At 60.9% G+C, this 53,449-nt stretch carries 50 protein-coding genes; 16 read left to right on the forward strand and 34 right to left on the reverse strand.

Annotation, left to right across the window (positions count from 1 at the left end):
• Positions 1-10,187, reverse strand: a 10,187-nt coding sequence (locus BFP95_RS20870) for a non-ribosomal peptide synthetase (RefSeq protein WP_065910636.1), incomplete at its 3' end; no start/stop codon positions are given.
• 209 nt (positions 10,188-10,396) lie between these two features.
• Between BFP95_RS20870 and BFP95_RS20875 the strand changes: the two genes are divergently transcribed.
• A complete protein-coding gene (locus tag BFP95_RS20875) occupies positions 10,397-10,648 on the forward strand; it encodes a type II toxin-antitoxin system HicA family toxin (protein WP_038846635.1) in 252 nt (83 codons plus the stop codon).
• Positions 10,645-11,010: a type II toxin-antitoxin system HicB family antitoxin gene (locus tag BFP95_RS20880; RefSeq protein WP_065876155.1), complete on the forward strand. Its 366-nt coding sequence runs from the start codon at positions 10,645-10,647 to the stop codon at positions 11,008-11,010. Before BFP95_RS20875 ends, BFP95_RS20880 begins: the two co-directional genes overlap by 4 nt.
• Here the strand turns inward: BFP95_RS20880 and BFP95_RS20885 are convergent, their stop codons facing one another.
• Positions 11,011-12,183 carry an MFS transporter gene (locus BFP95_RS20885; protein WP_065910637.1) on the reverse strand — a complete coding sequence of 391 codons (1,173 nt, stop codon included), beginning with the start codon at positions 12,181-12,183 and terminating at the stop codon, positions 11,011-11,013. It abuts the gene before it with no gap.
• Between the two features lie 141 nt (positions 12,184-12,324).
• On the opposite strand from BFP95_RS20885, the gene BFP95_RS20890 reads away from it, so the two are divergent.
• Positions 12,325-12,912 (forward strand): TetR/AcrR family transcriptional regulator, encoded by a 588-nt coding sequence (locus BFP95_RS20890; RefSeq protein WP_065876157.1) that lies wholly within the window; start codon positions 12,325-12,327, stop codon positions 12,910-12,912.
• On the opposite strand, the gene BFP95_RS20895 is transcribed toward BFP95_RS20890, so the two are convergent.
• The 5 genes from BFP95_RS20895 to BFP95_RS20915 all read right to left on the reverse strand — a co-directional run bounded on the left by BFP95_RS20895 (position 12,896) and on the right by BFP95_RS20915 (position 18,558).
• The gene (locus BFP95_RS20895; RefSeq protein ID WP_065876158.1) at positions 12,896-14,251 is read right to left on the reverse strand and encodes an MATE family efflux transporter; all 1,356 of its coding nucleotides are present in this window, start codon (positions 14,249-14,251) and stop codon (positions 12,896-12,898) included. The genes BFP95_RS20890 and BFP95_RS20895 overlap by 17 nt on opposite strands.
• Positions 14,252-14,529: 278 nt before the next feature.
• Complete coding sequence (locus tag BFP95_RS29830; RefSeq protein ID WP_175403071.1) at positions 14,530-15,660, reverse strand: hypothetical protein; 1,131 nt, start codon at positions 15,658-15,660, stop codon at positions 14,530-14,532.
• A gap of 210 nt (positions 15,661-15,870) precedes the next feature.
• Positions 15,871-16,680 carry an ammonia-dependent NAD(+) synthetase gene (gene nadE / locus BFP95_RS20905; RefSeq protein WP_065910638.1) on the reverse strand — a complete coding sequence of 270 codons (810 nt, stop codon included), beginning with the start codon at positions 16,678-16,680 and terminating at the stop codon, positions 15,871-15,873.
• Position 16,681: 1 nt separating this feature from the next.
• Entirely contained in the window at positions 16,682-17,899 is a 1,218-nt protein-coding gene (gene pncB / locus BFP95_RS20910; protein ID WP_065881362.1) for a nicotinate phosphoribosyltransferase, read from the reverse strand.
• An 11-nt stretch (positions 17,900-17,910) separates the two neighbouring features.
• Positions 17,911-18,558 (reverse strand): nicotinamidase, encoded by a 648-nt coding sequence (locus BFP95_RS20915; protein ID WP_065910639.1) that lies wholly within the window; start codon positions 18,556-18,558, stop codon positions 17,911-17,913.
• A 146-nt stretch (positions 18,559-18,704) separates the two neighbouring features.
• Between BFP95_RS20915 and BFP95_RS20920 the strand changes: the two genes are divergently transcribed.
• Positions 18,705-19,397, forward strand: coding sequence for an NUDIX hydrolase (locus tag BFP95_RS20920; RefSeq protein WP_065881366.1), 693 nt, complete (start codon positions 18,705-18,707; stop codon positions 19,395-19,397).
• Between the two features lie 145 nt (positions 19,398-19,542).
• Here the strand turns inward: BFP95_RS20920 and BFP95_RS20925 are convergent, their stop codons facing one another.
• Complete coding sequence (locus BFP95_RS20925) at positions 19,543-20,316, reverse strand: L-iditol 2-dehydrogenase (protein WP_065910640.1); 774 nt, start codon at positions 20,314-20,316, stop codon at positions 19,543-19,545.
• A gap of 18 nt (positions 20,317-20,334) precedes the next feature.
• Positions 20,335-21,645 (reverse strand): ABC transporter substrate-binding protein, encoded by a 1,311-nt coding sequence (locus tag BFP95_RS20930; RefSeq protein ID WP_065876164.1) that lies wholly within the window; start codon positions 21,643-21,645, stop codon positions 20,335-20,337.
• Positions 21,646-21,855: 210 nt separating this feature from the next.
• Here BFP95_RS20930 and BFP95_RS20935 point away from each other — a divergent pair, with 210 nt between their 5' ends.
• From BFP95_RS20935 to BFP95_RS20945, 3 genes are all read left to right on the forward strand, one after another.
• On the forward strand, positions 21,856-22,794 hold the full coding sequence (locus BFP95_RS20935) for an AraC family transcriptional regulator (protein ID WP_065876165.1): 939 nt from the start codon (positions 21,856-21,858) through the stop codon (positions 22,792-22,794).
• Between the two features lie 155 nt (positions 22,795-22,949).
• Positions 22,950-23,912 carry a nucleoside-specific channel-forming protein Tsx gene (locus tag BFP95_RS20940; RefSeq protein WP_065876166.1) on the forward strand — a complete coding sequence of 321 codons (963 nt, stop codon included), beginning with the start codon at positions 22,950-22,952 and terminating at the stop codon, positions 23,910-23,912.
• A 14-nt stretch (positions 23,913-23,926) separates the two neighbouring features.
• Positions 23,927-24,955: a purine-nucleoside phosphorylase gene (locus tag BFP95_RS20945; protein WP_065876167.1), complete on the forward strand. Its 1,029-nt coding sequence runs from the start codon at positions 23,927-23,929 to the stop codon at positions 24,953-24,955.
• 16 nt (positions 24,956-24,971) lie between these two features.
• Here the strand turns inward: BFP95_RS20945 and BFP95_RS20950 are convergent, their stop codons facing one another.
• The 3 genes from BFP95_RS20950 to BFP95_RS20955 form a co-directional block, all read right to left on the reverse strand.
• Positions 24,972-25,931: a quinone oxidoreductase family protein gene (locus BFP95_RS20950; RefSeq protein ID WP_065881369.1), complete on the reverse strand. Its 960-nt coding sequence runs from the start codon at positions 25,929-25,931 to the stop codon at positions 24,972-24,974.
• 31 nt (positions 25,932-25,962) lie between these two features.
• Positions 25,963-26,136 carry a DUF1427 family protein gene (locus BFP95_RS29115; RefSeq protein WP_082224325.1) on the reverse strand — a complete coding sequence of 58 codons (174 nt, stop codon included), beginning with the start codon at positions 26,134-26,136 and terminating at the stop codon, positions 25,963-25,965.
• A gap of 89 nt (positions 26,137-26,225) precedes the next feature.
• On the reverse strand, positions 26,226-26,990 hold the full coding sequence (locus BFP95_RS20955; RefSeq protein WP_065876169.1) for an AraC family transcriptional regulator: 765 nt from the start codon (positions 26,988-26,990) through the stop codon (positions 26,226-26,228).
• Between the two features lie 116 nt (positions 26,991-27,106).
• Between BFP95_RS20955 and BFP95_RS20960 the strand changes: the two genes are divergently transcribed.
• Both BFP95_RS20960 and BFP95_RS20965 read left to right on the forward strand, forming a co-directional pair.
• Positions 27,107-27,349: a DUF6555 family protein gene (locus BFP95_RS20960; protein ID WP_049708769.1), complete on the forward strand. Its 243-nt coding sequence runs from the start codon at positions 27,107-27,109 to the stop codon at positions 27,347-27,349.
• A gap of 16 nt (positions 27,350-27,365) precedes the next feature.
• A complete protein-coding gene (locus tag BFP95_RS20965) occupies positions 27,366-27,638 on the forward strand; it encodes a hypothetical protein (RefSeq protein WP_065876170.1) in 273 nt (90 codons plus the stop codon).
• A gap of 118 nt (positions 27,639-27,756) precedes the next feature.
• On the opposite strand, the gene BFP95_RS29120 is transcribed toward BFP95_RS20965, so the two are convergent.
• From BFP95_RS29120 to BFP95_RS20975, 3 genes are all read right to left on the reverse strand, one after another.
• A complete protein-coding gene (locus BFP95_RS29120) occupies positions 27,757-27,927 on the reverse strand; it encodes a metallothionein (RefSeq protein WP_082224326.1) in 171 nt (56 codons plus the stop codon).
• 89 nt (positions 27,928-28,016) lie between these two features.
• Positions 28,017-28,469 carry a DMT family transporter gene (locus BFP95_RS20970; RefSeq protein WP_065876171.1) on the reverse strand — a complete coding sequence of 151 codons (453 nt, stop codon included), beginning with the start codon at positions 28,467-28,469 and terminating at the stop codon, positions 28,017-28,019.
• Positions 28,470-28,473: 4 nt separating this feature from the next.
• On the reverse strand, positions 28,474-28,962 hold the full coding sequence (locus BFP95_RS20975) for a DMT family transporter (RefSeq protein WP_065876172.1): 489 nt from the start codon (positions 28,960-28,962) through the stop codon (positions 28,474-28,476).
• Positions 28,963-29,078: 116 nt separating this feature from the next.
• On the opposite strand from BFP95_RS20975, the gene BFP95_RS20980 reads away from it, so the two are divergent.
• From BFP95_RS20980 to BFP95_RS20990, 3 genes are all read left to right on the forward strand, one after another.
• Positions 29,079-30,011 (forward strand): LysR family transcriptional regulator, encoded by a 933-nt coding sequence (locus BFP95_RS20980; RefSeq protein ID WP_065876173.1) that lies wholly within the window; start codon positions 29,079-29,081, stop codon positions 30,009-30,011.
• 140 nt (positions 30,012-30,151) lie between these two features.
• On the forward strand, positions 30,152-30,511 hold the full coding sequence (locus BFP95_RS20985; RefSeq protein ID WP_175403072.1) for a type II toxin-antitoxin system Phd/YefM family antitoxin: 360 nt from the start codon (positions 30,152-30,154) through the stop codon (positions 30,509-30,511).
• A complete protein-coding gene (locus BFP95_RS20990) occupies positions 30,508-30,885 on the forward strand; it encodes a type II toxin-antitoxin system VapC family toxin (RefSeq protein ID WP_065889436.1) in 378 nt (125 codons plus the stop codon). Before BFP95_RS20985 ends, BFP95_RS20990 begins: the two co-directional genes overlap by 4 nt.
• A 27-nt stretch (positions 30,886-30,912) precedes the next feature.
• On the opposite strand, the gene BFP95_RS20995 is transcribed toward BFP95_RS20990, so the two are convergent.
• From BFP95_RS20995 to BFP95_RS21005, 3 genes are all read right to left on the reverse strand, one after another.
• A complete protein-coding gene (locus BFP95_RS20995) occupies positions 30,913-32,232 on the reverse strand; it encodes an Nramp family divalent metal transporter (RefSeq protein ID WP_065889435.1) in 1,320 nt (439 codons plus the stop codon).
• A gap of 41 nt (positions 32,233-32,273) precedes the next feature.
• Positions 32,274-33,827: a DUF726 domain-containing protein gene (locus BFP95_RS21000; protein ID WP_065876176.1), complete on the reverse strand. Its 1,554-nt coding sequence runs from the start codon at positions 33,825-33,827 to the stop codon at positions 32,274-32,276.
• A gap of 103 nt (positions 33,828-33,930) precedes the next feature.
• Positions 33,931-34,728: an AraC family transcriptional regulator gene (locus BFP95_RS21005; RefSeq protein WP_065876177.1), complete on the reverse strand. Its 798-nt coding sequence runs from the start codon at positions 34,726-34,728 to the stop codon at positions 33,931-33,933.
• A 206-nt stretch (positions 34,729-34,934) separates the two neighbouring features.
• Between BFP95_RS21005 and BFP95_RS21010 the strand changes: the two genes are divergently transcribed.
• On the forward strand, positions 34,935-35,837 hold the full coding sequence (locus BFP95_RS21010) for an EamA family transporter (protein ID WP_065910641.1): 903 nt from the start codon (positions 34,935-34,937) through the stop codon (positions 35,835-35,837).
• Between the two features lie 48 nt (positions 35,838-35,885).
• On the opposite strand, the gene BFP95_RS21015 is transcribed toward BFP95_RS21010, so the two are convergent.
• Entirely contained in the window at positions 35,886-36,191 is a 306-nt protein-coding gene (locus BFP95_RS21015) for an XRE family transcriptional regulator (RefSeq protein ID WP_049708781.1), read from the reverse strand.
• Positions 36,184-36,549, reverse strand: a complete 366-nt coding sequence (locus BFP95_RS21020; protein ID WP_065910642.1) for a type II toxin-antitoxin system RelE/ParE family toxin — start codon at positions 36,547-36,549, stop codon at positions 36,184-36,186. The genes BFP95_RS21015 and BFP95_RS21020 overlap by 8 nt, the downstream gene beginning before the upstream one ends.
• 246 nt (positions 36,550-36,795) lie before the next feature.
• On the opposite strand from BFP95_RS21020, the gene BFP95_RS21025 reads away from it, so the two are divergent.
• Together BFP95_RS21025 and BFP95_RS21030 are read left to right on the forward strand one after the other, a co-directional pair.
• Entirely contained in the window at positions 36,796-38,604 is a 1,809-nt protein-coding gene (locus BFP95_RS21025) for a monovalent cation:proton antiporter-2 (CPA2) family protein (protein WP_065889427.1), read from the forward strand.
• A 72-nt stretch (positions 38,605-38,676) separates the two neighbouring features.
• Positions 38,677-39,231, forward strand: coding sequence for a hypothetical protein (locus BFP95_RS21030; RefSeq protein WP_065876180.1), 555 nt, complete (start codon positions 38,677-38,679; stop codon positions 39,229-39,231).
• 60 nt (positions 39,232-39,291) lie between these two features.
• Here the strand turns inward: BFP95_RS21030 and BFP95_RS21035 are convergent, their stop codons facing one another.
• From BFP95_RS21035 to BFP95_RS21050, 4 genes are read right to left on the reverse strand one after another with little or no spacing between them, the layout of a single operon-like run.
• Entirely contained in the window at positions 39,292-40,020 is a 729-nt protein-coding gene (locus tag BFP95_RS21035; RefSeq protein WP_065876181.1) for an alpha/beta hydrolase, read from the reverse strand.
• 11 nt (positions 40,021-40,031) lie between these two features.
• Positions 40,032-40,787: a precorrin-6A synthase (deacetylating) gene (gene cobF / locus BFP95_RS21040; RefSeq protein ID WP_065910643.1), complete on the reverse strand. Its 756-nt coding sequence runs from the start codon at positions 40,785-40,787 to the stop codon at positions 40,032-40,034.
• 45 nt (positions 40,788-40,832) lie between these two features.
• Positions 40,833-41,387, reverse strand: coding sequence for a histidine phosphatase family protein (locus tag BFP95_RS21045; RefSeq protein WP_065910738.1), 555 nt, complete (start codon positions 41,385-41,387; stop codon positions 40,833-40,835).
• A gap of 54 nt (positions 41,388-41,441) precedes the next feature.
• On the reverse strand, positions 41,442-41,984 hold the full coding sequence (locus BFP95_RS21050) for a DUF4865 family protein (RefSeq protein ID WP_065889419.1): 543 nt from the start codon (positions 41,982-41,984) through the stop codon (positions 41,442-41,444).
• Positions 41,985-42,077: 93 nt separating this feature from the next.
• Here BFP95_RS21050 and BFP95_RS21055 point away from each other — a divergent pair, with 93 nt between their 5' ends.
• Positions 42,078-42,944, forward strand: coding sequence for a LysR family transcriptional regulator (locus tag BFP95_RS21055; RefSeq protein WP_065910644.1), 867 nt, complete (start codon positions 42,078-42,080; stop codon positions 42,942-42,944).
• A gap of 245 nt (positions 42,945-43,189) precedes the next feature.
• On the opposite strand, the gene BFP95_RS21060 is transcribed toward BFP95_RS21055, so the two are convergent.
• Genes BFP95_RS21060 through BFP95_RS21105 form a run of 10 tightly spaced genes read right to left on the reverse strand, consistent with a single transcriptional unit; the run spans position 43,190 to position 53,233 of the window.
• Positions 43,190-44,167, reverse strand: coding sequence for a LysR family transcriptional regulator (locus BFP95_RS21060; protein WP_065889415.1), 978 nt, complete (start codon positions 44,165-44,167; stop codon positions 43,190-43,192).
• 51 nt (positions 44,168-44,218) lie between these two features.
• Positions 44,219-45,160: a peptidylprolyl isomerase gene (locus BFP95_RS21065; protein ID WP_065910645.1), complete on the reverse strand. Its 942-nt coding sequence runs from the start codon at positions 45,158-45,160 to the stop codon at positions 44,219-44,221.
• Positions 45,157-45,615 (reverse strand): YbjN domain-containing protein, encoded by a 459-nt coding sequence (locus BFP95_RS21070; protein WP_065881380.1) that lies wholly within the window; start codon positions 45,613-45,615, stop codon positions 45,157-45,159. Before BFP95_RS21070 ends, BFP95_RS21065 begins: the two co-directional genes overlap by 4 nt.
• Before the next feature lie 20 nt (positions 45,616-45,635).
• Positions 45,636-46,262 carry a DNA repair protein gene (locus tag BFP95_RS21075; RefSeq protein WP_065910646.1) on the reverse strand — a complete coding sequence of 209 codons (627 nt, stop codon included), beginning with the start codon at positions 46,260-46,262 and terminating at the stop codon, positions 45,636-45,638.
• An 18-nt stretch (positions 46,263-46,280) separates the two neighbouring features.
• Positions 46,281-47,981 (reverse strand): putative porin, encoded by a 1,701-nt coding sequence (locus tag BFP95_RS21080; RefSeq protein WP_065910647.1) that lies wholly within the window; start codon positions 47,979-47,981, stop codon positions 46,281-46,283.
• 43 nt (positions 47,982-48,024) lie between these two features.
• Positions 48,025-48,732 (reverse strand): energy transducer TonB family protein, encoded by a 708-nt coding sequence (locus BFP95_RS21085; protein ID WP_065910648.1) that lies wholly within the window; start codon positions 48,730-48,732, stop codon positions 48,025-48,027.
• A gap of 3 nt (positions 48,733-48,735) precedes the next feature.
• Positions 48,736-49,161 carry an ExbD/TolR family protein gene (locus BFP95_RS21090; RefSeq protein WP_010211136.1) on the reverse strand — a complete coding sequence of 142 codons (426 nt, stop codon included), beginning with the start codon at positions 49,159-49,161 and terminating at the stop codon, positions 48,736-48,738.
• A gap of 11 nt (positions 49,162-49,172) precedes the next feature.
• The gene (locus BFP95_RS21095; RefSeq protein ID WP_065876190.1) at positions 49,173-50,972 is read right to left on the reverse strand and encodes a DUF2341 domain-containing protein; all 1,800 of its coding nucleotides are present in this window, start codon (positions 50,970-50,972) and stop codon (positions 49,173-49,175) included.
• Positions 50,973-50,996: 24 nt separating this feature from the next.
• Entirely contained in the window at positions 50,997-52,580 is a 1,584-nt protein-coding gene (locus BFP95_RS21100) for a ShlB/FhaC/HecB family hemolysin secretion/activation protein (RefSeq protein WP_065910649.1), read from the reverse strand.
• A 59-nt stretch (positions 52,581-52,639) separates the two neighbouring features.
• A complete protein-coding gene (locus BFP95_RS21105; RefSeq protein ID WP_065910650.1) occupies positions 52,640-53,233 on the reverse strand; it encodes a transposase in 594 nt (197 codons plus the stop codon).
• Positions 53,234-53,449: the final 216 nt, after the last annotated feature.

The raw sequence follows: 53,449 nt of genomic DNA on the forward strand, positions 1-53,449 counted from the left end.
GGACGCTCCAGGTACCCCCGGGCTACGCCCTCGCCGCCCAGGTACAACTCGCCCGCCACGCCAATGGGTTGCAGGTTGAGTTGCGAGTCCAGAACATAGCCGCTGCGATTGCCCAATAGTGTGCCGATTGGCGCGTAGACGGCGCCGCATGGGTCTCCTTTGCGGGCCTTCCACAGCAACGGCGTGACCACGGTTTCGGTGGGGCCATAGCCATTGAACAGGTAGGTTGGCTTGAGTGCGCGCCAGGCCAGGTCGTAACTGGCTTGGGCGACGGCATCACCGCCGAAGCAGTACACACGAACAGCCGGTGGGTTGCCGTCGCGTTCAGCGTGTTCGGCCAGCTGTTGCAGGTACACCGGCGGGAACACGGCCATGGTCACGTTATGGCGGTGCATTTGTTCGTAGGTGTATTCGGGCAGCCACAGGCTGTCGTCACGGATCAGCACGCTGGCACCGTTGATCAGTGGGTGCATCCAGCCTTCGTGAGAGCCGTCGAAAGCGAATGACATGAAGTGCAGTTCGCAGTCCGCCGGGCTGGTTTCGTAGCGCTCGCCGGTCGCGATAATGTGCGCCACCAATGGGCCGTGGGAGACCGCCACGCCCTTCGGCATGCCCGTGGAGCCGGAGGTGTAGATGACGTACGCCAGGTTGTCGCCGTCCAATTCGACGTGCGGTGCGGTATCGCTGTAATCGCTCCAGTCTTCGGTGCGATCAATCGCCAGGCTATCCAGGCCGTCGGGGATCGGCAGTTGCTGCAAGGCACGGGTGTGCGTCAGCAACAATTGCGCACGGCTGTCTTGCATCATGTACAGCAGGCGATCACGCGGGTATTCGATATCCAGCGGCACGTAGACACCACCGGCTTTCATCACCGCAAGAAACGCCACCATGCTCTCGGCACTGCGCGGCATGGCAATCGCCACGCGCACTTCGGGGCCGACGCCTCGGGCGATCAAGGCATGTGCGAGGCGGTTGGCCTGGCTGTCCAGCTGGCCATAGCTCAGGGTTTGCGCATCGAACTTCACCGCCACCGCATTGGGGTTTTCAGCCGCGCGGTCGGCGAACAGTTCATGGACCAGGCGCGTGGCCGGGAAGCCAGAGTCGGTGCGATCCCACAGTTGGAGAATGTGCTGTTGCTCGTCACGGTCCAGCAGGTTCAACTGACCAATGTTCTGTTGCTGATCGGCAACCATCGCCTGCAAGAGGTTCTGCCAATGCCGCGCCATGCGCTCAATGGTGGCAGCGTCGAACAGGTCAGTGGCGTAGCTCAGCGAGGCGCGCAATGCGTCCTGGGACTCTTCGATATCGAGGGTCAAGTCAAACTGCGCAACCGCCTCATCCCAGCTGACCGGACTGATCTGCAGCTGTTCCAGGCGCCGCAGATGCCCGCCCGCCAGGCTGACATGGTGGTTGAACGCGACCTGGAACAACGGGCTCAAGCTCAGGCTGCGCTCCGGTTGCAGCGCTTCCACCAATTGCTCGAACGGCAAGTCCTGATGAGCCTGGGCTTGCAGCGCACGCTGCTTGACCTGAGCGAGCAACTGGGCAACGGTGGTCTGCCCGTCGATATCGGCCTTGAGCACCTGGGTATTGACGAAGAAACCGATCAGCCGCTCGGTTTCGACCCGGTTACGGTTGGCGATCGGCACACCCACGCGAATATCCTGCTGGCCGCTGTAGCGATGCAACAACGCCTGGTAGGACGCCAGCAACAGCATGAACAACGTCACGCCTTCGCGCTGGGCCAGGGCCTTGAGGCTGTCGAGCAGCGCCGCAGGCAATGGCATGTTCAGCCGTGCCCCGCGATGAGTCGGCACCGCGGGCCGCTGGTGATCGAATGGCAGCTCAAGCACCGGTTGTTCGCCGCCGAGCAGTTCACGCCAATAGTCAAGTTGACGCGCGGTCTCCCCCGCTTCCATCCACTGGCGTTGCCACGCGGCGTAGTCGGCGTACTGGATCGGCAGCGCCGGCAGTTGCAGCGGCTGCCCCCGGCTATAGGCGGTGTAGAGCTGTACCCATTCATCGACCATCACTTGCATCGACCAGCCATCGGAAATGATGTGGTGCTGCACCAGCACCAGCACATGCTCATCCGCGGCCAGGCGCAGCAGGCTGACGCGCATCAGCGGGCCCTGGCGCAAGTCGAACGGCTGGGTGATGCGGGCTTCTACCAACGCCTTCAGGTTCGCCTCATTCGCTTCGGCCAAGCTGATTTCAATGCGTAGTTCAGGGCTGACCACTTGCACCGTACGGTCAGCATCCTGCTGCAAATGAGTACGCAGGCTTTCATGGCGTGCGACCAGGGTGTCGAAAGCGCGCTGCAACGTGATGTGATCCAGTTGCCCCTTGAGGCGTAGTGCGCTGGGCACGTGATAGGCCGCGCTGTGCGGGTCCAGTTGCCAGAGGAACCACTGGCGTTCCTGAGCGTAGGACAGCGCCAATGGCTGGTTGCGCTCGGCCCGCGCTATCGGGCTGGTTTCAACCCTGGCGTCAGTCAACGCCTCCACGAAGCGACCGAGGACCGACTGGTCGAACAGTGCCTTCAACCCGACATCCAGGCCAAGACCATGGCGAGTGCGCGATATGGCTTGGGTGGCTAACAGGGAGTGTCCGCCCAGCTCAAAGAAATGGTCATTCAGGCCGACCTGTTCCACGCCCAATACCTCGGCCCAAATGGCGGCGACCCGGCGTTCCATTTCGGTGTGCGGCGCCACGTATTCACGGGTTTGCACGTCGACCGAAGGCAACGCCTTGCGGTCCAGCTTGCCATTCGGGCTCAGGGGCATCTGTGCCAGCAGCATCCACTGCGCCGGTATCATGTAGTCCGGCAGGTGCTGGGCCAGGTGGGCGCTCAATACATCGCGCCAATCATCACCCGCGTTTTGCAGCACCAGATAGCCCACCAAGGATTGGCCGCCTACCGCCAACACCGCCGTCTCGCGGACCCAGTCGTGCTCCAGCAGGCGCGCTTCGATTTCACCCAGCTCGATGCGCTGGCCGCGCAGCTTGACTTGATGGTCGATACGCCCGGCGTACTCGATCACGCCGTCTTCACGGTAGCGTGCCAGGTCGCCGGTGCGGTACAGGCGTTCGCCTTTGACGAATGGGTGCGCGATAAAGCGCTCGGCCGTGAGTGCCGGCCGACGGTGATAACCACGGGCCAGGCCAATACCGCCCAGGTACAGCTCGCCCAGCACACCGACCGGGACGGGCGCGAAGTTGCTGTCAAGGATGTAGCAACCGAGGTTGGCAATCGGGCGTCCAATCGGTACCGCATCGCAGCCTTCATCGACACATGTCCAGTGGGTCACATCGATGGCCGCTTCGGTCGGACCGTACAGGTTGAAGAGCCTGGCTTCGGGCAGCTTGGCGAAGACTTGCTGCTGGGCATCAATCGGCAGCGCTTCGCCGCTGCACACGAGGCGTTGCAGGCTCTGGCAGCTCGATACCGTCGGATCCTGCAGGAACGCCTGCAACATCGACGGCACAAAGTGCAGCGTGGTGACTTGCGCTTGATTGATCAGGTGGATCAGCCTGGCCGGATCACGGTGATCGCCAGGCGCCGCGACCACCAGGCGCGCGCCGGTCATCAACGGCCAGAAAAACTCCCACACCGACACGTCAAAGCTGAACGGGGTCTTTTGCAACACGCTGTCGCTGGCGTCCAGTGCATAGGCTTCCTGCATCCATTGCAAGCGGTTGGCCAATGCCGAGTGCCGATTACCGGCGCCTTTGGGTTGCCCGGTGGAGCCTGAGGTGTAGATCACATAGGCGAGGTTTTCGCCATCCAGTGCAACGTCTGGATTGGCTTCGCTGTAAGCGTCGAACCCCGCGTCACTCAGTACCAGGCTCTCGACACCGGGCGGAAGCGGCAATTGCTCAAGCAGATGGGCCTGGGTCAACAGCAACTTTACGCCGCTGTCGTCGAGCATGTAGGCCAGGCGCTCACGCGGGTATTCCGGGTCCAGCGGCACATAGGCGCCACCGGCCTTGAGGACGGCGAGCAAGCCCACCACCATGTCGATAGAGCGTTCCACAGCCAGGCCCACCAACACGTCCGGGCCCACCCCCGCTTCGATCAAGCGATGGGCCAGGCGATTGGCGCGGCGGTTCAACTGCGCATAATTCAAACGCTGCTGCGCGAAGACCAGCGCAGGTGCATCCGGCGTGCGCGCGGCCTGCTCTTCGATCAACTGATGCACGCTGCGGTGCAACGGGTAATCGCGCGCAGTGGCATTCCAGTCGTAGACCACGTGTTGGCGCACAGCGTCCGCCAGGGTCGGTAGATCGCCCAGGCGTTGCTCGGCCGCACCGCTCAAACTGTGCAGCAGGTGCTGGTAGTACTCGGCCAGTTGGCGAATCTCGCCCTCGCCGAACAGTTCTGTATCGAAGCTGAATTCGAATTCCAGCGCTGCACCTGCACCCAACAGCACGGTTAATGGATAGTGCGTCTGCTCGATATTTTGCACGTTGCTGAACGCCAGCCCGGCCGGCGCGCCCTGTGCCAATGCCGCAGAGACCGGGTAGTTTTCAACGACCAGGAGGGTGTCGAATAATGCCGTACCGCCCGTGTCGGCCCAGCGCTGGATATCGAACAGCGGTGTGTGTTCGTGCTCGCGCAGGCTCAGGTTCAGTTCTTGCAACTGCTGCAACCATTCGCCGACCCACAGCTGCGGGCTGGGCGTGGCGATGATCGGCAAGGTGTTAATAAACAAGCCGACCTGCTGCTCGATGCCCTGCAACCCCGCTGGCCGACCGGAAACGGTGGCGCCGAAGGCGACCGTGTCCTGGCCGGTCTGACGTTGCAGCAATAGTAGCCAGGCGGCTTGAACCACGGTATTGAGGGTGACCTTGTGCGCCAGGGCAAATGCCCTGAGTTGCGCGGTCTGCGCCTGATCGAGGGCCAGATGCAGCGTGCCTTTGCTCGGCGAAGGATGGGTCGATACGCCACGCGCCAGACGCGTCGGTGTTTGCAGCGCCGCCAATTGGCTTTTCCAGAACACCTCGCTGGCCGCCACATCCTGCGCCTGCAACCAGGCGATATAGTCGCGGTAATGCCCCTGGATCGCCGGCAACGGCTGGCCGGCGTAATGCTGCAAGACTTCGCCAAACAGCTGGGCACGGCTCCAACCGTCCAGCAGGATGTGGTGGTTGGTATAGATCAGATGAAAACGCTCGGCACCGGTACGCACCAGTTTCAGGCTCAGCAGCGGCGCCCGTTCCAGCACAAACCCTTGTGCCCGTGTGGCCTCGCTCAATGCGTCGAGTGCCGCTTGCTGGTCGGGGCGCGCCTGCCAGTCGTATTCGGCGAACGGCAACACGGCATCGCGGTAGACCGCTTGCAACGGCTGCGTCTGCGCGTCCTGCCAGACAAACCCGGTGCGCAGCATGTCATGCCGCGCCAGCACCTGCGCCCAGGCACGTTGGAAACGTGGCACATCCAGGCCCTGGATATCAGCGCGTAATTGGCTGACGTAAATGTCGTCCTGCCCCTGCTGGTACAGGCTGTGAAACAGCATGCCTTGTTGCATGGGCGACAGCGGATACAGGTCCTGCACGCCCCGGCATGGCAAGGCCAAATCGTCCAACTGTGGCTGGGTCAGGCGGGTCAACGGCACGTCGGCGGGGGTCAGGCCGCCCTGTTGCGGGTCGACGCAATGTTCGATCAGCGCCAGCAGCTCCTGCTGGTAGTCATCCACCAGGCGCTGAATGGTCGACACCTCAAACATCTCGCGGCTGAAGCCCCACTGCAGGGCCAATTCACCGCCGTACACCTGCCCTTCCACCGTCAGCCAGTTGGCCAACGGCGCTTCAGGGTCCTGGGCCTGGCCGCTGCCCTGGGTCGCCGGAACGAACAGCGCCGATTCGTTGAACTGGCGGTCGAACTGGCCCAGGTAGTTGAAGGTGATGCGCGGCGCGGCCAGGCCTGACAAGGCCTCGCGGGCGTCAGGCGCGCCAAGGTAGCGCAACAGGCCGTAGCCGATTCCTTTGTGCGGCACGGCGCGCAGCTGCTCCTTCACCGACTTGATCGCACTCGACAGTTCGCCGTCGGCTTGCAGGCGTACGGGAAATAAGCTGGTGAACCAGCCAACCGTGCGGCTCAGGTCGACTGTGTCGAACAGGTCTTCGCGGCCATGCCCTTCCAGTTGGATCAGTGCGGCGGGTTGCTCGCTCCAACGGCTGATGACGCGCGCCAGTGCGGTCAGCAACAGGTCGTTGACCTGGGTACGATAGGCCGCCGGGGCGTCTTGCAGGAGTTGGCGTGTGTGTTCGGCACTGAGGCGGATTTCCAGCTTGCTGCCCAGACGGTTCTGCAGGCCACCCTGAGGGTTGTCGCACGGCAAGTCGGCGCTCGCAGTCTGTGCCTGCCAGTACGGCAGTTGGTCGTCCAGCGTCTGCGCATGGGCCTGCAATTGCTGCGCCCACCGCTGGTAGGCGCTGGTCTTGGGCGGCAGTGCGGCGTTGCGGTAAGCCTGTTGCAAATCTTCAAGCAGGATGCGCCACGACACGCCATCCACCACTAGGTGATGGATCATCAGCAGCAGGCGCTGGGTGCCATCGGCCATCGCGACCAGGACCGCGCGTACCAGTGGTCCGTGTTCAAGATTGAGACTGCGCTGGGCGCTATCGCAAAGTGCGGCCAACTCGGCGTCGTCAGCGACGTTGGCTTGCCACAACTCGGTGGTTGTCACCGGCTCGGCATGGGTTTGCTGCCAGCCTTCGGCCTGTTGCACAAAGCGCAGGCGCAGGGCGTCGTGGTGGTTGATCAACTGGGTCAAGGCCGCTGCAAGGCGCGCGGGCTCCAGGGTTTCGCGCGGGGTCAGCAGCAACGACTGGTTCCAATGCTCACGCGCCGGGATCGCCTGCTCGAAGAAGCTGTGCTGCACAGGAGTGAGGATCACCTCGCCGGTGACTGGCCCTTGTTCGATAACGGTTGCCTGCTCAAAGGCGGCCACCAGCGCCAGGCTGCGCACGCTCTGGTATTGGAACAAATCCCGCGGGCTGAGGCGTATGCCCGCCTGGCGCGCACGGCTGACCACTTGGATGGAGATGATCGAGTCACCGCCCAGTTCGAAGAAGTTGTCTTCCAGGCCGATCTGCGGCGTGCCAAGCACATCACTCCAGATCGCCGCCAAGGCTTTTTGCAGGTCATTTTCCGGCGCGACATAGGCCTGCTGTGGGGTGGCGTCCGGCAATGGCAAGGCTTTGCGGTCAAGCTTGCCGTTGGCAGTCACCGGCAACTTGTCCAGGGGCACCATGTGGGTGGGCACCATGTATTCCGGCAGGCTGCTGAGCAACCAGGCCTTGAGGTCGCGCGGCGCTGCGCCTTCCAACACTAGATAGCCCACCAACTGCTTGCCGCCCTGCACCAGCACGACGGCTTCACGCACCGATGGGTGCTGCATAAGGCGCGCCTCGATTTCACCCAGCTCGATCCGCAGGCCGCGCAACTTGACCTGGTGATCGAGGCGGCCAAGGTATTCGATTACCCCGTCGGCCCGCTGGCGCACGCGGTCGCCGGTGCGGTAAAGGCGTGCGCCTTCACCGAAGGGGCTCGGCACAAAACGCTCGGCGGTGAGCGCCGGCCGCCGATGGTAACTGCGCGCCAGGCCAGTGCCGCCCAAGTACAGCTCGCCGCTGACGCCCGTGGGAACAGGGTTGAGCTGGGCGTCGAGCACGTAGGTGCCGAGGTTGGCGATGGGCCGACCAATGGGCACGCTGTCGGCGCCTTCGTCGACGCAGGTCCAGTGGGTAACGTCGATGGCCGCTTCGGTCGGGCCGTAGAGATTGAACAACCCGGCCTGGGGCAATTTGGCGAACACGTGCAACTGCGCGTCCAGTGGCAAGGCTTCGCCGCTGCAGACGATACGTTGCAGGCTGATGCAAGACTGCACACCTGGCTCATGGATAAACGCTTGGAGCATCGACGGCACGAAGTGCAGCGTAGTGATGCGGTGTTGCCTGATGGTCTCGATCAGACGAGCCGGCTCGCGGTGTTCGCCCGGCATTGCGACTACCAGGCGTGCACCGGTCATCAGCGGCCAGAAGAATTCCCACACCGAGACGTCGAAGCTGAAAGGCGTTTTCTGCAGGACCGCATCGCTGGCGTCCAAGCCATAGGCCTGCTGCATCCAGCACAGCCTATTGACCAGCGCACGATGGCTGTTGCCGGCGCCCTTGGGCTTGCCGGTGGAGCCGGAGGTGTAGATCACGTAGGCTAGGTTCAACGCGTGCAGGCTGACGTTTGGCGATTCAGTACGGTAGCCATCGAGCCAGCCGGCGGGCTGGTCCAGGGCAATCACCTGAATGCCATCGGCAGGCAGCAACGGCAACAGGCTACGCTGGCTGAGCAACAACTGGATGCCGCTGTCCTCGACCATGTAGGCCAGGCGTTCCGGGGGGTATTCGGGGTCCAGCGGGAGGTAGGCGCCACCCGCCTTGAGAATCGCCAGCAGACCGACCACCATTTCGATGGAACGCTCGACGCAAATCCCCACCAGGGCGTCGGGGCCAACGCCCTTCGCGCGCAGGGCATGCGCCAGTTGGTTTGCACGCGCATCCAACTGAGCGTAAGTCAGCGTGGCAGCGCCAAACACCAGCGCCGGCGCATCGGGCGTGGCCCGTACCTGGTCTTCGATCAGGTGATGAATGCCGCGCTCAGTCGGATATGCCTCGTCGGTCCGGTTCCAGGTTTGGATCAACACCTGCTGTTCATGCGCGGCCAGCATCGGCAATTCACCGATGCGCTGCTCACCGTCGCCCACCATGGACTGCAACAGGCTGATCCAGTGCGCGGCCATGCGCTGGATAGACGACGCGTCGAACAGGTCATTGGCGTAGGTCAGCGCGGCGTGCAGTGTGCCGGACTTTTCATAGGTATCGAGGGTCAGGTCGAACTGGGTGGTGCGGCCTTGCCATTCCACCAGCGCCAGCTCCAGGCCGGAGGCGGTGCTGACGCTTGCGATGTCGGCGACCACCGGCTGGTGGTTGTACATCACTTGGAACAGCGGCGTATGGCTCAGGCTGCGCTCGACCTTGAGGGCTTCTACCAGACGCTCGAACGGCAGATCCTGATGGGCCTGCGCACCCAAGGCATGCTCTTTGATGCCTTGCAGCAGTTCATTGATGCGGGTTTGCCCGGTCAATTCGGTGCGCAAGACTTGGGTGTTGACGAAAAAGCCGATCAACCCTTCGACTTCAGTCCGGTTGCGGTTGGCAATGGGCACGCCAACGCGGATGTCGCCTTGCCCGGTGTAGCGATGCAGGAGCACGTTGAAAGCACCGAGCAACAGCATGAACAGGGTGACGTTGTGTTTTTGTGCGCAAGTGCGCAGTTGTGTCGCCAACTGCGGGCCGATTGCGAAGTTATAGCGCGTGCCTTGGTAGCTCGGCATGGCCGGGCGCGGGCGGTCCGTGGGCAGTTCCAGCACCGGATGCTCATCGCCCAGGCGCGCCTGCCAGTAGTCCAGTTGGCGAGCCTGTTCGCCGGCCTCCAACCAGCGGCGTTGCCACAGGGCGTAGTCGCTGTACTGGATCGGCAAGGCCGGCAATTGCGGGGTTTCATCACGCTCATGGGCGTCGTAGCAGCGGATGAACTCATCGATCAGCACGTTCATCGACCAGCCGTCAGAAACGATGTGGTGCAAGGTCAACAGCAATACGTGTTCCTGGGCATCGAGCTTGAGCAATTGCACGCGCAGCAGCGGGCCGTTTTCCAGGTCGAACGGCAGCAGCGATTGACGGGTCGCCGCTTCGTTGACGGCCTGTTCGCGCTCAGCGTGGGCCAGATTGCTCAGATCGAGTTGCTCGACGCTTAACGACGTTTGCGCCGCCACCTGCAACAGGCGCTCATCAGCCTGGCGCTGGAACACCGTGCGCAATGTTTCGTGGCGCGCGACCAAGCTGGCGAATGCCTGCTCAAGTGCGCCCAGGTTCAACGCGCCCGTCAGACGCACCGCACCCGGCAGGTTGTAGGCGCCGCTGGCGGGATCCAATTGCCATAGAAACCACATGCGCTGCTGCGCGTAGGACGGCGCCTGGCGATCCTCCACTGCCACCCCTGCCGGAATCGGAAACCGGGAAAAATCCACGCCTTCTTTCTGCAAGGCCTGCAGGAACAATTGGCGCTTTTCCAGGGGCAACCCGATAAACCGGCGAGCAAGTTTCAAGGAGTCTTCAGCATTCATTTCTTGGAGTCCGGAGCAATAGGCAGGAAGCACAAAGGCACGTCGTCCCTATAAAACGAACCGGAGAGGGAAAAATTAGCGGGGGATGGGCGGCGTGGCGCGAGGTGTCATCAGGGGTTACATCAATCTCAGGAAGACCACACGAACCCGAGCTAGCATTGACGGACCCCACTTTTTGCAACTACATTTAGTTACACGCAGGGAACGCCGTGTCCAAAAATGAAAAGCTGCTCGCCAAACTGCTCAACGAGCACATGGCATTTACCTGGCCCGAACTCGTCACGCTGCTGCGTCGGCTCGGCTACACACAGATTGAAGGGGCTGGAAGCCGCGTCAAATTCGACATCGGTGACCCCAGTGCAATGATCACCTTGCACAAGCCTCACCCTGGTAACGAACTGAAACACTACATTCGGCGCCAGATCATCGAGCAATTGAAATCAGGAGAACTGATTCAGTGAACAACCAACTGAAACACAAAGGCTACATCGGCTCTATTGAAGCCAGCCTCGAAGACAACTGCCTGTTCGGCAAGATTCTGTTCATCAAGGCGTTGGTGAGCTACGAAGGCAAAACCGTCGCCGAGTTGGACGCCGCATTTCGTGAGGCAGTGGACGACTATCTCACCACCTGCCAGACCCTTGGGCATACACCGGAGAAGCCTTGCAAAGGCTCCTTTAATGTCCGGGTCGGCCATGACCTGCACTTGGCGGCGGCCCTGGCGGCGACTCGCAAGAAAGTGACGCTCAATGACCTGACACGCCAGGCACTGAATGAATTTTTACAGCATCACAGTGCAGATACTTGCCCGGCGCTTGGCTGATTACCCCAATCGCCGAGACCCCAACACCGCGGAACCCAGCACCACCGCCCCCGCCACCAATGCGACCCAGAACCCGCTGGTGGCGCCAAAGTGGTCGATCATCCAACCGGAACTGGCGGCGCCGATGGCCACGCCAATGCTGAGGCCGGTGATCAGCCAGGTCATGCCTTCGGTCAGGCGACTGACGGGCACGATCTGCTCTACCAGGGCCATGGCCACGATCAGGGTCGGAGCGAAGAACAGCCCGGAAATAAAGATCGCCACCGCAAGCCCAGGAATGTTGGTCACCAGCAGCAATGGCAAGGTGGTCAACGCCGTAGCCACGCCACAGAACAGGAACTGCCGGGGCAACGGGGCCTTGAGTTTAAGGGTGCCAAACGCCAGCCCTGCCAGGCACGAGCCAATGGCGTATACCGACAGCACAATGCTCGCCGCCGCCGGCTGGCCCTGATGCTGGGCAAAGGCGACGCTGACCACATCCACCACGCCAACGATCACGCCCATGGCCAGCAGCAGGATCATCAGGATCAACACGGAGGGGGAAGCGATCAGCCAACGGCCGTGATGGTCCTGATGCTCATGCACAGGGGGTTCTGTCTCGCGTTGCAACACAAAGGTCGTGACGCCCACCGCCAACAACAGCGCCGCCACCAACGGACCCGCTTCCGGGAACAGCACCACGCTCAGGCCCACCGAAATCGGCGGGCCGACGATGAAGCACACCTCATCCAGCACCGACTCCAGGGCAAAGGCGGTTTGCAGCTTGGGCTGGCCGCGGTACAACTCGGTCCACCGCGCCCGCACCATGGCCGACATGTTTGGCATGCACCCGGCCAAGGCGGCAAACAGGAACAGCATCCAGTTCGGCGCCTGCAAGCGGGTGCACAGCAGCAACAACAGCAGCGCCCCGCCGCCGATCAGCGCGGCAATCGGCAGTACTCGCCCTTGGCTATGGCGGTCCACCAGCCTGGACACCTGCGGCGCGCAAAATGCCGTGGCCAAGGCAAATACCGCCGCCACCGAGCCCGCCAGACCATACCCGCCATGCACCTGCGAGAGCATGGTGATCAAGCCAATGCCTGTCATCGATATCGGCATGCGCGCCAGCATACCCGCCAGCACAAAAGCTCGGGCGCCAGGGACCTGGAACAACTCGGCGTAAGGGTTTGCCATCCTGCTTGACCTCTTCCTGATTGCCCTGGAACTTGCTATCTGCAAGGCTCAAGGCAAAATACATACGGTGCGTATGTGTCAAATCATGCGTAACATACGCAGCGTATGTCAATCTTTCACTTGCCCATTGTGAGTCCTACCATGAGCCGAGCCCGTGCTGAAATGATCGAAGACACCCGCGCCCGGCTGATCGCCAGCGCGCGCCAGGCCTTCGCCTTGCAAGGTTATGCCAACACTTCGATGGATGATTTCACCGCCCGTGCTGGCCTGACCCGCGGTGCGTTGTACCACCACTTTGGTGACAAAAAAGGGCTCTTGGCTGCGGTAGTTGCCCAACTCGACAGCGAGATGGACGCCAGCTTGCAGCGCATTTCGGATGAGGCCGCAGACCCCTGGAGTGGTTTTTGCGAACGCTGCCGCGCCTACTTGCGCATGGCTCAGGAGAATGAAATACAGCGCATTGTGTTGCAGGATGCGCCGGCCGTATTGGGTGATACCGGCTCTCAGCAACAGTGTGTTGAATCATTGCGCCAACTGCTGGAGGCCCTGATGCAGGCCGGTCTCATCCACCAGGCCCCGAGCGTCGCGCTGGCGCAATTGATCAATGGCAGCCTGGTCAACACCGCCCTATGGATCGCCCGCGATGAACACCCCGGCGAGCGACTGGAGCAGGGCTTGCAGGGCCTGGAGCTGTTGCTGCGAGGCCTGTACCTCACACCAGCCGCTTGATCTGCTTATGCCGCCAGACCAACCGGTAATACGCGGCCTGCAATGCCAGCATTGCCAGGTAAGTCACCGGAAACGCCATCCACACCCCTTCCAGGCCGAAGTGGGCATTGAACAGGTAAGCAATCGGCAACTCGACGCAGAGCACGCAGAAGATCGAGATCGCGACCGGCATCAGCACCACGCCACTGGCGCGCATGATCCCGCCGATCACAGCTTGGAAGCCGAATACTAGGATGCTCCACAACATGATGTGCAGCAGGTGTTCGGCGTTGATCCGTGCCGCGTCGTCGGTGATGAACAGGCCGAGTAACCAGTGGGACAGCACATAACCCAGCACAATCAGGCCGCCGGTGAGGCAGGTGTTGATCAACAAGCCCGTGCGCAGGATCGGCCCAATGCGTTCCAGGCGCCCGGCGCCAATGGCCTGCGCACCGAGGATTGATGCGGTGATGGCAATCGACAGTGCCGGAAACTGCACATAGTTGACGATTTGCGTCACCGCGCCATACGCCGCGGTGGCCTGGGAGCCATGACCGTTAACCAGGGCGAGAATGACCAATTCTGACAGCGACAGCACCACCATCTGTAAGCCGGTAGGCAGGCCTATGCGCAGGACCTTTCCTAAAATCACGCGGTCCAGGCGTAAGGCCGCGAGCAGTTCGCGATCCGGCGCCATCACATGGTTTTTATGGCGCAGCCGCAAGATCAAAAACAGCATTGCCAGGGCGTTGCCTACCAGTCCGGCATATACCGCGCTCTGGATACCCATGGGCGGCAAGCCGATCCAGCCGCGAATCAGCGCCGGGGTCAGCAGCAGGCCGACCAGGGTCGAGACCATCAGTGCCAGCAGCGGCGAGATCGTATCGCTGACGCCACGCAGCAATTGGGTGTAGAGAATGAACACCAGCAGCAACGGCATGATCAGCATCATTTTCTGGGCATAACCGACCGCATCGTCGAGCACATCAATCGGCGTGCCCAACGCCTGCAAGGCCGAGCGCGCAAACAGGCTGCCCAGCACTGCGGCGATCATACCTACCAGCGCCCCCAGGGTCAGGGTGGCGCCGGTAATCGCCTTGACCATCCCTGTTTCCTGGGCGCCCCAGGCCTGGCCGATCAACACCGAGGCACCCGCCCCCAGGCCAATCACCAGGGCGATAAAGAAAAACACGATGGGAAACATCCCCGACACCGCTGCCAGCGCCTGGGTGCCGAGCATTTGACCGACGTAGATACCATTGAGGGTGCCGGAAAAGCTTTGCAGGAAGTTGGACAGCACCATCGGTGCCAGAAAGATCAGGTAGATCTGCCAGAGCGGACGTTGCAAGGGGCTTTGCATGAAAAACGGGGCCTCGGATAACTAAAGCGTCCGAAGGTTATACCGTAAGTGGATCCCATCAGTTAAGGGACGGGATTCTGAACATGACCTTTGTAGTGGCCGGGCGTGCCCTAATGCAGTCAGTTTAGAAGTCGGAAGAGCGGCAAAACTCCCCCGCCACAGGTACATCTTCGCCCTTGACTGACTGGCATTAGGGCACGCCCGCTCACTACAAAAATACCGTCGTCTCAAACCCCGTGCTTTTTTGTGGCCGCCGTGGGGCAGTTGTTCACTCTGGCTCAGGCCGGCGCGTGCCCGTTATTGAGTATGTAGTCGATGTTAGCCATATCGAAACGATTGTCCTCGTAGCCCACCCCGCCCTGGCTGTTAGTCCCAATATCCAGCTCGCGCAACAGTCCTGGACGCTTGAGCAGCTCAGCCGCAAGTTGCTGTGCTTCGGGGCTGAACATTCGATTCGACGGAATAACTCCAGCAGCCTCCTTCAACTCATTGACGTTAATGTAGTCGTCGTTTGTGCCAGCGGTGAACTGCCTGAAGTTATCCTTTATGCCCTGAATCAGGTCGTGGTTATCCATATTCCGGTACTTGTCCGACGAGTAGGCCAGGTTATCCCTGGAGAACGCCCCATCAAGAACGCCCGTGCCGCTTTGATCAAGTTCCTTGAACACCTCACCGCGCTCAAGCAGCTCATTGGCCAACGCCATCTCGGCTCTCGTGGCGGGCCGACCATCCAAGTGATAACCGCTGGCAACCGCAGTGAGTGATTTGTCGGTGATCAAACCCGGGGAGTTTGGATCTTCAAATGAACTGAAACGCGCCAGTATCTTGTTGAGAAGATCTTGCTTGCTGTCGTTCGCATAAGGACGCTGCCCCGACGCTGACATCGAGCCATCCCATTGGTTTTCATTAGCGTAGTGCGGTGCAGACATGATTGGCTGTTGCCAATCAGCCTGAGGTGCATATTGGTTTTCGAGGCGCTGGCGCTGCATGGCGCCGCTGTACCGCCCTGGAAATTCCCGCATGGGAGGTGCTTCTTGCTGATCGATGTGAGCAACGGTCCGGTCCACGTCGCCCTTGCTGATCAACCCATCTGATGAACCGCCATGGTTGATTCCGTCAAGCATGGCGTTCAATTCAGGCCGTTGGAGAATCTCCCTTGCCAAAAACGTCATCTGATCATGAAACGGATTTCCGGTCAGTGGGCGGTTAGCCGCGTTCTGAAGGGATTTCTGCGTCACAAACCCGCTGTCAGCACTCTGGAAGTAATCGAAGTTTCTAGCGAAGTCCCGCGCAACCACTGAGTTGGGTGCACGCCAACCAGCATTATCAGAGGTAGCCTTGGGTTGCTCGCAGCGAGGGCTGAAATCACCGCAATAAGGTGTTTCCTGACGAAGATTTACATAGGACATAGCAAGACCTCAGATACTGGAATCGATAACTGCCAACCCCAACCGACTGGGCGCTGGATCAACATTCCATCTGTGGTCATGAGCGGAAAAACAGTTCCCGCGGACGGCTGGGGAGCGATTTTCACCGGTAGGAAGCATGACTGTTCGCTGACCCACCGCTATCCCAGGCACGCCAGCGCCCACGGTGGATCTTAGTCGTTTGGGGAACGATCACGCGGGGGTGATAGGCAGCGAGCGTTTGTGTGCTGTCTTGCTGTACGCCCCCTCGACAATCGACCTCACGTGCTCACTCACCGGTTCGCCCATCAGGTAGGCATCGATCTCTGCATACGTGCAGCCGTAGGCGTGTTCATCCAGTTTGCCCGGCGCCAGCTCTTCGAGATCGGCGGTGGGATGTTTATGCACCAGGTTGTCCGGCGCGCCGAGGGCGCTGGCCAGTAAGCGCACTTGGGTTTTGGTCAGGCCCGACAGCGGTGCCAGATCACAAGCACCGTCGCCGAATTTGGTGAAAAAACCCATCAGTGCTTCGGCGCCGTGGTCGGTGCCGACCACCAGGCCGTTGTGCAGATTGGCTACAGCGTACTGGGCAATCATCCGTGTGCGCGCCTTGACGTTGCCTTTGATGAAGTCAACTTGGCTGGCGTTGGCTTCGGTAGCGGTCAGGCTGGCCATCAGGCCGTCGACACTGGCGGCGATGTTCAGCGTTTCGGTGTGGTCCGGGGTGATGAAATCCAGGGAGGCCTGGGCGTCGCTTTCGTCTGCCTGAGTTTTATAGGGCAGGCGCATGGCGACAAAGCGTGAGACGTAGCCCTCGGCCCGCAACTGCTCGACTGCCAGTTGGCACAGGCGGCCGGCGGTGAGGGAATCGACGCCGCCACTGATGCCCAGCACCAGGGCCTTGCAGCCGGAGCTGCGCAAGGTGGTCTTGATGAAGTCGATGCGCCGTTGAATTTCCTTGGCTTCACCGCCCTTGACCAGTTGCCGATTGATATTCAGTTCCTGCGCGATACGATTTTGCATGTCACACCTCCACGCTGCCGACATTGAACACCTTTGCCGCGTACTGCAAAAACGAGGGGTCTTCGCAGACATTCTTGATCGGGTCATCCGAGAACTTCACCACCGGCTCACCGTGCACCCGCACCAGTTTCATCACGATGCTCAGCGGTTCGACGCCTTCCACATCGCAGGCCAGGCTGGTGCCCATGCCGAAACCGAACTTGGCCTTGCCGCGCACGTGGCGCAATATCGGCAAGCATTTTTCGAAGTTCAGGCCATCGGAAAACATCAGGTCCTTGGTCATCGGGTCGATGCCCAGTTGCTTGTAGCGGGCCAGGACTTTGTCGGCCCAGACGATGGGGTCGCCGGAGTCCTGGCGCAGCCCGTCATACAGTTTGGCGAAGTACAGGTCAAAATCCTTGAGGAAAAAGTCGGTGCTGATGGTGTCGGTCAAGGCAATACCCAAGCGGCCGCGGTATTCACGCACCCAGTTTTCCAGGCCGGCGTTCTGGCTTTCGCGCAGCCGGCCCAGTTGCTGGTGCACCATCATCCACTGGTGGGCCATGGTGCCGATCAGCGGCAGGTCGAATTCGTAGGCCAGGTGCGCGTTGCTGGTGCCGACGAACTGGCCGGGGAAGTCGCGGCGCATGATGTCGACCACTTCGCGCTGGGCCTTGAACGACAGGCGCCGGCGGGTGGAAAAATCGGAGACGCGCAAGTCGGCCAACTCGTCGCGGCTGAGGTTTTTCTCCAGCCAGTCGAACTTCTGGTAGAGCTTACGGGTGATGTCTTCCAGGGTCACGTCGGGGTATTTATCGCGGTTGCGCAGCTCGCTGACCAGCGCCAGTACCGGTTGCTCGAACATGATGCAATGCAGCATCGGGCCGACCACGCGGATGTTGAGTTGGCCGTCGACCTCACTGACGTGGATATAACGCAGGTTGAAGCGGAACAGGCCGAGAAAGCGCTCGTAATCCGGCGTGAGGTACTCACGAAAACGCGGGTTGAACAAGAAGCGCAGCTCGCCCTCACGCATCTGCAGGCCGGCGAGCTTCTCCAGCTCGTCGCGCAGTTGCGGGATCAAGTGGCCGAGCTTTTCCTTGGACCGGACGATGAAGTTGTATTCCACATCGACATTGGGGTGCTGGTGCAACACCGCCTGCATCATGGTGAAGGTGTAGTAGTCGGTGTCGAGCAAACCCTGGATCACCGGGGATTCGTAGTCGTATGCACTTTCCATGGTGTGTCTCCTTAACGCGCGGCCATCGCGGCCAGTTCTTCGCGGGTGCTGCTGATGACGGCACCGGCTTCGAGCAACGCATTGACGGCCTGTACGCCGCCCTCCTCGGTAATACCCCGGCACGCCGGCAGGTGCAGGACCACTTCCAGGCCGGCCTTGAGCAGTTGCAACGCGGTGGTCTTGACGCAGTAGTCCAAGGCCAGGCCGCCGACGATCACACGCCTGACGCCTCTGGCGTTCAGGTACTCGATCACGCCGGTGGACAGCTTGTCGTGCAGGTCGTGGTAGCAGGCGCCGTAGGGGTGCAGGTCGGGTTCGACGCCTTTCCAGATGAAGTAATCGTAGTCATACGGGGTGGGCAGCTCGTCGAGCAAGGTAAAGCCTTCGGTGCCGGGAACGCAGTGGCTCACCCACGTCACATCGGCATGGGCCAGGCCGGTGGGCCGCAGCATCTCGCTGTGCTGGGTGACCACCCAGGGCGCGTGCGGGGTGTGGGCGTCCTTGCTGCCGACACGGTGGCCGGCGAGGCTCGCCATGAAGTTGAGCTCGGCACCGATCTGGTCGCCGCCGGCCACCGGTAACTCATCGGGGCACAGCGGCGTGAAGCTCTTCTGGGCGTCGACGTCGAATGAAGCAATGGCAGTTTTCGCGAGGGTCATGGCAGCTCTCCTGTGGCCTGGAAACAAAAGTACATGTCATGTACTTTCATTGCAAGAAACATTTATTTATCTATCTTGGCGCCAGTACATGACATATCTGTTCGATTCGTTAGACTGTGCCCCACCGCTGTTTAGAAGGACGTCACATGACACTGAGCGCCTACCTCCATACCGTCGACCTGTGTGTGCTGTTTTACTGCCGCGCCTCCGGCCAATTGAAGCTGCTGCTGAACAAGCGCGAAGCCGAACCGTTCGCTGGGCACTGGGCATTACCCGGCGTGGTGGTGAATGGCGGCGTGCAAGATCTGAGCCTCCAGGATGCGGTGGAGCGTTTGCGTTCAAGCGACAAGGTCGGCCTGGAGCTAGCCTGGAGCGAGCAAGTGGGCACGGTGGGGGATGCGTTTCGTGATCCGCGGTGCTGGTCGTCGTCCACTTACTACTTGGCGATTGTCGCGGATGAAGTGACGCTGGGTGAGCATCAAGGCTGGTTTTCGCTGGCCACGGTGGCCGATGGCAGCATCAAGCTGCCGTTCGATCACAACAGCATCGTGGCCGCCGTGCAGGAACGCTTGTTCTCCAAGTCGCTGTACAGCAGCTTGCCGTTGATGTTCTTGGGCGATGAATTCAGCGCGCCCGAAGCGACCACGATCTTTTCCCTGGTGCTCGCGCGGCCGGTGTTGAAGACCAGTATTCGCCAGCGTTTGTTGAAGCTGACTGAGGCAGGGTATTTATGCGAGACGGGCCGCAAGAAGAATGGTGAAGGCGGCCGGCCCCAGGCGACGCTGAAGAATCTGAAGCCTGGGGAGGTTTACTTCTTTGATCGCAGTTTTGCCGAGTAGCACCTCTTTCGAGAACAATGAGATTCCAAGGTGGGAGCTGGCTTGCCTGCGATGACGGTCTGTCAGCTATAACCTTATTGCCTGACCCATCGCTATCGCAGGCAAGCCAGCTCCCACATTGGATCTCCTTTTGTCTGAACAGGCTTTAGTTCATCCAGTTGCCGCCATCCACGTTGTACGTTTGCGCCACAACATAGTCAGCGTCTTTGGAAGCCAGGAAAACCGCCATTCCCGTCAAATCCTCCGCCGTGCCCATCCGCCCAAACGGCACCTCATCCCCTACCCGCTTCTTTTTCTCGCCTGGCGCCAGCCCTTCATGCTTGGCGAAGAGCGCATCCACCCCGTCCCAATGCTCACCCTCCACCACACCCGGTGCAATGGCGTTGACGTTGATCCCTTGCTTGATCAGGTTCAACCCTGCCGATTGCGTCAGGCTGATCACCGCGGCCTTGGTCGCGCAGTAGATCGCCACCAGTGGCTCGCCCCGGCGCCCGGCCTGGCTGGCCATGTTGACGATCTTGCCGCCGTGGCCCTGGCTGATCATCTGCCGCGCGGCGGCCTGCAGAGTGAAGAGTGTGCCGGCGACGTTGATCGAGAACAGCCGTTCGAAGCTCTCGCGGGTGATGTCGACGATGGGCGCCAAATCGAACAGCGCGGCGTTGTTGACCAGAATATCCAGCTTGCCGGCCTCGGCCACCACGGCGGCAATTGCATCATCGATGGAGGCTTGGTCGGTGACATCCATCTCTACCGCGTAAGCCTGTGGGCCCAACTCGGCAGCCGTGACCCGGGCTTGTTGCAGGTTGATGTCGGCGATGGCGACCTTAGCACCTTCAGCGATGTAGGCCTGGGCAAACGCACGGCCGATTCCGCGCGCCGATCCGGTGATCAGCGCGCTTTTACCTTCGAGACGTTTCATGAAAATGTCCTGTAGAAATTACTTCGGATAGCCGGCGCGTTTCATCTCGCGCTCGGTAGTGGACTGCGCTTGGTGCAAGGCCTGGTCAACCGACATACCGCCGGTCAGCGCCGCCGAGAACAACTTGCCGACCGATGTGCCGATGGCCTGGAACTCGGGAATGGTCACATACTGGATGCCCACATAAGGCACCGGTTTTGCCGACGGATGCGCGGGGTCAGCGTGTTTCATCATTTCCAAAGTTACTTGGGCAAACGGTGCGGCTTTCAAATACGCCTCGCTGTAGGTGGACTGGCGGGTGCCTGGCGGTACGTTGGTGATGCCTTCTTTGTCAGCGACCAGTTGGATGTAGTCCCTGGAGGTGGCCCACGTGATAAAGGCCTTTGCGGCGTCCTTGTGCGTTGAGGTAGCCGGGATGGCCAGGGACCAGGCGTAGAGCCACGAGGAACCTTTATCCGTGACTTCGGTAGGTGCGGCAGCGAAACCTACGCTGTCGGCGACCTTGCTTTGAGTTTTATCGGTGGTGAAGGAACCGGCCACGCTGGCATCGACCCAGATCGCACATTTGCCACTGTTGAACAGCGCCAGGGTCTCGTTGAAGCCGTTGCTGGAGACGCCCGGCGGGCCGTATTGCTTGAGGGTGTTGACGTAGAAGTTGGCGGCCGCTGTCCACTCGGGGCTGGTCAGCTCGGGCTTCCATTGCTCGTCGAACCAGCGTGCGCCAAAGGCGTTGGCCATGGTGCTCAGCAAGGCGATGTTCTCGCCCCAGCCAGCCTTGCCACGCAGGCACATGCCGTACTGGCCTTTGTCCTTGGCGGTGAGCTTGGCGGCGAACTCGCCGAGCTGGGTCCAGGTCGGGTGCGTGGGCATGCTCAGGCCGGCTTGCTGGAACAGGTCGGTGCGGTAGTAGGTCACAGTGCTTTCGCCGTAGAACGGCAAGGCGTAGAGGGTGTTGTTGACCGACAGGCCCTGGCGCACCGAGGGGAAGATATCATCGGCGTCGTAGTCGGCCGGCAGTTGGGTCAGCGGTTCCAGCCAGTGCTTGGCGCCCCACAATGGAGTTTCGTAGGTGCCGATGGTGAGCACGTCGAACTGCCCGCCCTGGGTGGCGATATCGGTGGTGAGGCGCTGGCGCAGCACATTTTCCTCCAGCACGACCCAGTTGAGCTTGATATCCGGATGCTGTGCTTCGAACACCTTGGACAGGCGCTGCATGCGGATCATGTCGCTGTTGTTGACCGTAGCGATGGTGACGGTGTCGACGGCATAGCTGGGGATGGCCAGCGCCAGGCCTGACAGCAGGAACAACGCTTGCGGGAGCTTGAACATAGCGGTTTCTACCTGTTGTTTTTGTTGTTGAGGGCCAATTACAGCAGCTCGTCCAAGCCCTCCACAAACGCGTGACGAATGCTTGACTGGTACTTTTTTAACCTTGGGCTCGACGTTAAAAAAGTATCAGTGCCAAGCGAAACCGGGGGTAGCGCTCCCACGACCGAGGCGCGTATTTTGGATCGATCCAAGAATCACAAGAAGCCTCCCATGCCTGCCAGCCGCGCCAAGCTGTTCGAGCACCGCCCCGCCGAGCTGGAAGTGATCCTGCCCGAACCGGACCACTGCTTCCGTTGGTTCGAACACGACTACCCCTATGATTTGGCGCGCTGGAACCACCACCCCGAATTTGAAATCCACCTGATCCGCCAAGGCAGCGGCAAACTGGTCGCCGGCGACTACATCGGTGCGTTCAGTGCCGGGCACGTCGCCTTGATCGGCCCCGACCTGCCCCACGACTGGATCGGCGAACTGGCCCCGGGTGAGTACCTGGCCGGTCGCGATGTGGTTTTGCAATTCGACGGCGCCGCCCTCCTCGCCCTGCGCAAGACCCTGCCTGAACTCGGCGACTTGCAGCCGTTGTTCGAGCACGCCCGACGCGGCCTCGAATTCACGGGCGAGACGGCGCTGCAGGCCGCGCGTTTAATGGAAGACATCGGGCGCGCCCATGGCCTGCAACGGTTGATCCTATTCCTGCAACTGCTGGACTGCCTGAAAAACGCCCCGACACCGCAGGTCAAGGCCCTGGCAAGCCCCTGCTACGCGCCGACCCTGGACGCCCGCAGCGCCGAACGCATCAACAAGGCATTCGACTATTTGATGCGCGAGCTCACCGGCGATGTGCGCCTTTCGGTGATCGCGCAGCAGCTGGAAATGAGCGAACCGGGCTTCTCGCGCTTCTTCAAGCGCAACACCGGCCATGGTTTTATCGACTTGATGCGTAAATTCCGCGTGCAGCGCGCCTGCCGGTTGTTGCTGCAAAGCGATATGTCGGTGGCGGACATCTGCTTTGAAGTGGGCTACGCCAACCTGTCGAACTTCAACCGGCACTTTCGTATCGAGATGGACCAGACGCCGAGTGACTATCGAAGGGAAACCGCGATGCATTTGTTTAACCGAATCGAAAAAATGACACCCCGTCAATTCTGACCAAAAGGTTGACTAATCCCGGTTTTTTTCAGGCTGATCAATTGATTGAGCAAAGTTGGTACAGCCTGTGCAAACGTTTGCGGAACGAACTTGCCAGCCAAGTTCTTCCTCACCCGAGGAATCGGGTTCAAACCGCGTACGAATAGGGATTTTCAATGCAACCCACCTCAAGGCGTCCTGCTCCCTTTGGTGTTTCCTTGCTACTGGCCGCCGTTACGGGAGTACTCAGCGTGCCCATTTTGGCGCAGGAAAAACCAGTGGATGACTCAGCACAGGGCGAAACCCTAAGCCCAAAAACCAAGAGCCCTGAAGCCAGCCCGGCAAAAAATAGCCCGTACCTGTCGGACTGGTTCAACCAGGACCTGACATTGATCGGCAGCAAAGACATCAGCTTCGGCCCCAAGCCACAGGATGATGTCTACCTGGAATACGAGTATTTCGGCCGCAAAGGGCCATTCGAGCTGTACGGATACATCGATGTGCCGAAGATCCTCACCATCGGTAACAGCAATGACAAGGGCGTGTGGGACCACGGCTCGCCGGTATTCATGGAGCACGAGCCGCGTATTTCCATCGACTACCTGGCAGGCCGCAGCCTGGCCATCGGGCCGTTCAAGGAATGGTATGTGGCGTTTGACTGGATCTACGACCACGGCAGCCGTAAGGAAAACCGCGCGAACACGCTGTACAGCGGCCTGGGCACTGACATCGACACCCACTCGCGGGTGAACCTGTCGGCCAACTTCTACGGGCGTTACCAGTGGGAGAACTACGGCGCCAGCAATGAATACTCGTGGGACGGTTACCGCGCGCAAATGAAGTACATCGTGCCCATCAGCAAGTTCGACAACGGCGCCTCACTGACCTATATCGGCTTCACCAACTACGATTTCGGCTCAGACCTGCACAAGGACAATCCGGCGCGCACCGCCAATTCCCTGGTGGCCACCAACGTGCTGCTGTACTCGTTCACCCACCTGCGTTTCACCCTGGTTGGCCGTTACTTTCATAACGGCGGCAACTGGGAAGACGGCAGTGAGTTGAATTTCGGCGAGGGCAACTTCCGCGCCCGTTCCGATGGCTGGGGCTATTACGCCGGCGTCGGCTACCAATTCTGATAAAGGAGCATTAGATGAATACGCTGACTCGATTTTCAATCGCCGCGGGCCTGGCCATACTGCCTCACGTGGCAATGGCTGACACGCCGACGCCGATCAAACCCAAAGTGATGCTGATCACCATGTTCGCCCCCGAGGCACAAACCTGGATCGATCGCCTGGAACTCAAGCAGGAAGTGCGCGTACCGGGGCTGTCCGCCGAATACCCGGTGATCCGCTGCAACACCCAGGATGTGTGCCTGCTGGTGACCGGCATGGGTCAGACCAATGCCGCCGCGTCCACGCTGGCCCTGGCCTTGTCTCCCAAGTTCGACTTGCGCCAGAGCTATTTCCTGATCGCCGGGATCGCCGGCATCAGCCCCAAGCATGGCACCATCGGCACCACCGCCTGGGCACACTACCTGGTGGAGTTCGGCACTCAGTGGGAGCTGGATTCGCGGGACGCACCCAAGGATTGGCCGACCGGCTACATTGGCATCAACACCAAGGGGCCCAACGAGAAACCACCGCTGGACTACAAGACCGAAGTGTTCGAGCTGAACCCCAAGTTGCAGGCCAAGGCGTTTGCCTTGTCGCACACGGTTGAACTGACTGAAAGCAAAGCGTCCAGCGCCTGGCGCAAACACTACCCTGCCGCCCCGGCCAACCAGCCACCACAGGTCACCCGCTGCGACACCTTGGCGGGTAATACGTGGTTTTCCGGCACGCGCCTGAGCGAACGTGCGGAAGTCTGGACCAAGTTGCTGACGGACAACAAAGGTGAGTACTGCACTACCCAGCAGGAAGACAACTCCACCTATGAAGCGCTGTTGCGTGCAAGCCGTGAGGGGTTGGTGGATATCCAGCGCTTGGCGGTGGTGCGTGCAGGTTCAGACTTCGACCGCCCCTATCCTGGCTACAGCGAAGTGGACAACCTGCTGAAATACGCGGATCAGGGTGGGTTCGTGCCAGCGCTGGAGAACCTGTATCGCACGGGCAACCCGCTGGTACAGGCAATCCTCAAGAACTGGTCAGCCTGGGAAAAAGGTGTTCCCGAAGCCTAGTAAAGATCAAACCGTGTCAGGGCAGGAAGATGATTTTGTCCGCACTGCCTTGGTTCACGTCCTCGTAGCACTGCAACCCATCAGCCAGCGCCACTTCACGCAGGCCGGTGGGCAGCGGCAGCAAGCCTTCATCAAAAAAGCGCCCGAACTGCCTCAGCATCACCGCGCACTGCTCGCAGTTGTAGAGCAACGAATTGATCCCCACCACCGAGCCGCCCTTGCGGTACAGGGCCAGGGCCGGCAGTTGTACATGGCCATCCACCGGTGCCGCGATGATCGCGATGCGACCGAACGGCGCCAGGCCTGCCACGGCTGGCGGTAGCCAGAAACCGGTGGTGTCGAAGATCACATCGGCGCCGCCCTTGAACACCGCATTGACCTGCGCACCCAATGCCTCCGGTTGACCCAAGGCAATCGCCTCAACGCCCTGCATCTGCAACACGTGGACTTGCTCCGGCCGACGCACAGCGGCCAGCACCTGGGCGCCACGAACTTTCGCCAGGGCCAGGGTCGCGCTGCCCACGGCGCCATTGGCGCCGATGACCAGCAAGCGTGTGCCCTTGGTCACACCACTGCGCTCCAGGGCGTCCCAGGCGGTGGTATACGGCACGCCAAGGCTGGCAGCCTGGGCGAAGCTCAAATGGCCAGGCTTTTGCGCCACGCCCTTGGCCGACACGGTGAGGTATTGAGCGTGGGAACCGTCAGCAAAAAAACCGAGGTCGCGACCAGTGCCCCAGACTTCCTGGCCGAGCAGTTCCTGCGGGCCTTGCACCACAACACCGGCGAAATCACGGCCGGGAATGCGCGGCAGCGTGGTGTAGGGGAAGCGACCAAGCACATTTTTGACGTCACTGGGGTTGAGGCCGGCGGCCTTGATCTGTACCAACACTTCATTGGCAGCCGGCACCGGGGTGGCGACGTCGACGAAGCTGAGGGCGGCGAGGTCGCCGGTGGCGGAAAATTGCAGTGCTTTCATAGCCGATATCCATCGAAGTGAAAAAAACAGATCAAGACAACCAAGCGCCCACCAGCTGTCGGCCCATGGGCCAGAGTTTTTCGCCGAGCAGCATGCCCATCAGGCCGACCAGGGCAATGGCCGGCGGCGCAGGCGAGCGGAAATCCAGGGCGCCATAGATCACGCCGACAAACAGGCCGATGGCGAGAGAAATCAGGTAGTTCATGGGGACGGTGCCTTATGAGTGGATGCGCTCAGTGTAGAGAGCACATTCCTGAAGCATCGGCCAAGTGCTTCAGGCTTTCGGCCAAATCTTCAACCGACGTACTGCGAGGGTGCCACGCCAAGTTCACGCCGGAACATATCGCTGAAACTGCTGGGCGAATAGCCGAGGGAGCGTGCGATAGCACTGACTGGCTGACCCTGGATCAATTCCGCCACCGCCGTAGCCAACTGCACCTGACGCCGCCATTCGGCGAAGCCCATACCCAAGTGGTTCTGGAATAGGCGTGACAAGGTGCGCACGCTGGCTCCGGCCGTTTGCGCATGCTGCTCGAAAGAAATCTCCAGGGAGGGCGCGGCCATAACCGCCTGGCAGGCGTTGATCAGCCGACGGTCTGCCTCCACCGGCATGGCGATGCGGATCTGCGAGCGTCGCGCCCGTTGCAGCTCCAGCAAGGCCAGGTTGACCACGGCGTCGTAATACGCCGCATCGCCGCTATCGCCCTCCTCCACCAGCGTGACGATCAACTCACGCAGCAACCCACCGACCTCGATCACCTGCACCTGACTGTCCAGCGTGGCCGCTAGCGCCGGTCGCAGGTAGATATTGCGCATCTGCAAATCCGAGACCACGCGAATCCCATGCTCCACCCCCGGTGGCAGCCATACCGCACGCTGCGGCGGCACGACCAAGGCTTCGCGCGGCGTCTCGACCCACATCACGCCGCTCATGGCGTAAAGCAATTGGCCCCAATCGTGGCTATGGGGTTCAACATACAACCCACGCGGATAGGTGCGCGCCAGGGGCTGCACGGGAACGGCGTGATCACTGAGGTCGGGCGGCGCGGCCAGGGCCATGGGGGGCACATCTATCAAGGGTGAGCCACCATGGTAATGACCACCGCTCGACAATCCGAATGAATTTTTGCGGCCAGTAGAGATCACTTGGTTATACACGGAGGGTTAATGGGCCAATGAATAATGCAAAATTGTTTGTGATCGACTACATCCTGCACGGTGAACCCAAGTCCTTCATCATCCGCCTGGAAAAGCTCGATACCCTGGAGGCCTGGCACTGGGCGAGTTGTGACGCGGGCATTGGGCGTATCGGCCGTTTCGCGCGCGAGCACGTCAAGAAGACCAGCCAGGAGCAGGCCGAGAAGTACGGCATCACTAATGTGCAATGGCGCCGCTCGGACGCGCGCGCCCAGGCTTGATCAAGGAGCGATAACCATGGTTTTACCTGTACCGGTTCGTGGCAAAGCACGCATTGACTACACCCAGGACACGCTATTCGGGCCGATGGCCAAGCATGTCGAGTGCCAAGTGAGCCTACAGCGCCAACCCGGCCGGATGGTGCTGAAGATATTCCAGCCGTTGCCGGATGACTTGCACTCGGCGCAGACGGTGGTTTTTGCGTTGGAGGGGCGACGCACGAGCGGTGTAGTCAAAGGCAGGCAGCGCCTGTCCGACCATAGCCTCAGGCTTGAACTGGAAACCCAGTAGCCGCAACAAAGCAGACCAATGTGGGAGCGGGCTTGCTCGCGAAGGCTGTGTCAGTCAGCAAATTTGTTGGCTGACACAGCCTTCGCGAGCAAGCCCGCTCCCACAGTTTCGACCGAGTTCAGCCATGGGTTGATTTGGCGCACTCACAGCCCGTAGCAGCCGCACACGGTTCACCATGCGCATGGTGCTCGGCACATCCCTGGCAGCAATAGCCCTTACCGTCTTTCATTACCGCGTCAACGCCCAATACGCACTTGCAGTGCGGGCAGGCACAGGTCTTATCTGGCATGGTCAGACTCCTTTTTCATGGTCGTCGCGGTCTGGCGACTGCCAGCACCTAAAGCAGTGACTGCCAGCCGCCAGCGATGGTTCAAACCATCAGTCGGTGCGGGTATTGCTGCGGTACATGAACACCAGGGCCAGAGCCAGGCAGGCCATCGCCACAATCCGGCTGCCCGATAACTCGATGGCCGGGTTGCCCAGCCAGCCGAAGTTATCGATGAGCATGCCCATGCCCAATTGCCCAACGATCACCGCCACCGTCGCGACGGCCGTTCCGACGATGGGCACCGCGCCGACCATCACCATCATGTACACCACGCCGAACAACGCGCCGGTCAATTGCCATTTCGGCACGTCCAGCAAGCTCACGGCCTGGGCCGGTTCGAAGAAGAAAATCAACAGCGCGGTCGTCAGGGCACCCACCGCGAAGGTCAGCAAGCTACTGCGCAATACACCGACCGCCTGGCCCAGACGCCCGTTGATGGCAGCCTGCACACTCAACACCGCTCCGGCGGCAATCACCAGCACCAATAACACAATCAGGTTCATCGTCTTATCCTCGCGCAATCAGAACAAGTGCCGCCACAATCAACGCCAACGCTATCCAGCGCTCGCCATTGACGCGTTTGCGCGCGGTGCCGAACCAGCCGAAATGGTCGATCAGCACACTCTTGCCCACTTGCCCGGACAGAATCGCGATCATGGTCATGGCGATACCAATGTGCGGCGTAGCCAGGGTGAGTACGACGACGTACATAGGCCCCAGGAAGCCTCCAATCAACTGCCAGCGTGGCAAGTCGGTCAGCGCCGGCCCCTTTTGCGGGCCACTGAACAGCAGCAGCAAAAACAGAATCGCCGAACCCACGCCAAAGATGCTCAACGTTGCCCACAAATGCCCCACCTGCACACCCAGTGGTCCGAGCAAACCTGCCTCTACCGACAGGCCCATGCCCGCCAGGATCACCAGGGGCAACAACAGCAACCGTAGAACGTTTTTTTTCGGCGTGGCCTGCGCCACACCCTCGATAGAACTTGCCTGCATACATCACCTGCGCTTCAAAAGGGAAACATGGCGCGCATTATCCAGTGGCCGTCCTGTGCGATAAATGGGAGTATGCCAACAACACCTTTGCGTACAGCGCACAGCCTGGAGGCAGGATGCACGGTTTGAATGAACTGAGTTTCAAGGCGCTGCGCCTCTTCGTCGCGGTACTGGACCTCGGCAGCTTTTCCGAAGTGGCGCGGCGTGAGGGCCTGGCGCCTTCGTCTATTTCCCGGCAAATACAGCTGATGGAACAGGCGTTGGGGCAACAGTTGCTGTACCGCCACACCCGGGCGGTCAGCCCTACCGAAGCCGGGCGCCTGCTCGGGCGGCATGCACGCCTGGTGCTGGAGCAGTTGGAAGCTGCAAGCCAAGCCCTGCAAGAGCAGGAAAGCGAACCCAGCGGCCTGGTGCGCATCAATGCACCCATGGTATTCGGCCAGCGTCACCTGTCACCGTGGCTGGGCGAGTTATGCCGGCGCTATCCGAAACTGCAACTGGATATCCAGCAAACCGATACGTTCGTCGACCCGCTGCAAGACGGCACTGACCTGCTGTTCCGCATTGGTGTGCTCAACGACTCCAGCATGCAGGCGCGCATCTTCGCGCCCCAACGCTTTCGCATCGCCGCAAGCCCGGCCTACCTGGCCAGGCACGGGACTCCCCAACATCCCGACGAACTGATCAACCACCAGTGCCTGGCCTACAAGGGCATCACCGGACAACAACGCTGGTTCTTCCGCAGAGGCCAAGGCGACTGGACGCCTTATAGCGTCAAGGGCCCGATCACCGGCAACCACGCCGACACCCTAAGCCACGCTGCCGAGCAAGGCCTCGGGCTGGTGGTGTTTCCTTCCTGGTTGATCGGCGAAGGCCTGCGTGCCGGCACTTTGCAGACGGTGCTCACGGAATACGAAGTGGCTACCACCTTGGAACCGCAGCAGATCGCGGCACTGTGGCCAGGGAGCCGACGCATGTCACTGAAGGTGCGCACAGTGATTGATTACTTCGTGGAGTGTTTTGGGGTCGTGCCATATTGGGATCGGTGAGCGATACAGCGCGTGAGGAGCGTGCCTACGCAGGAAGTTTTCTTACTGGAAAAAGTAGGTCCGTTCTGATTTTTCGGGCCAGCATTTCTCTGCTAGACGCGCTGCGGCAGACTTCGCTGACATCTTTTTGGAGACCTGCCATGGACGTCATTTACAACAAAAAATCGCGCTCTGAGCGAGTCGCTTCAGCCAGCGGTCGCGCTGTCTCTGATAGCGCACCTAGTTTTGGCTATATGTGGCCAAAATATGGGGATAACCACATGATTATTGTTCCTTTGGGCGAAGCGAAAAACAATCTGTCAAAACTGGTTGATCAGGCCGCTGCTGGCAAAGTCATCACGATTGCCAAGCATGGGCGTGCGATGGCCCAGCTTGTCCCCGTGGGCAAAGCCAAAGGCCGGAGAATCGGGGCCATGAAAGGGAAATTCGTCATACCCGAAGACTTCGACGCACCGTTACCTGACGATCTACTGGATGCTTTCGAAGGCAACCCAGCGTGAGAGTGCTGCTCGATACCCATATCCTGCTTTGGACACTGACTGATGATCCCAAGCTATCGAGCAAAGCCAAAAAGCTGATTGAGGATGCTGCAGATATTTACATCAGCGCTGCAACATTCTGGGAGATGGCAATCAAGGTCGGGTTAGGGAAACTCACTGTCGATCTGGAGGAAATCCGTTGGTACTGCCTGGAAAGCGGGTTCGTCGAACTGCCCATCACTTCAGAACATACCATTGCGGTGAAGGATCTCGAGCACCATCACAAGGACCCCTTTGATCGGCTCATCGTTGCGACGGCCGTGAGCGAACCGATGAAGTTATTGACGGCCGCCCCCCAGGTCGCCCAGTACACGACGTTGGCGATCCTGGTGTAGAGATTCGCAATGGCTGCACAGCGCCAATCAAAACACCCACTGCGCAATCAACCACGCATTCGCCCCACTGATCACCGCAAACAGGAACCACGCCAGCAACCGTGTCGGCAGCCGATTCACGAACGGCCCCATCAGTTGCTTATCGCCGGTCATGCGAATCAGCGGATACAGCGCAAACGGCAGTTGCAGGCTGAGTACCACCTGGCTGAGGATCAAGAGCTTGCCGATGGCATCGTCGCCCATCAGCCATACCCCGAGAAACGCCGGGATCAGCGCCAGCCCACGAGTGATAAGGCGCCGCTGCCAGCAAGGAATGCGCAAGTTGAGGTAGCCCTCCATGATCACCTGCCCGGCAATGGTACCGGTAAACGTAGAGCTTTGACCGGAAGCCAGCAGGGCCACACCAAACAGGATGCTGGCAAAAGCGCCACCGACCAGCGGGTCAAGCAGGTGGTAGGCGTCCTGGATCTCGACTACGTCGGTGTGGCCGGTCTTGTGGAAGGCGGCAGCGGCGAGTACCAGGATCGCAGCGTTGACCAGCAGGGCCAGGGCCAACGAACCGATGGTGTCGATGCGCGCCAGCTTGACCGCGTCCTGTTTGCTGGCGAGGTCCTTGCCGATCATGCGGGTTTGCACGATGGAGCTATGCAGGTAAAGGTTATGCGGCATCACCGTGGCACCGAGAATACCAATCGCCAGGTACAACGGCGCGGCATCGCTGATGGCCGACAGTGAAGGCGTAAAACCACTGAACACGTCCGGCCAGTAAGGCTTGATCAGTACCAGTTCAATAAAGAAACACACGCCAATGGTCGCCACCAACGCCAGCATGATCGCTTCCAGGCGGCGGAAACCCCGGTTTTGCAGCGCCAGGATCAACAATGTGTCAAAAGCGGTAATCACAATGCCGGTGGTCAGCGACACGCCAAGCAGCAGGTGAAACGCCAAGGCGCAGCCCAGCACTTCGGCAAGGTCGGTGGCGATGATGGAGATTTCTGCCAACACCCACTGGGTGCGGGCGGATCGCTTGCTATAGCGTTCACGGCACAGTTGCGCGAGGTCCTTGCCGGTGGCGATGCCCAAGCGCGAGCACAGGCATTGCACCGCCATCCCTGCCAGGCTGGCCAGCAGCACGACGAATAGCAGGCTGTAACCGTAACGCGAGCCGGCCTCGATGGCCGTGGCCCAGTTGCCTGGGTCCATGTAGCCGATAGAGATCAGCAGGCCTGGCCCGGCGAACATCAACACGCGCTTGAAGAACGAAGCCTTGGGATCAACGGCGACGGAGCCGGCCACTTCCGGCGGGCAAAACGGGGCGGTAGCGATTTTTGGCAGGCTGAATTTCACGCGGTATCCCAGGCAAACACACTCGATAGAGACGCAGCTTATCAGTCAGACGCAACCGTGCGCATCACCGTCTCCCGCGGCAGATCGAACGCTTCGACAACTTGCACCACCAGGTCCATCTCCTGGCTCATCGCTTCGCGCTCCATGCGCTGGCGGATCAACCCAATCACCAGTACTGCCAGGGTGGTGATCGAATACGCAGGGCCGGAAAACGCGCGTACACCGCTCACCAGCAGCATCGCCGCTGCCACAGCCTGACCCACCACCGGAATCGCTGTGGCGGCACCACGGCGCAGGATAAACCCGGTCAGCCCGGCCAACGCCGTACCACTCAACGCAGTGGTGGCTGATCGGCCAACATCGAAACGGCTGAACAGCCCCTGCTCCTTTTGCGCGGCCGCCTTGAGCTCCGCGTCGAACACCTGCCGGTCAGCGTTACTGAGTTTGTCTTTGTATTGTTCGATGAGCTTTTCCGCAACCTGGGCTTCCAGGTCTGCCAATTCGACGGTATCGAGAGGTTCGTCAAACTTGATCCCCAACCGCTGCACCACATCTTCGGCGATCTGGCGGTAACTCACGCCATGGCCGCGGGCCAGGTTCATAAAAGTATCACCGCCCATGCGTTGCAACTCGATGGCCAATTTGAGTGGCTCGCGCACGCTGGCGTCGATTGAAGCGCTGCGCTTTTGCGCCATCAACTCAGCAAGGAACTTCAATTCTTCCGGCCGTGCCTGCACCAGCGCCGGGAACAGTTCCGCGTCCTCTTCGGCAAAACGTACCTCAGTGCTGCGTTGATCGGAACGGATCATGCCGCGTCGCTCGTGCAACAGGTCGGTGTACTGCACCACCGTCCGCAACTGCGGCCAATAGGCGGCGTGGTCGAACGTCGCCAGGTGCACATTGGTAACCTTGGCCTTGAGCGCTGGCGTGACCGGGATCGCATAGCGGCCGATGCAACGTTCGGTATCCGGTTTCATCGCCAGGGCCCAGTCTTTGCTGGAATGGCAGTTGATCACACGCCCCTTGAGCGGTGCCGAGACTTCATCCCACGGGCTCGACGTACAGATCGCGCCGCCCATCAACAACAGGTTGTCCAATGGCAGTTCGCGGGCAGTTTCAGGGCTGGCCAACAGGCTCTTGACCAGAATGCGCGCACCCAGGGAATGGCCGATCAGGTTGATACGCCGTACTTCAAGGGACTCACCGTGCAAGTAGCTGGCGAGTTCCGGTAACAGGCTCCTGGCGACTTCGTCCACCCGGGACTCGACGCTTTTGTAGTGATCGAGGAAATAAGCAATCGCCTTGCCCACCCCCACAGTCGCCGCGCCCAGGTTGCCGCCGCTGAGCATCGCGCCCAGTACATCCTTGAAGGGAGCGAACAAGTTTTCCAGAAAATGCCCCGCCGGCCAGAACAGCATCAGGTTGGTCGAGCCTTCGATGCCCGCCAACTGCGCCTTGAAGCTGCCCAATTGTTGCCGGTTGAAGAACGCCGAATAACCGTGAACGTAGAGATTGAGCACATCGCCCTGAGGCTCGCCACACAGTACGAACGTGGGTTTGCGGGTGCGGTGCATTTCATCCCACTGGTGCTGCATGGGGCGGTGACTCCTGGTGAAAAGGGACGGCGATAGTAACAAAGGGTGAGGCTCAATGCCGTACCGCTGGGGGAAAAGGCACGACGTTGGCGCCCTCCTCCTTTCAGAACATGGAAGCGGCCTTGGACTTGGCCAGGTAGCGCGCTGGCGAATCGCCCAAGTTACGACGAAATACCGACGTGAATGCGCTGGGACTGCTGAAACCCAACTCGAACGCCACCTCGGTGATGGACGAGCCGTGACTGAGTCGCGCAGTAGCCTCCAGCAAGCACACCTGCTGGCGCCACGACACAAAGGTCATGCCGGTGCACTCGCGAAAGTTTCGGGTAAAGGTGCGCCGGCTCATGCTCGACCAATCGGCCATCTCGCAGATGGAGATTCTCTGTGTGGGCGCTTCGAGGAAGCGCTGACAGGAGCGGGCCAGCCGGGCTTCGGAAGGCAACGGCGCGCTAAGGGGCAACTCGGGCATGGCGCCGATTTCATCGACCAACAGGGTCAGCACGCACCGGTCGCGAACGCCGGGAGACGCCGACGGCCCAATCGCCAGCGCCGCTTCCAAAAGGTGGCGCAACAGCGGCGATACGCCAAATACCTGGCAATGGTCCAACAACCCCGTGCGCCGTACCGCGTCGTCGTCCAGGTAGGTATTGAGCATCACCACGTCGCCGCGCATGTGCATCTCGTGGGACACCCCGCCCGGCACCCAGATCGCCCGCTGCGGCGGAACCACCCAACTGCCCAGGTCAGTGAACATTTTCAATGCGCCTGCCGAGGCGTAGGCGAACTGCCCGCGCCGGTGAGTGTGGCGTGGAAACACGGTACCGGACGGGTACTCGCGCAGCGTCACCACCGCTTCGGGACTATCCGGTGTGTAAGGGGTATAGGTGAAAGTCGGCGACATGGCCCGATTTTGTCAAAATATGACCTGGCATAGCAAGCGGGCCATAACGCTGCAACCTAGAATCATTGCTCCCCATGTTGGGCTGATATCGAAGGGGTTTCCGGAAAATGAGTGTCAAAAACTCCCAGCCCGCAACGGTTCGCCTTGAACTGAATTTCCGGCGACACATCGCAATCGCGCTGTGCCGCCTGACCCAAGGAGGGTCCATGCTGAAAAAACATCTGTCGCTTGCGGTGCTCGTCACCCTGGTATGGGGGGTCAACTTTCCCATCACCAAACTGGGCCTGCGCGCTATCGATCCGTTTGTCCTCACCGGCATCCGCTTTGCCCTTGCCGCCTTGCCGCTGGTGTTCTTCATCAAGCGCCCTGCCGTCAAGTTCAGCTATGTGACCGCCTACGGCATTATTTTCGGGCTGGGCATGTGGGGCGTGATCAACTACGGCATCCAGGTGGGTGTGAGCCCCGGTATTGCATCGTTGATCATTCAACTCAGCGTGTTCTTCACCCTGGGCTGGGGCGTTGTGCTGTTCAAGGAGAGAATCCGCGGCGCGCAGATGCTCGGTGCCGTGCTGGCCCTGATCGGTTTGGCGGGAATCATTTCCACCCAGGACGGCAACCATGCGGTGCTCGGCGTCATGCTGATCGTACTCAGCGCAGTAGCCTGGAGCGTGGGCAACGTGATCATCAAGAAATCCGGGGTCAAGGAGATCTTCTCGTTCATGGTGTGGGCCAGCCTGATCCCACCGATTCCACTGTTCCTCACCGCCTGGCTGATGCATGGCGGCGCTGCGTTCGAGGGTTTGCAAGCCAACCTCGACCTGACGGCGATCCTGTCCATCCTCTTCCAGGTGTACCTGGCCACGCACTTCGCCTACTGGGGCTGGAACTCCCTACTCAAGTTGTACCCGGTGTCCACCGTAGCGCCGCTGTCGTTGCTAATCCCGGTGTTTGGCATTACCAGCTCGATGCTGATGCTGGACGAGCGCATTTCCACGCCCAACCTGATCTCGATCGGGACCATCATCGTCGGGTTGGCGGTGGGGTTATACCGCAGGCCGGTGAGCCTGGCGCCGGTCGGGCCTCACGCCGTGATGCAGGCTGATAAGTAACAACGGCAGCAGACAAGCCCAGCACCTGGCCAGGCTTCCGCATGGCACTCAATACGCGAAATTGTCGATCTTGACCTGGCCATCGGGAAACGTCGCAATAATCTCCAGTTCGCCGCCCATCGCGCGGATATAGTCGCGTAACGTGCTGATGTACATGTCGGTGCGACGCTCCATCTTGGAAACCGCCGCCTGGTTGATATTCAATGCTTTGGCCAGGCTTTCCTGGCTCAACTGCTGAGCCTTGCGCAGCTCGTGCAGGGGCATTTCCTTGAGATGCTGCTTGAACAACTGCTGCGCTTCGGCACGGGATTCCGGCGTCATGCGGGCTTGAAGTTCAGCGAATTTTTTAGCCATGGGTACGGCCCTCTTTACGCAATGTATCCAAATGCACGTCGTACAGCTTTTCTGCCACTGGGACGTGTTCCTCATACCATCGGTGTTGCCCGGTTTTATCACCGCCGATCAGCAATAACGCGCATCGTCGCGGATCGAACGCGTACAAGACCTGATAAGGCCTACCCGCGTGCTGTATGCGCAGTTCCCGCAGGTTACCGTGCCGGCAGCCCTTGATATCGCTGCTGTGGGGGAAGCGCAAACCCGGCCCGAATAGCCCCAATAGATCAACGCTGGCAGACACCGAGACTTGCTCCTTTGCGCCCAACGCTTCCCACCAAGCTCCGAATTCATCCGTGTATTCAATGTCCCAGTCCATGCAAATATGCCACCCAAGGAATATAAACTCAAGAGCATAAAACCTAGTAGATGAATTGGATGAGCTGCCACCCGCCCACACCGGGAAATTGTTTGTACATCCTTCCGACCAGCCGGCAAAACCATCGATCTACCGCAGGAAAAGCGCCCAATGCAGCCTCACGCGCTGCAAAAACACAATTTTCGACATGTAAAAAGCGCTCTAATACCCGCCTGTTGATTGGCTTTAAAGATTCTGGAGTTCGCAATGCCCCATGAAGGCAACCTGTTACAAGCAGCCGTGGTATTCCTGCTCGCCGCCGTGCTGACCGTGCCCCTGGCCAAACGCCTGCAACTGGGCGCGGTGCTGGGCTACCTGTTTGCCGGCGTGATCATCGGGCCGTCGGTGCTCGGCCTGATCGGCAACCCGCAAAGCGTCGCGCAATTCTCTGAACTGGGCGTGGTACTGCTGCTGTTCATCATCGGCCTGGAGCTGTCACCCAAGCGTTTGTGGGTAATGCGCAAGGCCGTGTTTGGCGTTGGCCTGGCCCAGGTGCTGCTCACCGGCCTGGTGATGGGCGTGGTGGCCCTGTGGCTGTTTGGCCAGTCGTGGAACAGTGCCATTGTGCTCGGCCTGGGCCTGGCGCTTTCGTCCACCGCGTTCGGCCTGCAAAGCCTTGCCGAGCGCAAAGAGCTGAACCAACCACACGGTCGCCTCGCGTTTGCGATTCTGTTGTTCCAGGACATCGCTGCAATCCCGCTGATCGCCATGGTGCCGCTGTTGGCCGGCAGCGATCACCCCACCACCGAAGCCCAGGGCCTGCAGCATGTCTTGCAGATCCTCGGCAGCATCGCCGTGGTCATCATCGGCGGTCGCTACCTGCTGCGGCCGGTGTTTCGCATCGTCGCCAAGACCGGTCTGCGCGAAGTGTCCACCGCCACGGCGTTGCTGGTGGTGATCGGTACAGCCTGGTTGATGGAACTGGTGGGCGTGTCCATGGCCCTCGGCGCGTTTCTCGCTGGCTTGCTGCTGGCGGATTCGGAGTACCGTCACGAACTGGAATCCCAGATCGAACCGTTCAAGGGCCTGCTGCTGGGCCTGTTCTTCATCAGCGTGGGCATGGGCGCGAACCTCAGCCTGTTGCTCAGCTCGCCATGGGTGGTGATCGGGCTGACGCTGCTGCTGATCGGCTTGAAGCTGCCGCTGCTGTACGCCGTGGGCCGACGGGTGGGCGACCTCAATCGCGAAAGCGCCCTGCGCCTGGGCGTGGTGCTGGCGGCCGGGGGTGAGTTTGCTTTTGTCGTGTTCAAGATCGGTCGCGACCAGGGCCTGTTCGAACCTCATCTCTATGATGTGCTGGTGCTGACCATCACCCTCTCCATGGCCGTGACGCCGCTGCTGTTGCTGGTGTGCCCGAAGCTGTTCAAGCCCAAGGTCAAACCGGTGGAAGTGCCGGAGGAATACCGCGCCATCGAGAGCGATGCACCGCGCGTGGTGATTGCCGGCATGGGCCGTATGGGCCAAATAGTGGCGCGGATCCTGCGTGCGCAGAACATCTCGTTTATCGCCCTGGACACCTCGGTGGAGACCATCGAACTGACCCGCAGCTTCGGTGGCATGCCGGTGTTCTACGGTGACCCGCAACGCCCGGAGATCCTGCACGCGGCCAAGGTCGACCAGGCAGAGTTCTTTGTGATCGCCATGGATGACCCGGAGATCAACATCAAGACTGCCGAACTGGTGCGCAACCTCTACCCGCACATGAAGATCATCGCCCGTGCGCGTAACCGCCAGCACGTGCACCGCCTGGTGGACTTGGACGCCTCACCGATTCGCGAGACCTTCTACTCCAGCCTGGAAATGAGCCGTCGCACCCTGGTCGGCCTGGGCTTGAGCCAGGCTCAGGCCGATGCGCGCATCACGCGCTTCAAGAACCACGACCTGCAAGTGCTGGCGGCGCAACACGCGGTGTACGACGATGCAGCGAAAGTGATGCAGACCGCTCAAGAAGCGCGGACGGAGTTGGCGCGGCTGTTTGAGATGGACCGACTCGAGGAAGAGTCCGACAAGGTGTGAGGCTATCGGTGAACGATCTTGCGAAAATTCTGACAGAATATGCCGCAATTTCGTTCATCCCTGGAGCGCTTCATGGCCACTTTCACCAAGACCGCCGCCCTGCTGGTCCTCGCGCTTACTGCCGGCAGTGTCTTCGCCGCCTCCAAGCCAACTACGCAAACCATCTCTACCCTGGGCGGCAAGTTCACCTTCAACCTGCCCAAGGCCTACGCTGCCGACACCTTGCCGGCTGGCAAGGCGGATGATGGCACCGCCGATACCCAAGGCACGATGTACGCCAACCAAACCACGAAAAGTGTGGTGATCGTCGCCGAAACCGTGCGTAACGATGGAGTAACCATCGGGGATAACGACGCGCAGTTCCTCGATGGCGCCGTGGCCGGCTTCGTCAAGGACCAGAGCGCAGCGCTGCCTGACTTCAAGAAGCAGAGCGAGAAGAAGCTGAACTTAAAGGGCCTGGGCCTGCGCCAAGTGGACAGCACCGCCACCCAGGGTGGCGGCAAGACGTTGCAATCCACGTTCCTCGGCGGTTCGGGCAATCATTTGCTGGTGATCCAGGCGATTTCGCGGGCGGATGATGCCAAGGGGCATGCGGCGTTGGTGAAGCAGATTACAGGCGGTAAGTAACCCGATCTCCCAAGCAACACAAAACCAATGGGGGAGCAGGCAAGCCAGCTCCCACATTTTTTACGGCGTTTGCCTCAGGCTTTTTTCCAGCCAAATCTTCAAGTCCTGCACTTCCGCCTCACTGACGGTGTGGTTCATCCCCGGATACCCATGAAACTCCGGCTTCAACCCCAGCCCCGTCAGCACCTCGTTTGCCCGGGTCGCCGATGCATACGGCAGCGCCTGGTCCAAGGTGCCGTGACCAATAAAGATCGCCAGCTTGCCCAATGATTCATCCGGTTTCAGCTCAGCCTTGAGCACCGGCAACACGCTGCCACTCAACGCCGCAATCCCCCGCACCAGCTGCGGGTCACGCAACGCCACCTCATACGACATGATCGCGCCCTGGCTGAAACCAATCAGGAACACCCGATCGCTCCGGGTGTGGTACTTGGCGGTGGCTTTGGCGACGAAGTCCTTGATCAGCCCCGCACTGCGCTGAAGATCGGCCGTGACACCATCGTAATCGCCGTCACCCGGCGTCTTGGTAAACCAGCGGAATCCATTCGGATCGACCGGCATGGGCGCCCGAACCGACAAATAAGTCCACGTGGACGGCAGCGCGTCCTTGATGCCAAACAGGTCTTCCTCGTTGCTGCCAAAGCCATGCAGGAAAATCACCAGCGGTTGGTTGCGCGCATCGCCCTGGGTTTGCTCCAGGTACGACAGCGGCAAGTCGGTGTGCAGCGTATCGTCGGCATGAGCGGCACCGGCTAGCAGGGTCAGCGCCAGGGCAAACAGTTTAAGCATGGGACGTTACCTCAGGGTTTGCGTAGCAGATAAGTGTCCATGATCCAGCCATTCTCCAGGCGCGCGGCCTTGCGCACCCGTTGGATTTCTTCGGCCACCTCACTCACCTTGCCGCTGATCAGGATCTCATCCGGCGTGCCGAGGTAGGCGCCCCAGTAGATGTCCAGGTCCTGATCGGCCACGCTACGGTAGGAATCTTCGGCGTCAAGCATGACCACCAGGGTGTCGGCATCACTCGCCTGCCCCGCCGCCAGACGGCGCCCGGTGGTGATCTCAACCGACTTGCCGATGCGGTTCAACGGCACTTTGTGCTGGGCGGCCAGGGCCTGCACGCTGGTGATACCGGGGATGACGTCGAACTCAAAGGTGCAGCGGCCACTGGCCAAAATCGCCTGCAGAATGCGGATGGTGCTGTCGTACAGCGCAGGATCGCCCCACGCCAGGAAAGCGCCCACTTCACCGTCGGCCATTTCCTCATTGATCATGCGCTCGAAAGTCTGCTGCTTGTCGCGGTTGAGGTCCTGCACGGCGGTGGTGTAGTCGATATCGCCGCGCACACGCTCGGGGCAATCGGCCTCGGCGAAGCGGTAGCCAGGCTCGGTGATATAGGTCTCGCAGATCTCGCGGCGCAGGTCGATCAACTTGTCTTTGCTCTGGCCCTTGTCCATCAGGAAAAACACGTCGGTGCGGTTGAGCGCTTTCACGGCCTGCATCGTGATGTAGTCAGGGTTGCCGGCGCCAATGCCGATGATCAGGATGCGTTTCATGGGTAGCTCTCAGTGCGGGGCGTGGATTTTGCCATGTTCAGGCGCCTAGGCGTGAGTTTCCAGGCGCAGGCGCCAGGCCTTGTTGAAGCGAAGTTCAGTGGCTGACAGCGCTTCGACGTCGATGAGATAGAACATCGACAGCGGAAACCGCATCACGTACAGCAGTGCGGCGCGGATCACAAAGGGGTGCGTAATGGCGACCACATGGCCGGGTTGGGTTTCGAGGGATTTCATCCACTGCGCGACACGCGTGCAAACGTCATCCACCGACTCGCCGCCATGGGGTGCGCACGTGCTGTCAGTGAGCCAGGTGTTTAACTGATCGCCATTCAGTTGGCTGATGGCCTGGCCTTTCCACTGGCCGAAATCAGCGTCACGCAGGGCGTCTTCGACTCCTGCGTCACCGCCGAACAAGCCGGCAGTCTGCCGTGCGCGCATTTCCGGCCCGCACAACAAACGCCGGGTTTTTTTATAGCGCCCGGCCAGGGACAGCGCCGCCCCCTGCCAATCCATCGCCACCGCCTCGTCGTCCTGAAAACGCCCGCGCTTTTGCAGCGGCGTGGCGGCATGGCAGATGAGTGTCAAACGGGTGGCCTGGATCACGGATTGTTTCAACGACAAGGATTAAGGCCACCAAGACTGGCGCAGTTATCGCTAGGGCGCAACGCCTTGTGCCAGATAGAGCACCTGGTAGCCCGTGCCTGGATGCTCGGCATCCAGCGTCTTGGCCGACAGCGTAAACCGCACCAAGCGCCACGCTTGTACGTCCAGCGCGAGGAACACCGCGAACGTGTCGTTGCTATCCGCCAAGTGCTGATTCCGTCGTTTCTCATCGGCCACTATGCCCGCGCGGTCCGCGCCAGGCGCCAGCGGCCATTCCTCCCGATACACACTCAGCGCGTTCTGCGCCGGGCCGCGTTGTACATCCAGCGGCAGCCAACTCTCGATATGCGGACGACCGAAGCTGTCGAGCACTTTCTGGAAACGCTCCCCCAGCAAAAAGTCAGCGGCCTGCAAGGGGTCGGCCCACAGGTACACCGAGGAATACACATTGCCGCCAGTCTCCTGGGCGATAAACGCCTTGAACAGCAACCCTTCAGCGTGATCCCACAACGGCCCCAACTGCGCGGCGCGTCGGCGAATCACGTTCATGTCGTAGTCGGCGGGCAAGCGGTGTGAATACTGTTTGGCGAACATAAAAAAGCGCCCTGGCAAGATGAGGTTCCAGCTTGCGCACCCGTGATGATTTCAACAAGATATGAGCTGATATAGATGCGATAAGGATCCGATATGACTGACGCGCTCAAACCTCTGGATATCGACACCGTACACGCCTTCGTACTGGTGGCGGATTTCGCCAGTTTCACCCGTGCCGCCGAGGCCCTTGACACCTCCCAGGCCGCGATCAGCCTTAAGCTCAAGCGCCTTGAAGAGCGCCTCGGCTATCGCCTGCTTGAGCGCACGCCACGGCACGTGCGGCTGTCGCCCAAGGGCGAGCAGTTCATCGTGGCCGCGCGTGCGCTGCTCAACGCCCATGAACGCGCGCTGGGCGACATGGGCACCCACGCACCGCGTCGCTTGGTGATCGGCATCAGCGACCACGTCGCCGGCCCGGACTTGCCGACCTGGCTCAGCCGCCTGGCCGCCTATGACCCTTTGGTGATCCTCGAAGTCCGCATCGCCTCCTCCCGCGACCTGGTCGCCGCCTTCGATCGCAACGAGCTGGACGCGGTCATCGTGCGCAACGAGGGTGACCGCCAGGACGGCGAAGTCTTGGTGGTGGAACGCTTCGGCTGGTTCGCTGCGCCCACCTGGCAACACAGCCCCGGCACGCCACTGCGCATGGCGACCATGGCTGCGCCCTGCGGCGTTCGCCACTTGGCCACACGCGCACTGGACGCGGCGCGCATCGACTGGACCGAAGTATTCGTCGGCGGCGGTGTGATGGCCGTGGGGGCGGCAGTCAGCGCCGGCCTCGGCGTAGCCGCCCTCGCCCACCGCGTGGCACCCGCTGGCGCGGCTGAGGTGAGCGAGCAATATGGGTTGCCGGCATTGCCCGTGAGTGAAGTGGTGCTTCACAGCCGGATCAGTGACGCACGCTCCAGGGAAACATTGCGCGCCCTGAGCGCGACCTTTCGTGGTGTGCTGCAACGTTGAAACCAGCCCCCGCCAGTGTGCTTTTTTTGTGGGAGCTGGCTTGCCCAGGTGATGCCATTTTCACAATTGTAGTGAGCGGGCTTGCCCCGCGCTGGGTGGCGAAGCCGCCCCAAACCAGGCGACTTGGTTTTATCTGGCACTCGGCGGTGTCTTTATTGGGGCGGCTTCGCCACCCAGCGCGGGGCAAGCCCGCTCACTACAGGTTGCTTCTGTGCTCTCAAAAGATGTGTGGCGACATGACATCGTCAATCAAACCACTCACGGCGGCCTTCGAAGGTGCTGATGATCAACGCCACAATCATCCGCACCGCCTCCGCATCCCCCACTTGCGCATTCACTGCCAGCCACACGTGGCGCTGCATGCTCTCGGCCAACAACCCCGGCAACGCCACAAGCCCCCGGTCAAAACTGCTCATGTAGTGCGGCAGCAACCCAATACAGGCGCCACAACGAATCATCTCCAGCATCAGCGAATACGCATGCACCTGCACCACCGCCGCCAAACGCTGCTCCACCACCCGATTCCACGGCTGCAGCGCGCCAACCTGCGCATCCGGCTGCCACTGCACCAGCATGTAGTCATTCAGGTCTTCCACGCTGTCCGGCCGTGTTGTCAGCCGTGAATAACGCTTGGCGATATGCGGCAAATATTGCAGCCGCGCCAGGGCCCGTGGCGGCTCAGTGACAAAGCTCGGGCCCGGCACCGGGCCGTCGGCGTCCGACAACCACAGCACCACGTCTACCTCCACTGCTTGCAGCGACAACTGGCTGTCGATGGAGATGATCTCCAGGCGCACGCTGGCGTTGCGTCGCAGCAAGGCAATCAGGTCGCGCCCAAGGATGTCGTGCAGGATCGGCTCAGCCACCGCTAGCCGAATCAGCGGTTGCTCCGTGACCGGCAGGCGCCGCTCATGGGCCAGGGCAATCAACTGAGCCTGCAACTGCTGACCATCGCGGCTAAGTACCAAACCATTGCCCTGATAGGTGAACAGCGAATGGCGCAGATGCTCTTCCAACTGCGCCAAGCGCTTGCGCAACAGCGTCGCCTTGATATTCAAACTGCGCGCCGCCTGCATGAAACAGCCGCAACGCGCACTCACCAGAAAGTAGCGCGCCACCTCCGGGTCAATCTCATTGGCCAGGACCAGCCAGGTACTACGCCCCTCGCCAGGTGCGCGATAAGCGGACGGCCCCTGAAGGCCAGACGGTTCTAGAAATGCCATGGGAGACTCCCTGTCTTGTCTGTCTGTGCATCCAATGCGGGTTGAAACGCGTTACTCCAGCACCTTGTTCAGCTCTGCGCCGTCGATACTCAGGGTCGCGGTGTTAAGCATGCCTTCGAGGTAAGCCTTGGCGATCTGCTCCTGGCGCTGGGTGCGCAGGGCCTGGGTCAGGCGTTCGCGCAGCTCGTCCAGGGTCGCCGTGCGCGCCGGTTGCTGGCCGGTGAGCTTGAGCACATGGAACCCTGCCGCACTCTGCACCACATCCGATACGGCACCGACCTTGAGGCGCGACACCGCAGTGCGCACTTCCGGCACCAGTTGCTGCAATGGCTGCATCCCCGAGTCCCCACCTCGCGCGGCAGAGTCGGTGTCCTGGGAAAATTGCGTGGCCAGGGCGGCGAAATCACCCGGTGCCGCCTGGGCGCGGCGGCTCAATTCCTGGGCCTGGCGGCGTACTGTGTCGAGGGTTTGCGGGTCATTCACCGCGAGGAAAATCTGACTCACCCGATACAACGGCGGCGTCATCCATTGCGACTTGCCGCTGTCGTAGGCCTGTTGCAATTCAGCCGGGCTGGGGTAGTCGGCCGGCACCTGGCTGACCGAGAGCATGTAGTCGCGAAACACGATTTGCTCAGTGGCAGCTCGCGTTTGCTGTTCCACTTCCGGGCGCTGGCGCCAGCCTTGCGCGTCGGCCTGTTCGAGCACCGCCTTTTGTGCCAGACGTGAACGGATCCAGGTCTCCAACGCACCTCGGTTGCCGCGTAATTGCTCGCGAGACTCGGCCGGCAGGCTGGCAAGCACGCTTTTCAGTTCCGTCAGGTCGATCTGCTGATTACCCAGGCGAGCCACCGCTGGACCGCTCGGCGCAAGGTTGAGCACCGGTGCCGGTTGCTGAGCCGCCACCGGGTCGCTGCCCGGTCGCACGCTCAAACCCACCGCCACCACCAGCAGGGCCAGCGCACCCGCGCCGACCATCAAGGTTGGCTTTTTCACAATACGGGCGCCTCGACGTCGGCCTGGGCCTGCAACTGCGCCGCCTGCTGGCTGTATTCACGCAGGTAGACGATAAACTCCTGCAACAGGCGATCCCACAGTTCCAGCTGGCTGCGCAGGTGCGTGGCGCCAACACCGGCCACCACCACGTCCATTTCCATCAGCAGGAATTCGCCCTGCACCGATAACCGCGCAAAGCGCCGCGAGGCGTTCCACACCTGGGCCAGGCCTTCAGGCAACTCGCCCTGGATACGCAGCGCGCAGCTGTAGGTGAAATCCACGTAGTTGCCCTGCTCCGCCGCCGGGTTGCCGAAGCGCACGGCAAAGCCGATGCCCTGGCTGGCGCTGAGCAATTGCACGATACCGTTCTGCTCGGTCTGATTGACCCGGTAGCCGGATTCCTGCAACAGCTCGGTGAGGCTCTGGGTGGTGACGCTGGTGATCAATTCGCTCATGGAGATCTCTTCCCTGTCTATCAATGATTGGCAGTTGCCTGAGGCGCGTCGAAACGGCTCTTGTACAAATCATCGCCAAAGCCCTGGGCCAGTTCCTCGAACTTGACCCGCGCGCTGCTGGCGAACGGCTGGCGAATACTCATCACCTCGGCCACGTCGATTTTTTCGTAGGCCGCGAGCAGTTGCTGGGCCACGCCGTACATCTGTTGATTCTTGACTGAACATTGCTGCACTTGTGTGTCACGTTCGCTCAGTTGTGCCTGCAAGCGAGCGCGCTCGGCTTCTTTACCCTTGGCGAGCACCAGCAGTTCGTCATAAGCCTTCTTGAACTTGCCGATCTGCTCATTGCTCGCCGCGACCTGGGCTTGCGCCTGACTGTGCAGGCTCTGTTGCTGGCCGGCCATTTGCTCGGCCACGCCACGGGTCTTCTCCAGCTCAGCGGTCAGTTGCTTGATTTGCGCCTGGGCCTGCTTGGCCTGGGTTTCAGCGGCGATACGCGCCGCACTGGCCTGAGCCTGTTCGCTTTGCAGCGCCTGCAATTGCTGGGTGGTGCTGCGCAATTGCGTACGCAAGCGCTCCTCCATGCCTTCAGCCGAGGCCGCCGTGGCAACGAATACCAAGAGCAGCCCGCAGATTCGCGTGTTCATGTGGCATCTCCCTGCGCATCAAAAGCGCGTGTTGAGTTCCAGTTGCATCACATCGACTTCGAACGGCTGGCCATACACTTCGGACGCGCTCAACCAACGCGCACTGGCGTAGATGTTCTTTTCGATGCCGTAGTTGGCGCCGATGAAGTACCCCTTGGCGTTGGTGCCGCCCAGGTGGAACGAGGAATCGTTGAAGCCGTCGGGCAAGGCGTCGGGCTGGATGTATTTGTAACCGGCCAGCACATTCCAATCGCCGCGCTTGCGCATCTCCAACGCGCTGCCGAGGGTGAACGAGACCATCAGCGCATTGCCGCCACTTTCAAACTGGCCTTTGCTGTTGATGTTGTTGACGATCTCGCCCTCGCTGCGCTTGAGCATCTCGCCCTTGTCGTAAGCCAGGTTGTGGATGAAGTTAGCTTGGCTGCGCAGCTTGAAATCGCTCGGCAGCTCGCTGTCCCAGACCAGGTTGAGGTCCAGCACATCGAACTTGGACGCCAGGCCTACGAACTGCGGGTCGGGTGTTCTGGCAGGATCAGCCGGGTTGGTGGTGTTGTTACGCAAGTTGAACACGGTGTTGCCTTTTTGCATGAAGGCCACGCGCGTGCCGTCGGTGTCGCAACCCGCCGCGCCCGCCCATGGCGCGCAAGGGCTGGAGCGCTCGCCTTCGATGTCCTGGAACTGGTAGTAGGCAGCCGCCAGCTTGAGACGGTTGCTGCGATTGATCTTCCAGTCAGCGCCAATCTGCCCACCGAACAGCCATTTGGTCTCGCTGTCTTCCTTGTCGATACCGTTGGCGCTGGCAGTGTCGGAGGTGTATTCGACCGGGAAGGCGCCGAGCGTGCCGAACAGGCCCCATTCACTATTGAGGGCGTGGTTGAAGACTGCGGCCACACCGTCGAAGTTGAGGTCGTTGGAATACATCATGTCGGTGGAGTAGAAAGGGTTGCCGATGCGGCCGGCGGTCAACTTCATGTAGTCGGTGGTTGCCCAGGTGAGGTAACCCTGGTCAAGCCAGACGTCTTTTTTGCCGAAACCGCCGCCCAGGGTTTGGGTGGTGGACACCGGGTTATTGTCAGAGCCGGTGGCGATGCGTATGCCGGCTGTCCAATCCGGAGAGATCACCGCCTTCATGCCCAGGCGTGCGCGCAGGCGGAACAGGTTCTCACGGTCCTCGCGGGTGTTGAGCAAGGGTGGGAACTTGGTATTGGAGTTTTTGTTGACGTCGTAGGGGCCGGTGTCATTGAGCTTCGCGAAGTCAGTGATGTTGTTGCTGTTGTTACCCGAAAAATAGCGCGACTCGTCGCGCAAACGGATATCGCCATCAAAGCTGATGCGCGAGATCCAGTCCGGGAACGTATTGGGCTGCGCCCAGTTTTCCTGCTTGGCGGTGGCCATGACCTCGGCCTTGACCTGATCGCGGATCTGATCCTTGACCGCCTGCGGCACATATTGCACACGCACGTCGCCGGGCGCGGCGACCGGGCCTGCGGCAACCACCGACGCGGCATTGGCCTGGCGTGCCTGCTGGGCTTCCTTTTCGGCCTGGGCGATCAGCCCATTGGCGGTTTCCTGCTTGAGCACGCCTTGCTGCACCAACAGGCGGATCAGGTTGATAGTGACGTTTTCCGAGGGCGCGACCGGGGCTGCAGTCGCCTGGCCGACCAGGGTCGCGATGACCATGCCGACCGCCAGGGTCAGTCGATTCACGGGGGAAATCATGTGTACGCAACTCCTGTAAAAAACCGTTGAAAAAAGCATTCAATTAATCCGGGCGCCGGCCCTTCAGGGACAGGCGCATGGGCAGCGTCAGCGAGGCCGGCGGCTTCTGTGTGGAACGCGGTGCACGTATCAGCGCGAGCATCTGGGCATCGGTCTCGGCATCCCCGCTGGACTTGGCCACCAGCGCTTTAGTGACCTGGCCATCGGTGCCCAACCACAGGTCTATCTGTATCGAGAAAGCCTTCTTGCGTAATTCCGGGTCTTCGCGCATCAGCCGTTGATAGGTGCCGGCCAGGTACTGCTTGTACGTGCCGGTACCCAACCCGCCGCCGCCACCGCTGCCGGCCATGCCGCCGCCCTTACCAGCGCCGATGTTGAAACCGTCATTGCCGGACTGAGCGTCGCCATCGATCTGCATCGGGTTGGCCAGGTCTTCGTTGGGCGAAGGCGGCGCTTCCTCGGCCGGCTTGACCTCTTCGGGTTCGGGGCTTGGCACCGGCTCCGGGACTTTTTCTTCGACCTGGGGCTCGGGCTCCTTGGGTTTCTCTGGAGGCGGTGGCGGTGGTGGCGGCAACGGGATAATCGTCGGCACCTTGGGCGCTTCGCGGCGCACGCCACTCATGTCATTGGCCCACTGCCACAAAAACCAGGCCGCCACGGCGCCCAGCAACAGGCCCGCGCCCCACTTCAACGGGCGCAATGGCGGCTTCTTTTTCACGGGCAGTGGCGCGATTGGGATCTGTGCGGTCATGGCTCAGCCCTGGCTCGGCTTGCCGGTGACCAGCCCGACCTGGGACAGCTCCAGCCGGCGCAGCAAGTCGAGCACTTCGATCACCTTCTGGTACTGCACCATCGCATCGCCGCGCACGATCACCGGGAAATCCGGGTTCAGCGCTTTCTCGATACGCAGGCGCTCTTCGAGTTCGCCAAGGGTCACCGGGTACGCGTCAAGGAACACCTGGCCGCCGTCGTTCACGGAGATCGCCTTGGTCTTGGCCTCCGACAACGACACCGAAGCGCTGGCCTTGGGCAGGTGAATCTGGATACCCGAGACCTGGGCAGTGGCGGTGAGGATAAACATCACCAGCACCACCATCAGCACGTCCACCAGGGGCGTGATGTTGATGCTGTCGACGGCGGCATCATCGTCATCGTCGTGGGAGGCATTTACAGAAGCCATGGCAACTCTCCTCAGGCCGGAACCGGTGCGTGATGCGGTGCGCGGTGCGCGGCTTCACTGTGCTGGCTCTCGCCGTGCATCTCCGCCAGGCGGGTGATGAACTCATCGACAAACACGCGCATGTCCGCACTCACTTCCTTGTTGCGCGTGATCAGGCGGTTGTAGCCAAACAGCGCCGGGATCGCGACAAACAGGCCCATGGCCGTGGCCAGCAAGGCCGCCGCCATACCCGGCGCGATGGCATTGATGTTCACGTCACCGGCCATGGCGGTACCGAGGAACACCACCATGATCCCCAGCACCGTCCCGAGCAGGCCGATGTACGGGCCGCCGGCGATGGCGTTGGACAGGGTCGAGAGCTTGGAGCTGAGGGCCTGGTTTTCGCGGGTGCGCACGCCGTCCATGGAACAGCGGATGGCTTCGATGGTGGCAGCCGAGACCGACGAGGTGTCGGCGCCCTGGGCGCGACGGGTGCGGATTTCCTTGACCGCCACCAGGTACAGGCGCCACAGCGAAGAATGGGTCAGGCGCTCAGCCAATTGCGTGTCGTCGGCGTACATTTCCAGGCGGGTGCCGATCTGCGCGAAATGCTCGCGGAAGACCTCGTTGGCACTGCTGAGGCGGCTGACCTGACGGTTCTTGCGCAGCATGATGACCCACGACTGGAACATCATCGCCACCAGCACCAGGATGATCACCCAGGCGTCCACCGGTACGGCATTAAGCAAGAAGCCCAGGCTGCCGAAGCCCATGCCGGACTGTTCTTCATCCACGCCATAGGCCACCAGCTTCGACTCGGCGCCCTGGGCGCTGGCGTCGGCCAGCAACAGCGCGGCCGGGCGCGCCACCTTGGACAGGCGCAGCTCATCGATGGCCCCGGCGAATGGCTGGTGCGTGCTGCCCGCTTCCGGCAGGTCGGCGCCAATGGCCAACTGGGAATTGAACGCTGGCAAGGCGACGGCGAGGGTCGCGGTTTCGCGGCCATTCACATACAGCGAGACCTTTTCACCCTCGGCGGTGAACGCCAGGTGCTGCCATTGGCCGGGGTTCAGCGGTTGGGTCGACACGGCGCGCTGGCCGTCGATTTCCACAAACGGCATACCTTGGTTCAAGCCCAGCAGCAGGTTGTGAGAGCCGTCGCGACGGGCCAGCACCACTTGCTCGCCACTGGCCTGGTCCAGGCGCAGCCAGGCACTGAAGGTGAATGCGCCACCGGCTGCGTGCTGCAACGATGGGCTGGCCGGCAACATCAAGGGCTGGCCGCCTAACTGCAAGGCGCGGCCGATCACGCCGTCAATGCTCGCGCCAGTGGCGTTCAGTGCAGTGTTGGCGTAGGCCGTGGTGTCCCGGGGCGGTGTCGCATTGGCCCCATCAAAGTGGTAAAGCGCGGTGTAGTTCGGATCAAACGTCAGTTGGCCGTTGGCGGTGGCCGGGGCTTTCTGATTGCCGTAGTACATCCACAGGTCCTGGCGCTGGCCGCCTTCGACCTTGGGCACATCGACCCAGATCAGCGCCATGCCCATCAACGGGTCGAAGCTTTCGATCTGATGGTTGAACACGGTCTTGTCATCGGCGCTGACAAAACGCAGGTCGGCACCGTCTTCCTTCACCCCGTCAAAGGTGAAATTGCCCGTGTGCAGGCGCACCAGCAGCGCGGTGCGGCCCAGGGCCTGGTTGATCGCGGCGCCTTGGGCGGTGGTGTCTACCGAGATCTGTTTGCGGTAGTGCCAATCGTCCTGCCACCAGGCATGGGCGGTGGCCGGGAGCGCGAAGCCCAGGCAGATCAACAGGCTCAGGAATAGGCGTTGCATGGGTGAAGTCTCCGAAAGAAAAAGTCAGAAAGTCGCCTGCACACTGAAGTGCAGTCGCGAGTCCTGTTTCTGGGTGTTCGGTCCATCGAGCAGCGGGTAGCCCCAATCCAGGCTGCCGGACAACCATTTGCTCAAACTGGCGCGGGTGCCCAGGCCGACACTGGCCAGGCTGTATTCGTCTTCTTGCTCGGGCAGCGGGTCGTGCAGGCGCATGCGCGCGCCTTCGGCGAACGCATAAAAGCGCCATTCCTGCACATAACTGCCGAGAAACTTGGCCATGGACGGCGTGCGCAGTTCCTGGGAGAGCAAGTAACCCTCATCCCCGGTGCGCTCCGCCGCCAGGTAGCCGCGCACCGAAGTGGCGCCGCCGGCGGAATACTGCTCGTTGGAGACCAGCGGCCCCGAAGCCAGCTGGAAGCCACTTTTGGTGGCTGACTGCCAATCGTTGGCGAAGGTGTAGGTGTAATTCAGGTCGCCCTTGAGCACGGCAAAACTGGCGCTGGCCTTGTAGCGCTTGTAGTCGAACTCCTCGGCGTCGCTGCCATAACCGAAGAACGCACGGGTGCCGACGACCAGGTTCAAGCCAAGCCCCAGCTGGGATTGCTCGGCGTAGCGATAGCCGTTGTAGCCCAACGTGAATGGCGCGTACTTGAGCGGCACTTGGTCGCTGCTGGAGCCAAATTTCATTTCCTCGTCGAAGTCCTTGAAGTCGACCCCGAACGAGAACGAGTTGGCCCAGTTACCGGCAGCGGGCAGGTTGTAGATCGCCGACACCCCATAGGAATGCCCCTTGCCCAACACGTTGCTGCCGCCGATGGTGGCGATGTTGCTGTCGGACTGGTAACCGGAGAACTGCAAGGTCCAGCGCTCGTTCAACGGGGCGGTATAGGAACCGGACCAGACCTTGGCATTCTCAGTGTCCTGGGGGGCGGTGAAGTACGTCAGCGAAATGCTGTGGCCCAGTTGCCAGAGGTTGTCGTAACCCAGGGTTGCCACCGAGCGCAGCTTCTCGGTGTCGGCGCTGTAGTCGTTGTTCAGGCCGAGGCTGGCGTGCCAGGGGTTCTGGTCTTCCACCTGCAAATCCACATCCATGGTGCCGGGGCGCTGGCCTTCGCGTACCAGCGGCGTGACCTGACGCCCGGCACTGCGGTTGAGGCCGGCCAACTGGGTTTGCACCGTGGCAAAGTCCGGCACCGCGCCCTCTTCAAGCGCCGGCACCTGCTCGCGGATTTCCACCGGCGAATAGTGCTTGGCGCCGACCACACGCACGCGTCCTACCTTGGTTTCGCTGACTTGCAGGTAGACGATACCGTCGTCGACCTTCTGCTCCGGCAGCTCGACAAACACCGACTGGTAGCCCCGCGACTGGTAGATCTTCTGCAGCGCATCGCGGGCGCCTTCGATATCGCCCAAGGTCTTTTGCGGACCGAGAAACGGGTACACAGCCTCCTCGATCGTCGCCGCATCGAGCACCGTGTTGCCGCGCACGAAGTACTCGTTGACGTCGACCTTGCGCGCCGCTTGCTCTTCCTCGGCCAACGCGATTTGCGTCACGCTCCCCAGCGTCACGCAACACAGCGCCAGCGTTAATTTGAACAGATGCTCCACACCGCCCCCTGACATTCTGATTTTTTGCGCCGCCACCGATTGCCCGGCATGCGGCCTGCTCAATTGCTGGTGATCGAGGTGTTGCCGTGGCGTGCCAGCCAGGTGTGCAACAGGGCGAAGTTCAGCGAGAACTCCGGCATGTGCAGCAAGGCGCCACAAAACACGTCACCGATGATTTTCTGGATGAGTTGCACCGCACGCGGGTTATTCAGCAGCGTGGCGATGTCGCGGGTGAGGACATGAAGGCTCCAGACCTTTTGGGTCAGGTCCAGGCCGACGAACCAGCGGAACAGCAGGTTGTAGTTCAGCTGTTCATGCAGTTGCTGCTCGCTGGGTACCGAATACAGCAGTTGCAGCAAGAGGACTTGCAGCACAGTGTGCGGGGCGATCGACATCGCGGATTCGGCCACCAGCCACTCACGGTGCTGGTCGAGCACTTCGTCGATCTGCGGGCGCAGCAACACCAGGGAATGGCCCGCCGGGATGTAGCTGGACACTTCCTTCAACGCGCCCTGCCAGTCGTCCTGAGAGACGATCCACACCCACGGCGCACCGTAGCGGTACACCGAAACCGGCTTCTTGCGCGCGGCTTCAACGATCTTCGACAGGCGCTGGTCGAGCTCCTGCATGCCTACTTTCGAGTAACGTTCCATAGTTCCCACTTGCCCCACTCCTGGCGTCTTGCTGACGGCTGGGGAGGCAGCTTGTGGCGGCCTCCAGCGCGTTACATAGGAGAGACGGGGGTGGCCGGGAGCTACCGAACTTTTGTCATGAAAGCTTCATTTGGGATTGGGAGGGGGGCAATTTTTTTGATGGTTGGTCGGGGTGTATATCCGTTATTTAAGTAACGGCGGGTTATGGTTCCGCCC

The sequence above is a fragment of the Pseudomonas sp. 58 R 12 genome (assembly GCF_900005865.1).
Lineage (GTDB): Bacteria > Pseudomonadota > Gammaproteobacteria > Pseudomonadales > Pseudomonadaceae > Aquipseudomonas > Aquipseudomonas tritici.

Coding starts and splice junctions, on each gene's coding strand:
- BFP95_RS20980 (WP_065876173.1), top strand. CDS start 29,079: ATGCACGGTTTGAATGAACTGAGTTTCAAGGCGCTGCGCCTCTTCGTC.
- BFP95_RS29120 (WP_082224326.1), bottom strand. CDS start 27,927: ATGCCAGATAAGACCTGTGCCTGCCCGCACTGCAAGTGCGTATTGGGC.
- BFP95_RS20890 (WP_065876157.1), top strand. CDS start 12,325: ATGAGCCGAGCCCGTGCTGAAATGATCGAAGACACCCGCGCCCGGCTG.
- BFP95_RS29115 (WP_082224325.1), bottom strand. CDS start 26,136: ATGAACTACCTGATTTCTCTCGCCATCGGCCTGTTTGTCGGCGTGATC.
- BFP95_RS20965 (WP_065876170.1), top strand. CDS start 27,366: ATGGTTTTACCTGTACCGGTTCGTGGCAAAGCACGCATTGACTACACC.
- BFP95_RS20895 (WP_065876158.1), bottom strand. CDS start 14,251: ATGCAAAGCCCCTTGCAACGTCCGCTCTGGCAGATCTACCTGATCTTT.
- BFP95_RS20975 (WP_065876172.1), bottom strand. CDS start 28,962: ATGCAGGCAAGTTCTATCGAGGGTGTGGCGCAGGCCACGCCGAAAAAA.
- BFP95_RS20955 (WP_065876169.1), bottom strand. CDS start 26,990: ATGGCCCTGGCCGCGCCGCCCGACCTCAGTGATCACGCCGTTCCCGTG.
- BFP95_RS20930 (WP_065876164.1), bottom strand. CDS start 21,645: ATGTTCAAGCTCCCGCAAGCGTTGTTCCTGCTGTCAGGCCTGGCGCTG.
- BFP95_RS21000 (WP_065876176.1), bottom strand. CDS start 33,827: ATGCAGCACCAGTGGGATGAAATGCACCGCACCCGCAAACCCACGTTC.
- BFP95_RS21085 (WP_065910648.1), bottom strand. CDS start 48,732: ATGACCGCACAGATCCCAATCGCGCCACTGCCCGTGAAAAAGAAGCCG.
- BFP95_RS20945 (WP_065876167.1), top strand. CDS start 23,927: ATGAATACGCTGACTCGATTTTCAATCGCCGCGGGCCTGGCCATACTG.
- BFP95_RS20985 (WP_175403072.1), top strand. CDS start 30,152: ATGGACGTCATTTACAACAAAAAATCGCGCTCTGAGCGAGTCGCTTCA.
- nadE (WP_065910638.1), bottom strand. CDS start 16,680: ATGCAAAATCGTATCGCGCAGGAACTGAATATCAATCGGCAACTGGTC.
- cobF (WP_065910643.1), bottom strand. CDS start 40,787: ATGAAACGCATCCTGATCATCGGCATTGGCGCCGGCAACCCTGACTAC.
- BFP95_RS21055 (WP_065910644.1), top strand. CDS start 42,078: ATGACTGACGCGCTCAAACCTCTGGATATCGACACCGTACACGCCTTC.
- BFP95_RS21005 (WP_065876177.1), bottom strand. CDS start 34,728: ATGTCGCCGACTTTCACCTATACCCCTTACACACCGGATAGTCCCGAA.
- BFP95_RS20925 (WP_065910640.1), bottom strand. CDS start 20,316: ATGAAACGTCTCGAAGGTAAAAGCGCGCTGATCACCGGATCGGCGCGC.
- BFP95_RS29830 (WP_175403071.1), bottom strand. CDS start 15,660: ATGTCCTATGTAAATCTTCGTCAGGAAACACCTTATTGCGGTGATTTC.
- pncB (WP_065881362.1), bottom strand. CDS start 17,899: ATGGAAAGTGCATACGACTACGAATCCCCGGTGATCCAGGGTTTGCTC.
- BFP95_RS21070 (WP_065881380.1), bottom strand. CDS start 45,615: ATGAGCGAATTGATCACCAGCGTCACCACCCAGAGCCTCACCGAGCTG.
- BFP95_RS21025 (WP_065889427.1), top strand. CDS start 36,796: ATGCCCCATGAAGGCAACCTGTTACAAGCAGCCGTGGTATTCCTGCTC.
- BFP95_RS21050 (WP_065889419.1), bottom strand. CDS start 41,984: ATGTTCGCCAAACAGTATTCACACCGCTTGCCCGCCGACTACGACATG.
- BFP95_RS21030 (WP_065876180.1), top strand. CDS start 38,677: ATGGCCACTTTCACCAAGACCGCCGCCCTGCTGGTCCTCGCGCTTACT.
- BFP95_RS21015 (WP_049708781.1), bottom strand. CDS start 36,191: ATGGCTAAAAAATTCGCTGAACTTCAAGCCCGCATGACGCCGGAATCC.
- BFP95_RS21090 (WP_010211136.1), bottom strand. CDS start 49,161: ATGGCTTCTGTAAATGCCTCCCACGACGATGACGATGATGCCGCCGTC.
- BFP95_RS20935 (WP_065876165.1), top strand. CDS start 21,856: ATGCCTGCCAGCCGCGCCAAGCTGTTCGAGCACCGCCCCGCCGAGCTG.
- BFP95_RS21035 (WP_065876181.1), bottom strand. CDS start 40,020: ATGCTTAAACTGTTTGCCCTGGCGCTGACCCTGCTAGCCGGTGCCGCT.
- BFP95_RS21095 (WP_065876190.1), bottom strand. CDS start 50,972: ATGCAACGCCTATTCCTGAGCCTGTTGATCTGCCTGGGCTTCGCGCTC.
- BFP95_RS21080 (WP_065910647.1), bottom strand. CDS start 47,981: ATGATTTCCCCCGTGAATCGACTGACCCTGGCGGTCGGCATGGTCATC.
- BFP95_RS20940 (WP_065876166.1), top strand. CDS start 22,950: ATGCAACCCACCTCAAGGCGTCCTGCTCCCTTTGGTGTTTCCTTGCTA.
- BFP95_RS21105 (WP_065910650.1), bottom strand. CDS start 53,233: ATGGAACGTTACTCGAAAGTAGGCATGCAGGAGCTCGACCAGCGCCTG.
- BFP95_RS20915 (WP_065910639.1), bottom strand. CDS start 18,558: ATGACCCTCGCGAAAACTGCCATTGCTTCATTCGACGTCGACGCCCAG.
- BFP95_RS21010 (WP_065910641.1), top strand. CDS start 34,935: ATGCTGAAAAAACATCTGTCGCTTGCGGTGCTCGTCACCCTGGTATGG.
- BFP95_RS20950 (WP_065881369.1), bottom strand. CDS start 25,931: ATGAAAGCACTGCAATTTTCCGCCACCGGCGACCTCGCCGCCCTCAGC.
- BFP95_RS21075 (WP_065910646.1), bottom strand. CDS start 46,262: ATGAACACGCGAATCTGCGGGCTGCTCTTGGTATTCGTTGCCACGGCG.
- BFP95_RS20920 (WP_065881366.1), top strand. CDS start 18,705: ATGACACTGAGCGCCTACCTCCATACCGTCGACCTGTGTGTGCTGTTT.
- BFP95_RS20970 (WP_065876171.1), bottom strand. CDS start 28,469: ATGAACCTGATTGTGTTATTGGTGCTGGTGATTGCCGCCGGAGCGGTG.
- BFP95_RS21060 (WP_065889415.1), bottom strand. CDS start 44,167: ATGGCATTTCTAGAACCGTCTGGCCTTCAGGGGCCGTCCGCTTATCGC.
- BFP95_RS20885 (WP_065910637.1), bottom strand. CDS start 12,183: ATGGCAAACCCTTACGCCGAGTTGTTCCAGGTCCCTGGCGCCCGAGCT.
- BFP95_RS20960 (WP_049708769.1), top strand. CDS start 27,107: ATGAATAATGCAAAATTGTTTGTGATCGACTACATCCTGCACGGTGAA.
- BFP95_RS21020 (WP_065910642.1), bottom strand. CDS start 36,549: ATGGACTGGGACATTGAATACACGGATGAATTCGGAGCTTGGTGGGAA.